Here is a 55,634-nt window from a genome sequence, read left to right on the forward strand (position 1 = left end):
GGAGAACTGCTCCTGCTCGCCGGTGTCCTCGTCCTCCTGCTTGTTCGCCTCGTCCATCTCCTTCTCGGACTCGGCGTAGGGGTCCTCCTCCCCCTCCTTCTTCGGCTTGTCGAGCACGTGGTCCCGCTCGACCTCCATCTCGTTGGCATGGCCGAGGAGGTCGGGGACGGTGGGCAGGAAGACCGACGCGGTCTCGCCGCGCCGCCGGGAACGCACGAAACGCCCCACCGCCTGGGCGAAGAAGAGCGGCGTCGAGATCGTGGTCGCGTACACACCCACCGCGAGCCGCGGCACGTCGACGCCCTCGGACACCATGCGGACGGCGACCATCCACCGGTCGTTGCTCGCGGTGAAGTCGTCGATCCGCTTCGAGGCGCCCGTGTCGTCGGAGAGGACGACGGTGGCCTTTTCCCCGGTGAGCTCACGGATCAGCTTGGCGTAGGAGCGGGCGGAGTCCTGGTCGGACGCGATGACGAGGCCACCGGCGTCCGGGATGGCCTTCCGCACCTCGGTGAGCCGCTGGTCGGCGGCCTTCAGCACATTCGGCATCCACTCGCCGCGCGCGTCGAGCGCGGTCCGCCACGCCTGCGAGATCGCGTCCTTCGTCATCGGCTCGCCGAGCCGCGCGGCGATCTCGTCACCGGCCTTGGTCCGCCACCGCATGTTGCCGGAGTAGGAAAGAAAAATGACGGGCCGCACGACGCCGTCGCCGAGCGCGCTCCCGTATCCGTACGTGTAATCGGCGGCGGACCGCCGGATGCCGTCGTTCCCCTCCTCGTACGAGACGAAGGGGATGGGGTTGGTGTCGGACCGGAAGGGCGTACCGGTGAGCGCGAGGCGCCGGGTGGCGGGCTCGAAGGCTTCGAGGCAGGCCTCGCCCCATGACTTCGAGTCTCCCGCGTGGTGGATCTCGTCCAGGATCACCAGGGTCTTGCGCTGTTCGACCCGATTCCGGTGGAGCATGGGCCGCACGCCGACACCCGCGTACGTGATGGCGACGCCTTGGTACTCCTTGCTGAGCGGGCCCGCGCTGTACTCCGGGTCCAGCTTGATCCCTATCTTGGCCGCGGCCTCCGCCCACTGCTTCTTCAGGTGCTCGGTCGGCGCGACCACCGTCACCTGCTGCACGACATGGTGGTGCAGCAGCCAGGACGCGAGCGTCAGCGCGAACGTCGTCTTGCCTGCGCCGGGTGTCGCGACGGCGAGGAAGTCACGCGGCTGCTCCTGGAGGTACCGCTCCATCGCGCCCTGCTGCCAGGCTCGCAGCTTGTTGGCGGTGCCCCAGGGGGCGCGGCCGGGGAAGGCGGGAGAGAGGTGGTGGGAGGAGGCGGAGTTGGCGGCGGTGGTAGTCACGGTCTCCGGGTTTTGACGTCTGGGGTAGGTACGACAACCGGGCCACCCTACCGGTGAAGGTTGACGCCCCGCGGAGGGCGGCACGGGCCCGGGGCGGATGCGACCCGTCTCACACGCACCCCGCAGGAGGCACTTCAGGAGGCGCGCTCTTTCAGCCGCGTCCCGACCCACGCCCCCACCAGGGCGACCGCCGCCATCGGCAGGAAGACGGCGACGAAGGCCCCCGGGTGCGACCCGCCCACCCCGGTGGAACCGTGCGCGTCCACCATCCCGCCGCCCAGCGCGGCGAAGGCGGCGCCTCCCGCGGCCAGGAGCAGGGCGTTGGAGAGGCCGTCGGAGATCTGGAGGGCGGCGGAGTTGGCTCCTGCGTCCGCGGGCGGCGAGAGCCGAAGCAGCAGGACGCTGGTGGACCCGATGACCGTGCCCATGCCGAGGCAGCCGAAGGCCCAGGCCACGGCCACGATCCACACCGGGACGGCGTCGATCAGGACGGTGGGCGCGGTGACTATGGCGGCGGCCACCAGGAGCATCCCGACGACCATGAGCCGCGTACGGTGCGGCTCCATGCCCGGCCGCGACTGCACGAACGACCCGAGCGCCCACGTCGCGCCGCCCACGGCGAGCGACAGTCCGGCCATGGTCGGCGAGAGCCCGCGCTGGGTCACGAGCATCAGCGGCACGAAGGACTCGGCGGCGATGAACGAGCCGGCGGCTATGCCGCGAAGGAGCACGACGGACGGCAGGCCACGGGCAGCCCGGTACGTGCCGCGCGGCAGCAGGCCGAGGACGGCGGGCACGAGCACGGCGGCGCCGACGACCGCCGGGAGCAGCGAAAGCCACCGCAGGTCCTGGCCCGCGTACTGGAGGAGTCCCGCACCCAGCGAGATCCCGAGCGCGAGCCGGACCCGGCGGCGGTCGAAGGGCTCGACGGGCGCGGTGGGGTCGACGGGCCCGGAGGCGGTGCGCCGGATGGCGGGCAGCGCGATGGCCAGCGGCGCCACGACGAGCACGGGGATGCCGACGAAGACCCAGCGCCACCCCAGGTGCTCGGTGACGGTCCCGGAGACCAGCGGCCCCACCACGGACGGCACGACCCAGCTGGCCGCGAACGCCGCGAGTATGGACGGCCGCAGATGCTCCGGGTAGGCCCGGCTGACGACCACGTACAGCGCGACGATGACGAGCCCGCCGCCGAGCCCCTGCACGGCTCGGCCGAGGATGAACATCCACATGGCCTGGGCGGTCCCGGAGAGCAGCAGCCCCGCGGCGAACGCGCCGATCCCGCCGGCCAGCGGCCCAAGGGGGCCGCGCCGGTCGGCCCACTGCCCGGAGAGCACCATGCCGAAGAGGCTGGTGGTGAAGTACGCGGAGAAGCCGAAGGCGTAGAGCGAGACGCCGTCGAGCTCACGGGCGGCCACCGGCATCGCCGTCCCGACGGCGGTCGCCTCGAAGGCGATGAGCAGCACCACCGAGACGATGCCGAGGCTGAGCGCGCGATAGGGCGCGCGGAGCACTCCGCCCTTGAGCTCGGACGGCGGGACTATCGGGGCGGCTGCGACTTCGGCGTCGCGTGGTTCCAGGGCGCTCATGACGGCCAGCGTAAGGGGCGTGACAGGTGATGACCCCTGTCCGGAGGCTGGGGGATCCTGGTCCCTTGGTCGTACGCCTCGGGGCTTGCGAGGTCGATCCGGCCGGTCCGTGGTTTTGCGCCGTTCATGAACGGCGCATGGCAGTCCCGTTGCGCGGACGCCGATTCCCTTGAGGCGCCGGTCGGGGGCGCCTAGGTTCGAGGAGTCGAGATCAACCTCGGCCGTGTGCCCGAGTGGCTCAGGGGCTGGACTGCAAATCCAGTAACGCGGGTTCGATTCCCGCCACGGCCTCCAGTCAGACCCGCGCCTCGTCGACCCGCGCCTCGTCGAGCCCCGCGAGGATCGCGTCGACCGTCTCCTCGACCGTCAGGTCCGAGCTGTCCAGCCAGAGCCCGATCCTCGGGGTCGTCGACCGGAACCCGGCGTCCAAATCCGCCACCGTCCACGCGCCGTACCCGGTCTTGCCGCGCCCGGCCTCCCGGGACGCGACCGCGTCCGGGCGCGGGGCGAGCACCACGACGTGCACGGGACGCGTACGCAGCAGATCCACGTACGTCTTCAACTCCTCGCCCAGGATGACGTCCTGGACCACCGCGACGAAGCCCGCCGACGCGTACGCGTCCGCCGTCGCCGCCGACAGGCCGTAACGCAGGCGCAGTTGGGCCGCCGCCTCATCTGACGCGCCGGGCTCGTACTCCTGGCGGCCCGACACGATCATCCGGCGGAAGACGTCGCCCCGCACGTGCGCCGCGCGCGGAAGGCGTTCGGCGAGCGCCTGCGCCACCGTGGACTTGCCCGAGGCCATGATCCCGGTGATGACGACGACCCCGGCCAGAGGCTCCGTCACGTCGCGACCGCCGCCTGCGGGCGGATCGGGAGGCGGTTGACCGGGCGTCCGGTGGCCGCCCGTACCGCTGAGGCCACCGCCGCCGGGGTCGTCACCACCGGCACCGCGCTCGCCGCCTTCGCGCCGAAGGGGGCGACCACGTCGCGCTCCTCGACCAGCTTGACGATGCGGATGTCTGGGGTGTCCAGGGCGGTCGGGAGGGCGTAGCCGGTGAGGTCCGGGTGGCGGACCAGGCCGCGCGGTGTACGGAGGTTCTCCGTGAGCGCCGCGCCGACTCCCTGCGTGACACCCGCCTCGATACGTACCTTCAGCTGGGTCGGGTTGAGGATGCGGCCCACGTCCTGGGCGACCGCGAGCTCCACGACCCGCACGGAACCGATCTCGATGTCCACGTCCACCACCGCGCGGATCGCGCAGAACGCCATGCCGACGAACGCGTCGCCCTGGCCCGCCTCGTCGAGGGGCTCGGTGGGGTGGGGGCGGCACTGGGCCGTCGCCCACAGTTCCTTGCCGTCCATCGCCTCCGTCACCGTCGTGCTCAGCACGCCGTCGTACGAGGTGATCTTGCCGTCGGTGATCTGGAGCAGCTCCGTGGACATCCCGAACTTGTGGGCCAGGGGCTGGAGGAGTTGCGTGCGGACCATCTTCGCCGCGCGTTCCACCGCGCCGCCCGACACCCATGTGTGGCGGCCGTGGCAGCTGGGGCCCGCGGGTGGCTGGTCGGTGTCGACGGGGGCCACGCGGACTTCGTCGATGCCGAGGGTCTCCTGGACGATCTGGCGGGCCAGCGTGGTGAAGCCCTGGCCCGTCTCGACCGCCGCGCAGATCACCGTCGCGATGCCGTCGTGGACCTTCACGGTGGCCGTGGAGACCTCGTCCGTGCCCTCGGCGCCCAGGAGTTGGACCGTGCCGAGGCCGTAGCCGACGCCCCGGCGCACCGCTGCGGGCTCACCCGCGCCCTCGGGGCCACCGGGCAGCAGCCACTCGTCCTCGGGGGTGTCCTTGGGCAGCTCGGGCAGCGGGAAGTCCCGTACGGCGGCGAGGAGTTCGGCGACCGGGGCGGGACAGGTGACCGTCTGGCCGGTGGGGAGGATGTCTCCCGTCGCCATCGCGTTGCGCAGCCGCACCTCGGCCGGGTCGATGCCCAGCTTCTTCGCGATCTTGTCCATCTGGGCCTCGTACGCCGCGCACACCTGCATGGCGCCCTCGCCCCGGACATGTCCGGACGGCGGGTTGTTCGTGCGGACCGCCCAGCCCTCGATGAAGGCGTTCGGGACCACGTACGGACCACAGGCGAAGGAGACGGCCGCGGCGAGCGCGTCCGACGACGTGTCCGCGTACGCGCCCGCGTCCAGCAGGACCTGCGCCTCCACCTTCACCAACTTGCCCTCGGCGTCCGCGTGATGGCGGTAACGAAGGAGCGTCGGGTGGCGGTGGGCGTGGCCGAGGAAGGACTCCTCGCGGGTCGCCGTCAGCTTCACCGGGCAGCCGGTGGTCAGCGCGAGCAGGCCGAGCGGGAGGTGGAAGCTGGCGTCCTCGCGGTCGGCGGTCGCGCCGGGCACGCCGGTCACGACGACCTTCACGATGTCCGGGTCGATGCCGTAGCAGGACGCGGCCATGTCGCGGTCGGTGTGCGGGTCGGTGGAGGCGATGTAGAGCTCCACGCCCCCGTCCGGACGCGGCACCGCGAGCCCCGCCTCCGCGCCGATCGGCGCCGGGTCCTGGCGGCCGATGCGGTAGAGGCCCTCGACGACGAGTTCGCCCGCCGCCTCCGGGTCGCCGTGCCGCAGCGGGATGTGCCGGATCAAGTTGCCGTCGGGGTGCAGGGGTTCGGCCGCGAAGGCCTTCTCCGGGTCGGTGACCGGTTCAAGGACCTCGTACTCGACGAAGATGGCGGCGGCGGCCATCCGTGCCGTGTCGGGGTGGTCGGCGGCCACGGCCGCGATGGGCTCGCCGTGGTGGCGTACGACGTCGGAGGCGAAGACCGGGCGGTCCGGGGTCTTGCGGCCGTGCAGTGCCTCGCCGGGCACGTCCTCGTGCGTGACGACGGACCGCACGCCCGGCATCTCGCGCGCCTGGGACGTGTCGATCGAGACGATCCGCGCGTGCGCGTGCGGGGAGCGCAGGACGGCCGCCCAGAGCAGTCCCTCCGCCCACAGGTCGGACGCGTAGGGGAACGTGCCCTCCGTCTTGGCGCGGGACTCCGCCGACGGCAGGGACGAGCCGATGCCGTGCGGCTGCGGCTCCGGGCCGGGCTGCGGCTCCACTGCGGTCGCGGTGTTCCCGTCCCCCGCGGCTTCGTTGCTCACGCCTGGCCTCCGCCCTGGCCGTATGGTCCTTCGTACGTTCCGTCCTGCGCCGCCGGGTTGACCCCTCCGGCGCCGGGTCCCGCCTGGTGCGGGATGCGTGCCTCACCCTCGCTCTGGGCGGACGGCTCGGCGGCCGCCGCTGACGCCTGGCGCTCGGCGACCACTTCCTGCACGGCGTCGAGCACGCCCCGATAACCGGAGCAGCGGCACAGGTTGCCGCACAGCGCGCGACGCGTCTCCAGGTCGGTCGGGGCGGGGTTGCCCTCCAGGAGGTCGTGCACGGTCATCGCCATGCCCGGTACGCAAAAGCCACATTGGACGGCACCGCAGGCCGCGAGCGCCCGCTGTACGTCGGAGGGCCTGCCGTCGGCGGCGAGGCCCTCGACGGTGCGTACCTCGCTGCCGGCGGCGGTGGCCGCGGGCACCAGGCAGGAGGCGACGAGACGGCCGTCCACCTGGACGTTGCAGGCACCGCACTCGCCCTGCGAGCAGCCGTCCTTGGCGCCCGCGAGGCCGAGGCGCTCGCGCAGCACGTAGAGGAGCGACTCGCCGATCCACGCGTCGGTGACGGGGCGGTCGGCGCCGTTGACGCGCAGGACGTACGAGCAGAGGGGGTGTTCGTCGGAGAGGGCGGTGGCGGTGAGGGCGGCTTCGGGGTCGGCTTCGGGGTCGGCGGTCTCGGGGTCGGCTTCAGCCTCGCCTTCGACCTCGATCTCGGCTTCGGCGTCCGCCTCGACTGCGGCTTCGGCTTCGGTGTCCGCCTCGGCCTCGGTCTCGGCTTCGGGCTCCGGCTCCGGCTCGGGTTCCGGCGTCGGTTCCGGCTCCGCGGGAGCCTCAGGCACCTCAGGCACCTCGGACGCCACGGGCATCTCCGGCACCACATGCATCTCGGGAGCCACCGGCGCCGCCGGGACGAACGGCTCCGGGGGCGGCACGGGCTCGTGGTGCTGCGGCTCGGCGTACTGCTGCGCGTGCGGATGCGGGTCGACGTGCGCCTGCGGCTCGGCATACGGCTGCTGCACGGGCTCCGACCACGGCACGCCCGCGCCCGCACCACCGGTCGCCCACGGTGCCGCAGCGCCTCCCGGCAGCGTCGCCGGCGGCGTACCACCCCACTGCGCGGCGAGCGAGGACGCGGTGAACTCACCCGATTCGTCCGGAAGATCGCCATTGGCGACGGGGATCGACCACTGCCCCGTGACATCGGCGGGGGCCGGCGCGGCGGGCGCATGCCCCTCCGCCTCGTGGAAGCTCCACTGCCCGGTGGCCCGGGGGTCGTACGCGTGCTCCTGATGGTGGACCGGCGGCTCGGGCTCGGGCACACCGCCCGCGTCCGGCCACCGCACGTTCTGGGCACCGGTACCCGCGGCACCAACCCCCGTCACCTCGGGCGGCATGGCCCAGACACCCGTGGCGGCCGGGTCCGTCGCGTCGGCCGTCGTGGGGGTGACCGTTATCTGCGGCGGCACGTAACCGTGGCCGGGCGCGGCGAGGGGCGAGTGGTCGAAGTCCAGGGCACCTTCCGGGAGCTGCACGAAGGCCGTGGCGTCCGAGTCGTACTCACCCTGTGGATGCGGCTGCCAGCCGCCGTTCGCGGTACTTCCGTCGTGCCGGTCGTCACTCACGACAGCGCCCTCCCCAGTGCTCGTCGGGCCAGCGCGGCGACGGTGCGCCGCAGGTGCAGTACGGCGGGCGGCAGCGGCTGCGGCGAGCCGTCCTCCGCCGGGGGCTGGTCGGGGATGCACGCGGCGGCGACGTACTCACCGAAGGCGGTGAGCGCCTCCGGCACGATCGTCCGCTCGCCGTCCCAGTCGATCAGCGAGGCGACCCACTGCTCGGCCTCCAGGGGCCGCAGCGGCATCGGCGCGACGGCGCCGACCGCGCAGCGCACACCGCGCCGCGCCGGGTCGAGGACGAGCGCGACGGAGGCGAGGGCACGGCCGGGCCCGGTGCGTCCGGTGGCCTTGAGGAAGACCTGCGGGGCGTGCAGGAGCGGCAGCCGTACGAAGCCGATGAGTTCGCCGGGGCGGAGCATGTCCATCCCCGCGAGGAGGTGCGAGACGGGGACCTCGCGGCGTGCGCCGCCGGGTCCCGCGATGACGAGGACGGCTTCCAGGGCGGCCAGGACGGGCAGGGTGTCGCCGGTCGGCCCCGCGGTGGCGATGTTGCCGCCCAGGGTGCCCGCGTTGCGGATCTGCGGGGGCCCCGCGGCACGTGCGGCCGCGGCGAGCGCGGGGATCAGGGCGGCGAAGTCGGGCCGCCCGACGCGTGCGTGGGTGAGGCCGGCGCCGAGCAGCGCGTGACCGTCCTGGTACTGCCAGCCGCGGATCTCGCTGATGCGGCCGAGGCCGACGAGCGCGGCGGGGCGCAGGAGGCCCGCGTTGACGGAGGCCATGAGGTCGGTGCCGCCGGCCACGGGCACGGCGGCGGGCATCGCGGCGAGCGCCTCCACGGCCTCGTCCAACGTCGCAGGCAGCGTCGCCGTCTGCGCTGTGTGCGCCGCCTGCGGTGCGTGCGTGCTCAAAACCGGCTGCCCCTTCCCGATGTCCGGCGGCTTTCTCGCCGTGTCCACCGTTACGCCTGTTCCGCCGTACGGTACGTGCTCACAGCCCGGACGTGGCAACTCTGGCACATCTTCCCCGGCCCCCGGCGCGGGGGTCCGCTAGGAGTCATTCGTCCGCGGACCTGGGGGATGTGCCGTTTTCACACGCCCTCACCGGTCAGCGGGAATTGCCACTCTTCGGTGTCTCTTGTACGGCTTTCGCCTGGCCGCCCACGCTCTCAGCGCGGGCGGCCCGACACGCGGAGCACGGGGTGCGCCTCACACGTTCGGGGGCGCCCCGTCGATCGGGCGTCCGAGCACTCCCGGGCGCTTCTGCCACGGCAACGGGCCGCCGGGCGGGCGGTAGTCGACGCCGAGCGCGTCAAGTCGCGCGTAGTGCGGGGTCATTCGCCGCTCGAAGTCCGCGAAGTCGCGCTCGGCGGATGCCGGGAGCGGGCTCCAGGCGACCTCGGCGAAGGCGGCGAGACGCGGGAACACCTGGTAGTCCACGCGTGCGTGGTACTCCATCACCTCGGTCCAGACGTTGGCCTGGGTGCCCAGGACGTGCCGCGCCTCGTCGGCGGTGAGCTGCGGCGGCACCGGCTCGAAGCGGTAGACGTCCTCCAGGGTGCGGACGAAGCCGATGGGTGCGGGCTCGTCGGGTCCGCCGTCCTGCCGGTGATCCAAGTAGACCTGCTGCTCGGGGCACATGACGACGTCGTGACCGGCCTTGGCCGCCGCGATCCCGCCCCCGTATCCACGCCAGGAGGACACGGTGGCGCCCTCGGCGAGGCCGCCCTCCAGGATCTCGTCCCAGCCGATGAGCCTGCGCCCGCGCGCGGTCAGCCAGGAGTCGAAGTGCCGGATGAACCAGCTCTGCAGCCCGTTCTCGTCACCGACGCCCAGCTCCTTGATGCGGGCCTGCGCGGTGGGCGACGCCTTCCACTGGTCCTTGGGACACTCGTCGCCCCCCACATGGATGAAGGTGGAGGGAAAGAGCTCAAGAACTTCCTCGAACACCCCCTCGTAAAAACGAAGGGTGTTCTCGGTCGGCGCGAGGACGTTGGGGTTGACGCCCCAGGTGTCCCAGACGCCGAGCGAGGAGGTATCCACGACATCGGTGTTGCCGAGTTCGGGGTAGGCGTGGATGGCGGCCTGCGAGTGCCCGGGGATGTCGATCTCGGGTACGACCGCGATGTGCCGCTCATGGGCGTACGCGACGATCTCGCGGATGTCGTCCTGCGTGTAGTAGCCGCCGTGCGGGGTGTCGTTCCACAGCTCGGACGCGCGGTGACCCCATTTCGAGCGCGGCCGCCACGAACCGGCCTCCGTCAGCCTGGGGTAGCGCTTGATCTCGATGCGCCAGCCCTGGTCGTCGGTGAGGTGGAAGTGGAAGACGTTCAGCTTGTGGGCGGCAAGAAGATCGAGATACCGCAGCACGCCGTCCTTGGGCATGAAGTGCCGGGCCACGTCGAGCATCATGCCGCGCCAGCCGAAGCGGGGGCTGTCCTCGATGAGACACCCGGGGACGGCGTACCGCCCGGCGGCCCTCAGTGGTGCGCGCCGGAACGCCTCGGGCCCGATGAGCTGCCGCAGGGTCTGGGCCCCCCAGAAGACACCGGGAGCGGCACCACCGAGGATCTCGACGCCACCCTCCCCCACGGTGAGCCGGTAGGCCTCGGGCGCGAGGGAGTCATCGATGCCGAGGGAGATGGCGCCCCCCTCACCGGGCGCGAGGGGCAGCCCCAACGCGCCGCCGAGCGTGGCACGCAGCCAGCGCTCGGTGGACTCGGTGCCGGGCCCGGCGCGCAGCGCGGTCGACGAATCGAGGATGAAGCCTTCGGAATACGGCCCCTCGGCGCGTGCGGGCGCCGGGATGAGTTGCTCAAAGGTCATGCGGCGAGGCTGCCACGCGATTGCACAACGCAAAAGGGGCGTTGCGGTACACGCAACGCCCTTTCGCGAGGAAGGTCCAGGAACAGCGCCCGGGGGCTACTTCTTGCCGCCGCCCTTGCCGTCCTTGCCGCCCTTGTCCTTGTCGCCACCGGCGCTCATGGACTCGTAGATCTCCTTGCACATGGGGCAGACGGGGTACTTCTTCGGGTCACGACCCGGCACCCACACCTTGCCGCAGAGCGCGACGACGGGCGTACCGTCGAGCGCGCTCGCCATGATCTTGTCCTTCTGGACATAGTGCGCGTAGCGCTCGTGGTCACCGTCACCGCTCGACACCTGCGGCGTCGGCTCTACGAGGGTCCCCGTACCTGCCCCGCGCTCGGGCTCGGGCTCAAGAGTGCTCATGGCATCCAAGGGTACCTACGCTCACCGGTTGCGGGCATCGCCCGGCCGCGGTCGGCCCGCGGGCGGGCGAGCCGAAACGCCCGTCCGGATCACGCCACCCACCGCAACGAGTGCGCAATTGCCTCGCTCAGGTCTCCCATGGGCCCTTCCGTACCGCTCAGTGGCACGGAGAACGCCAGGAGCAGATACCCCACTCCACCCGGCATCCGCACATGGAAGTCCAGCGTCACCTCTGTCGCCGCACGGACCGTCCGGCCCGCCGGAATGTCCACCACCTCGACCCGTGACGCGTCCCCCCTGCGTACCGCCAGTGTCTCCGCCAACTCCCACACCTCCGGAGCGGCCGCCGGCGGCGTGGGCAGCAGCGAAACCATCAGCGAGGCGGGGCAGGCCGTGCCGCCAGGCATCTCGGTCTTGAGGTAGAACTCCAGAGATCCGTCTGCCGCACCGCGTTCGGCGACGTTCCGCAGGGTCGCCCAGAGAGACCGCCGCACCTCGTCCGGCGCGCTCCCGCACGCGGCCTCGCGGTCCACGAACGTCTTGAGCTGCCCGCGCCACCGCTCCGTCGTCAGGTCGACGCGAAACCAGTCGCGGGGGACGAGTATCCGGTAGTCCGAAGGCGGCACCGCGGTGTCGCTCACATCACTCATGCGTCTCCGTCCCGGTCCGGGATGATCAACGGCTCACCGTCCGCCTCAAACAGACGGATGCTGCTCACGATGTTGCCGAACATCGTCGAGAACGAAACCCACCCCACTGAGGTGGGTGTACTCATCTCCATCACCAGCGTGGTGCCGTTCGGCAGCGGGACATAGACACGAATGAACGGCGTCGAGATGGTAAGACCCTGAGGATCCTCGGTCAGCTCGCCGGTCAGCTTGTCGTCGCGCGTGCCGATGCACGACACCGCTGGGCCGCACGGGAGCTGGATCTCAGTGATCTCACCCGCGTCCTCCCGGCGGAGACTGGACGCGATCGCCGCAATCGGGTCCCGGTCGTCGCCTTCGGGGCTGTCGGTCAGCGCCGCGTAGACGGTGGCGGTGCACGGGGTCTCATCAACCGCACCCACGCAGACAGCCGCGAACTCGGCACCCGACGCCAGCAGATCGTCCATGCCGAGAGCGCAGACCACCGCGAACTTCAGCCAATCCTCGACCTCGGTTCCGGGCAGAGCCTTCTGGGCGAGTTCCTCAATGAGCCGGACCGCCTCGTCCTCTTCCTCCACGTGAATGGGGATGTCGTGGAAGATCTCCGGCATCACCCAGCGGACGTGAATGCCATCGGCCTGCATGTCGTTGACGTCGGGTGCCGCCTGCGTGGGAATGAATTCCAGGCGGGACGGCACGGTGGCGGCGGTCACTTGGGGGCGTTACCTTCCGGAAGGTACGGAGCCGGTAGCTCCGGCGCGCCGGGGAAGAACTTCCGCGACGATGCGTACATGCCGTAGTGGGGATACAAGAGGGGTACGTCGGCACCGCCGTTACGGGCAATGACGACGATCTTGCGGTAGAGACGCACCCGGCACCTCATGTTGCGATTGGACACGTCAAGCAGACTGCGTCGCCTCAACAGATACATCGCAAGCAGCAACCCGAAGACGATCAAGGCATCCGCGACGATGAACCCGATCTGGAACGGCCGCGGCTTCGTCGAGGCGACCAAGTCCCAGAACGGCCATGCACCGGCCACGAAAACGAACACGGGCAGCGCGAAAAGGCAGCCGATAACTCCCGCTTTCGACGTGTCCTGGCTCCGATAGAACAGCAGTTGGAGCACGGCGTCGTCGTCGAGGAAATCGAAGTCCACCTCCCTGCCATATCTTTCCGCGGCCTCGCGGGCCGCCGGGACAGTGGCGATGACACTGGCAGGAATCAGGTCGTGGACCTCCCCCCCGTCGTCGACGAACTGGCGGTTCTCCATGGCGTGGAAATCGCTTGTCAGCACATGCTCTCCTTACCCTGCGGGCGCCAGCGCACCGTGGAACGGCGCCGAGGCCGGGCTCGGCCGTGGCGAGGGCGAGGGCGTACTCGGCGTCGACGGCGTACTTGGTGGTGTACTCGGGTGAGGGCGAGCACCCGGGCCCACCCCAGGGGTGATGTGGTTAGGTTTGTCATCCTCTGGTGGCAGGATGCGCTGCAATTTCAGGAAGGAGTCCACGCCCAGCTTGGTCAGGGCGGCCCCCTTGATGAAGCGGGTCACGTTCTCCGGCTGCCAGCCTCCTGCGGGGATCTTCGAACCCCATTTGCCCAGCAGCTTGGACGCGACGCCGGCACCCCGGTTGATGTTCTTCACTGCGATTCCGTTGGTGAACATTCCCCATACGGTGCGCTGCGCGGTGCTGAGGCGCGCGCCCTTGGCAGCCGCACCGAGCCCCCTCAGAGCGCCGAGGCCAGGGACGATACCCAGCACGTCGATGGTGATCGCCACCACATCGAACTTTCCGCCCCGCGCAAAGACGTCGTACAACCGACCAGACAAGGCAGTAGCGCTCATAGCGGCGGCAGCGACGATAAGGAAAGCGGCGGCCCCGCCCGTCAGGACGACCGCCGCGACCAGAGCCGCCACGGCAAGAACTGTCGCTGCAGCCGTGAACCAATCTGCGTGATCGGCGATCCAGTTCATAAATCCACCAGGATCCCGGACCCCGTCGTGATGGATCACGGTCTTGATCTTCTTTGCAGCCGCGCTCGCCGCATCGTCGCGGATCTCCACGGCGTTCATGATTTGCTGCCGGTGGTGGGCCATCACCGAGGTGGCATCGTCCTGCTTCTTCTGCTGCTTCGTGCGTTCAGTGCCGTCCTCCTCTGAGGACGGCACCGTCCCCCTGGTTTTCTCCAGTTCCTTCATGGCGGCCTTCTGCTCGACCTCCGCCTTTCGGAACTCCTCAAGCGCCTTGTCAGCCATGCGCTGCGCGCGGTGCAACTCGCTGGCGTACTCCTTCGACTCGCCCTCCCTGACCTTGGTGCCCAGGGCGGCGGAAGCCTCGTCATAGCGGTCGTACGCCTTCTTCAGGCGACCCGCGGTGTCGCCCGCAACCTCGTGGAAGGCACGCCCGGCATCGCTGTCCCAGTTCTCGACGGACGCCAGGGCCTTGATGTTCCGTGCCTGCTTGTCGATTTCCTCAGCCATGCCGCGCAGCTTCTTGCCCAAGCGCGCGACCTCGTACGGATCGCCCGGCACGGGGTCTGACTCGTAGAGGGGAGTCCAGTCACTCGGCCGCCTGCTCACTACTTGCCCTTCTTCTCACTCTTCTTGGCGTCCCGGAGGGCTTGCGCCAGCTCACGGTCGATTTCCTCGTACGCCTTGGCGGCATCAGCCGTGATCTTGGCGAGGTTCTCGATGTCCTTGTTGAGCTTCTTGCGCGTCTTCTTCCACGTAGTGGAGAAGTCGTCGAAAATCTCGCGCAGCTTGTCGCTGCCCAAGTCTTTCTCGTAGCCGTCGGAAGGGTTGCCGTTCTCCTTGAACTCACGGTGGATGCGGGAGAGCGACTCCGAGCAATCTTTGATGAGATCGAGGTCGTATCTGGTCCTGTCGGACACGGACTCAGACCCCCCGCGCGCAGGAAGCCACCCCGCGAGTGGGCGATTTGGGCGGATTACGGCGCTGCATAGTCAACTCCCTCATGCAAACAGCGAATACGAGTCAAGACGCTATCTTCGTGACTCGCAGTCACGCTACCGAGGACCACATCGAGGCACGGACCCGTCAGTTCAGCGAAGCGTCATCCGGATAAGTGGCCACCATCGCCAGTTCGCTGCGCTGGCGGCGCAGGACCGCTCGCCACAGCCGCTCCGGGTCCGGGGACGAGACGTCGCCCGGCTCGGACTCGACCACGTACCAGGCGCCCTCGACTAGCTCGTCCTCCAGTTGGCCCGGGCCCCAGCCCGCGTAGCCGGCGAAGATGCGCAGGGAGCCGAGTGCGGGGGCCAGGAGTTCGGGAGGGGTGTCCAGGTCGACCAGGCCGATCGCGCCGTGCACGCGGCGCCAGCCGATGGGCTCGCCTCTGCCCGGCCGCGGCCCGGAGCCGGGGGTCCGGCCCTCCTCCCCGGGGATCACTGCCACGCCGAGCGCCGAGTCGAGCGAGACGGGGCCGCCCTGGAAGACGACGCCCGGCGCGCCCGCCAGATCACCCCAGCCCTCCAGGATGTCCGCGACGTCCACCGGCGTCGGCCGGTTGAGGACCACGCCGAGCGAGCCCTCCTCGTCGTGGTCGAGGAGCAGCACCACCGCACGGTCGAAGTTCGGGTCCGCCAGGGCAGGCGTGGCCACGAGCAGCCGCCCTGTGAGCGAGGACACCTCGGTCATGAACGACATGATCCCGCATCTTTGCCCCGCGGGGGGAGGCAATGCCCGTACGGGAGTGAATGCAGCTCAGGGGCGCATGGGCGCGTCCGGAGCGCACTCTTTCGGCGGTGACCCGGAGTGTCCGGTTCCGAACGGTTCGTGTTGTCACGAAGTCCTGACGTGTTTCGCGCGCCCTTGGCCTTACGGAGAGGGGGTACACGCCCATTACGCTTGCCCTTTGGTCCACCCGTCCATCCAATCGGAACGCGAGATTCATGACCGTCACCGACGATGTACTGCTTGTCCACGGCGGAACCCCGCTGGAGGGCGAGATCCGTGTCCGCGGCGCGAAGAACCTCGTGCCCAAGGCCATGGTCGCCGCGCTGCTCGGCAGCGCTCCGAGCAGGCTGCGCAATGTCCCCGACATCCGCGACGTGCGCGTCGTACGCGGACTCCTGCAGCTGCATGGCGTCACGGTCCGCCCCGGTGAGGAGCCGGGCGAGCTGGTCATGGACCCCTCGCACGTGGAGAGTGCCAACGTCGCGGACATCGACGCCCACGCCGGGTCGTCGCGCATCCCGATTCTCTTCTGCGGGCCGCTCCTGCACCGCCTCGGGCACGCCTTCATCCCCGGCCTCGGCGGCTGCGACATCGGCGGCCGGCCGATCGACTTCCACTTCGAGGTGCTCCGCCAGTTCGGCGCGACCATCGAGAAGCGCGAGGGCGGCCAGTACCTGGAGGCCCCGCAGCGGCTCCGCGGCACGAAGATCCAGCTCCCGTACCCGTCCGTGGGCGCCACCGAGCAGGTCCTGCTGACCGCGGTGCTCGCGGAGGGCGTCACCGAGCTCTCGAATGCCGCCGTCGAGCCCGAGATCGAAGACCTCATCTGCGTCCTGCAGAAGATGGGCGCGATCATCGCGATGGACACCGACCGGACCATAAGGGTCACCGGTGTCGACAGCCTGGGCGGCTACAACCACCACGCCCTCTCGGACCGCCTGGAGGCCGCTTCCTGGGCTTCCGCGGCCCTGGCGACCGAAGGCAACATCTACGTCCGCGGCGCCCAGCAGCGGTCGATGATGACGTTCCTGAACACCTACCGGAAGGTGGGCGGTGCCTTCGAGATCGACGACGAGGGCATCCGCTTCTGGCACCCGGGCGGCTCGCTCAACGCGATCGCCCTGGAGACGGACGTGCACCCCGGCTTCCAGACGGACTGGCAGCAGCCCCTGGTCGTCGCCCTGACGCAGGCCGCGGGTCTGTCGATCGTCCACGAGACGGTCTACGAGTCGCGGCTCGGTTTCACCTCCGCGCTCAACCAGATGGGCGCACACATCCAGCTCTACCGCGAGTGCCTCGGCGGCTCCGACTGCCGCTTCGGGCAGCGCAACTTCCTCCACTCGGCGGTCGTGAGCGGCCCCACGAAGCTCCAGGGCGCCGATCTGGTCATTCCTGACCTGCGCGGCGGCTTCTCGTACCTGATCGCCGCTCTGGCGGCCCAGGGGACGTCCCGCGTCCACGGCATCGACCTGATCAACCGCGGCTACGAGAACTTCATGGACAAGCTCGTGGAGCTCGGCGCGAAGGTGGAGCTGCCCGGCAGGGCGACGCTGTAGGCAAATTCAGCCCGGCCGGCGTTTGAGGCCATCTTTTAGACGGCACGCGAAAGGGGCGGCCACCCGAACCGGGTGGCCGCCCCTTTCACTGCTTGAGGCTACTTGCCCTTGGCGGCTTCCTTGAGCTTGGAGCCCGCCGAAACCTTGACGCTGTAGCCGGCCGGGATGTTGATCGGCTCGCCGGTCTGCGGGTTCCGGGCGGTGCGAGCGGCACGGTGGGTGCGCTCGAAGGTCAGGAAGCCGGGGATGGTGACCTTCTCGTCGCCCTTGGCAACGATCTCGCCGACGGTCTCGGCGAACGCCGCCAGCACGGCGTCGGCGTCCTTGCGGGTCACCTCGGCACGGTCGGCCAGCGCGGCCACCAGCTCACTGCGGTTCATGTTTGTACTCCCGTGTTCTTCTTGCCGTTGAGGCGTGCCACGCGGCGGGGCCGCATGATGGGCACAGCGAAGCCGATGCTGCCAGGGTCCTCGGTCAGGCCCCGGACCCGGGTCCGTCATCCAGACCCTCGCGCCCAGAAAGGCATCCTGCCCCCACCTGCGGCGGGAAAGCCAATCCGGGCCCCTTGGGGTCACACGAAAAGCTTCACCGCCCCTGGGAAGGTGGCAGTCGGGGGCGCGCTTCCACGCCACCCTAGAGGGCCTTTGAGGGCCCTGCGTTCCGCGACGCGCCGTACTACTGGGCCGTGGCGCCTGTCACAGCCACCCCGGCCGTCACCCCGGCGGCCTTCGCCGCGCTGCGCACCGCATCGGCGACCGCGCCCGCGACCTTGTCGTTGAAGACGCTGGGGATGATGTAGTTCGCGTTGAGCTCGTCCTCGGCGACGACGTCCGCGAGGGCGCCTGCCGCCGCCAGCATCATCTCCGTGTTGACGGTGCGCGACTGGGCGTCGAGCAGACCGCGGAAGACACCGGGGAAGACCAGGACGTTGTTGATCTGGTTCGGGAAGTCCGAGCGGCCCGTGGCCACGACTGCCGCCGTCTGGCGGGCGATCGTGGGCTCGACCTCGGGGTCGGGGTTCGCGAGCGCGAACACGATGGCGCCGTCGGCCATGGCCGCGACGTCGTCGCCGTTCAGGACGTTCGGGGCCGACACGCCGATGAAGACATCGGCGCCGACGACCGCTTCCTTGAGGGTGCCGCGGGCGCCCTCGGGGTTGGTGTTGTCGGCGATCCAGCGCAGCGGCGAGTCCGGCGCGGCGTCCACGAGGTCCTCGCGGTCCGCGTGCACGACACCGTGGATGTCGGCCACGACGGCGTGCTTGACGCCCGCGGCGATGAGCAGCTTGAGGATGGCCGTACCGGCCGCGCCCGCGCCGGACATGACCACGCGTACGTCGCCGACTCCCTTGCCCACCACGCGAAGTGCGTTGGTCAGCGCGGCGAGCACGACGATCGCGGTGCCGTGCTGGTCGTCGTGGAAGACGGGGATGTCCAGGGCCTCGCGGAGGCGTGCCTCGATCTCGAAGCAGCGCGGCGCCGAGATGTCCTCCAGGTTGATGCCCGCGAAGCCGGGGGCGATCGCCTTGACGATCTCGACGATCGCGTTGGTGTCCTGGGTGTCCAGGCACAGCGGCCAGGCGTCGATGCCGGCGAAGCGCTTGAAGAGGGCCGCCTTGCCCTCCATGACCGGGAGCGCGGCCTTCGGGCCGATGTTGCCGAGCCCGAGGACGGCCGAACCGTCCGTCACGACCGCAACGGAGTTGCGCTTGATGGTGAGGCGGCGCGCGTCCTCGGGGTTCTCGGCGATCGCCATGCACACGCGGGCCACGCCCGGGGTGTAGATCATGGAGAGGTCGTCGCGGTTCCGGATGGGGTGCTTGGACGCCATCTCGATCTTGCCGCCGAGGTGCATCAGGAACGTACGGTCGGAGACCTTGCCGACGGTGACGCCCTCGATGGTGCGCAGCTGCGCGACGATCTCGTCGCCGTGCGTCGTGGAGGTCGCCGCGATCGTGACGTCGATCCGGAGTGCCTCATGGCCGGAAGCCGTGACGTCGAGGCCGGTCACCGAGCCTCCGTGGGACTCGACGGCCGTGGTGATCTGGGAGACCGCGGTGCCGCTCGCGGGCACCTCCAACCGGACCGTGTTCGAGTAGGAGACGCTGGGCGCCGTTGCCATGGCCGACTTCCTCTGCTTTCACCGTGTTGCTCTTGCCGTCCGATCGTCGCACCTACCACTGAGTACGTGGTAGCCGCCTCGGATTGCGAACTTTTCGTTCACCAGCTTTTCGGAAACTGGATTCCACCATACGAGAAGTTGCGGGCCGTCGGTAGGGGGGAACCGAAAGAGGCCCCCGTCACCAGGTGACGAAGGCCTCTTCGAACGCTTATGACACCGACCCGCCATGCTCGCCTCGCGGCAAGTGGTCGCTCGTAGCGACGATGGTTGGGCCCGGGGGCTTGGATCGGGCCGGTGCCACATCAACGGTAACAAACGATCCCCGCAAGGCAATTCCCGTCCCGAGAAGTCTCCGAAGTCATTCGCGGAGCAGGTCCGGCACGCCCTCGGCGTCGGGGTCGTCGCGCTCACCGGACAGCACCGTGAGCTGCTGGGTCGCCCTGGTCAGCGCCACGTACAGGACACGCAGGCCCGCCGGGGACTCGTCCGCGATCTCCGCGGGCGAGACGACGACCGTCGCGTCGTACTCCAGGCCCTTGGCCTCCAGGCTGCCCAGAGCGACCACGCGGTCGCCGAGCCCGTCGAGCCAGCGCGCCGCCTGCTCGCGGCGGTTCATCGCCACGACGACGCCGATGGTGCCGTCCACCTGGTCGAGCAGCCGCGCCGCCTCCTCGCGCACCGACGCGCCCAGGTCCTTGTCGCGTACGACGGCACTGTGTCCATTGTTCGCTGTCGCAAAACGGGGCTTCACCCCTGTGGACCGGACGGCCGAAGGCGACGCGGAGCCCGGCATCGCGAGCGCGAGCACCTTGGCCGCGAGATCGGCGATCTCGGCGGGGTTGCGGTAGTTGGCCGTGAGGGTGAAGCGGCGGCGCGGGCGGCTGCCCAGGGCCTCGTCACGGGCGGCGGCGGCCTCGTCCGGGTCGGACCAGGAGGACTGGGCCGGGTCACCGACGATCGTCCACGTGGCGTGCCGGCCCCTGCGGCCGACCATGCGCCACTGCATGGGGGTCAGGTCCTGGGCCTCGTCGACGATGACGTGCGCGTACTCGGTGCGCTCCGCGGCGAGCCGCTCGGCGCGCTCGCGCTGGGACTCCTCGCGCTGCGGCATCAGTTCGTCGAGCCCGGTGAGCAGGTCGAGGGGGTCGAGATCCTTCTTCTTGCGGGGCCGGTGCGGCGTGCCGAGGATCGAGTGGAGCTCGTCGAGGAGCGCCACGTCGTGCACGGACAGGGCGTCGCGCTTGAGGGAACGGGCGACCTTGCGGACCTCGCCCGGGTTCAGGACGCGGCGCGCCCAGCGGCCCAGGCGCCGCTCGTCGCCCATCGCGGAGAGCACGGCGCGCGGGGTGAGTTCGGGCCACCAGGCGTCGAGGAAGCGGATGAAGTCGTCCTCAGAGGTGATGTCCTCGTCGAAGGACGAGCGCAGCTCGGCGGCCAGCTCCGGGTCGCTGTGCCGGCCCGCGGAGCCCGACTGGGACCACAGGGCGTCCAGGAGGAGCTTGCGGGCGCGCGGACGCAGCAGGTTGACGGGAGCCGTGCCGCTGAGCGCGTTGCGCCGGATACGGCCGAGGGCGTCGGCCTCCAGCTCCAGGCGGCGGCCGAAGGCGACCACGCGCAGGCGCGTGGGGGTCTCGGCGGGGGCCTGGGGCGCGTCGTCCTCGTCGTCGTCGCCGAAGGCGAGCTGGCCGTCCTGCGCGGCGGGCTTCGCGGCCGTGCCCGTACCGCCCTCCAGAGCGCCCCTGGCGGCCTTCCGCAGGACGTGCAGCATCCGGGACGATCCCTTGACCCTGGCCACCGCGGGAGAGTCGTAGACGGTGGCCTCGGCCGGGCCCGCCGCGTCGTCCGCCAGCGCACCCACCGCGCGGATCGCGACCTGTCCCTCCTCGCCGAGCGAGGGCAGGACGCCCTCCGTGTAGGCCACCAGGAGCGGGGTCGGGGAGACGATGAGGATGCCGCCCGCGTAGCGCCTGCGGTCCTGGTAGAGGAGGTACGCCGCGCGGTGCAGGGCCACGGCGGTCTTGCCGGTGCCGGGGCCGCCCTCGACGTACGTCACCGAGGCGGCGGGCGCCCGGATGACCATGTCCTGCTCGGCCTGGATCGACGCCACGATGTCCCGCATCGTGTGGCTGCGGGCCTGGCCGAGCGCCGCCATCAGGGCGCCGTCACCGATGACCGGCAGCGACTCCCCGTCCAGCGTGGCCTTGAGCTCCGGACGCATCAGGTCGTCCTCGACGCCCAGGACCCTGCGGCCCTTGGAGCGGATGACACGGCGGCGTACGACACGACCGGGATCGACGGGCGTCGAGCGGTAGAACGGCGCGGCGGCCGGGGCGCGCCAGTCGATCACCAGCGGGGAGTAGTCCGCGTCCAGGACGCCGATGCGGCCGATGTGCAGGGTCTCGGCGATCTCGGCCGTGTTGTTCACGCTGACGGCGTCCTCGGCGGGCTCGACCGACGTGTACGCGCCGTCCGGGCCCTTCTTGCCGTCCTTGCCGAGCAGCAGGTCGATCCGCCCGAAGAGGAAGTCCTCGAACTCGTTGTTGAGGCGGTTGAGATGTACTCCCGCGCGGAACACCTGGGCGTCCCGCTCGGCGAGCGCGCCGGGCGTGCCGACCTGGGAGCGCTTGGCCGCGTCGGTCATGAGGAACTCGGCCTCGTGGATCTTCTCCTCGAGACGCCGGTAGACCTGGTCGAGATGTTCCTGTTCGACGCTGATCTCACGGTCGCGTACGTCGGCCACCGAGGCCCCTTTCCGGACGTGCAGCTGCCCAATCGAGCAGCCGTCTACCGTACGCGAAATGGGGACCCTGTGTGACCTCCGTGTGCACTTCTCCTACGCGTCGACCTCCACCAGGCGGTCGCCGTCGAAGGTGGTCACCTCGAAGTGGTCGATGTCGTTCCGGTCCATCGCGGCGCCCCCGTGGACGTACAGGGGGCTGCGCGCCCATTTGTTGGGGCTGTCCTCGATGCCGTAACCCCACTTCGGGACGGACCAGGTGGTCACCGTCTCCTTCTCGCCGTCCTTGCCGACCGCGACCAGGGAGCACTTGAGCGGGCCCTTGACGTTCTTCAGCTCCAGGACCGCGTGCGTGCCCCAGGCCTTCTTCTCCGTGCCTACCGTGGCGCTGACCTTGGTCGTCGGGTCCGTGGCCTTGATCTTGTCGTCCATGTGGTTGAAGAAGGCGTCCTCGGCGGGGCTCGTGGGGTGCGGTTCGCCCGCCACCTCGCTCGTCCCGCCGTCATCGCTCACCGCGAGGATCGTGAGCGGCCCCCCGACGATCAGCGCGGCCGCGGCGGCCACCAGATACATGCCGCGCCTGCGCTTCTGCTGACGCTTCACGGAGACCTCGTCCACGAGGCGGTCCGCGAGGCGCGGGCTCGGCCTGGCGGCCAGCTGCTCGCCGATCGCCGGTACGCCGCGTCCGCCGGGGAGGTCCGCGAGCGCGGCCAGCATCGGCTCCATGCCGGAGAACTCCTCCAGCTGGTGCGCGCAGAACTCGCAGACCGCCAGATGTGCCTCGAAGGCCGTCGCCTCCGCGTCGTCCAGGATGCCGAGTGCGTAGGCGCCGACGGTCTCGTGCACGTCGCCCGCTTCAGCCTGCCCCCACGCGTCATGTCCGTAGGACTCGTTCATGCCGTCACCCCCCGCTCCTCAAGCGCAAGCTTCATCGAACGCAGCGCGTAGAAGACCCGCGAGCGCACCGTCCCACTCGGTATACCCAGAGTCTCGGCCGCCTCATTGACCGTACGCCCCTTGAAATAAGTTTCGACAAGTACTTCCCGGTGCGCGGGAGTCAGGTCGTCGAGCGCGTCCGAGAGAGTCATCAGCCACAGCGCCTTATCGATCTCGTCCTCCGCGGGGATGACCTCCAGCGGCGACGGATCGACCTCCTGCGGCCGGGCCTGCCGGCTGCGGTGACCGTCGATGACGATGCGCCGGGCGACCGTCACCAGCCAGGGGCGTACCGAACCGGTCGCACGATTGAGCTGACCGGCGTTCTTCCAGGCACGGATGAGCGTTTCCTGTACGACATCTTCGGCGCGCTGCCGGTCGCCCGCCACCAGGCGGAGCACATAGGCCAGAAGGGGGCCCGCGTGCTCGCGGTAGAGGGCGCGCATCAACTCCTCGTCGGGTCCGTTGCGTTGCGGGACCAGGCGATGTCGGTGCGGGCGTGCCTGCGGGCGCTCATCGGCCACGGCGGAATCCTTGCGCACGTCTGCCTCCGGTGTCCGCTCTTCGTCTTGGCTGGCTCACCGGAGATGTACGTACGCGGCAACGGCTGTGTTCAGCCGCCCCGGAAGAAATTCGATCAGGCCCGCGCGAGCGCCGCCCGCCGCCGGTGTCTTGCCACCCGTTCACGGTTGCCGCACACCTCACTCGAGCACCAGCGGCGGCGCCTCCCGCGTGAGGTGTCCAGGTACACGATGGGGCAGTTGTCGCCCTCGCACTGGCGCAGCAGGGCGCGCGCGACGGGGTCGGTGAGCAGGTCGACGGCATCCCGGGCGACGGCGGCGAGCAGGGCCGCGCAGCCGGGGTCACCGTCCAGGGTGCGGGCGAGGCTGCCGTCGGGGCGCCGCACCGCGCGCGGGGCCGGGGGTGCTGCCGCGGCGAGGCCGTTGACCCTGCCCAACGCGGCTTCGGCGGGGCTCCCTTCGAGTTCCGCGAGCACCAACTGGCCGACGCTCTGCCGCAGTTCACGGAAGCCCACGAGCCAGGCCGGGCCCGCCCCCGGCAGGGCGGTGCGATCCGGGATGAGCCTGGCGCCCGCGAGCCAGGCACGCAGCCGGTCCACGGAGTCGAGCCGTTCCACGGGGTGGTTCGTCGCCACGAGGTCCAGACAGCTCCGCCCGGAGTCGAATCGCAGCTCGTAGGTGGCCGGGTCCATGCCCAGTGCCATGCGCCTGTCACCGCCTTGTGGGGTTACCGGTGAGTGCTTCCCCTACAGTGCCTCGCCGCGGGCGGGTGCGGAACCCCTGCCACCGGGCGCGGATGAGACGCGCGCTTATGGGGGCGCGCTTCGAGACCATGGTCCGGCGTCCGTCCGGCCGGTTGACTTGGTCCCATGGAAGCCAAACGTGAGACGAAAAGCCGGGGACAGGAGCAGGGCCAGGGTCGGAGGGGCGGCTCCGCCGGGGCCGTCCTCGGGGCGGCCGTCGTGACCATGGGCCTGATCGCCGGAACCTTCTATATCTTCTCCTGCGGTGTCATGCCCGGCCTCGCCCGCAGCGAGGACCGTGTCTTCATCGAGGTCATGCAGAACACGAACGACGCGTTCAACAACCCGGTCTTCTTCGCGAGCTTCGTCGGCGCGCTGATCTTCACGGCGGTCTCCGCGTGGCAGCTGCGCGGCACGGGCTCGTACCGGTGGGTCCTGGGGGCGCTCGTGCTCTACCTGGTGGCCTTCGCGATCACGTCGGTCGTGAACGTGCCGCTGAACGAACAGCTCGCGGACGCGGGCGACCCGGCGAAGATCGCCGATCCGGCCGCCGTACGCGAGGAGTTCGAGGACCCGTGGCTGGCCTGGAACGCCGTGCGGGCCGTGTTCTCCACGGTCGCGATCGGCCTGCTCGCACGGGCGTTGGTGCTGTGGGGGCGGGACAACAGGGCCCGTCAGTCGGCGTACTTGGCCCCGGCGGCCGGATCGAGCGCGAGCCGGTAACCACGCTTGACCACCGTCTGGACGAGCTTCGGCGCCCCAAGTGCCGTACGCAGCCTGGCCATCGCGGTCTCCACGGCGTGCTCGTCGCGCCCCGTGCCGGGCAGCGCGCGCAGGAGTTCGGCGCGGGAGACGACCCACCCCGGTCGCCGCGCGAGCGTCCGAAGCAGCGACATGCCGGCGGGCGGCACGGGCCGCAGCTCGTCGTCGACCAGGACGGCGTGACCGCGGATCTCGACGCGGTGGCCCGCGACGGGCAACGTACGGGCTCGGGACGGCAGTTCCTGGCAGAGGACCTGCACGAGGGGTCCGAGCCGGAAGCGTTCGGGCTGCACCGTCTCGACGCCGAGGGCCTGCAGCGGCAGTGCCGTGACCGGGCCCACGCAGGCGGACAGGACATCGTGCTGGAGGGCCTCGAAGAGCTCGGCGGACATGCCCCGGTCCTCGGCGCGGGCCAGGAAGGACGCGGCGGCGGGCGCGCTGGTGAAGGTCAGCGCGTCGACGGAGCGCGCGACCGTGGCGTCGAGGAGCCGGTCGACGGGCGCGAGGTCCTCCGGCGGCAGCCACCGGTAGACGGGCACGCCGACGACCTCCGCTCCCCCGGCGCGCAGCGACTCGACGAAGCCGGGCAGCGGTTCGCCGTGCAGCTGAAGCGCGATGCGCTTGCCTTCGACGCCTTCGTCGAGCAGCCGGTCGAGCACCTCCGCCATGGACTCGGACGAGGGCGACCAGTGCTCGGTGAGCCCGGCGGCACGGATGGCGCCTTTGACCTTGGGCCCGCGGGCCAGCAGCTCGACGCCCCGCAGGCATCGCAGCAGCGCCTCGCCGAAGCCCCAGCCGTCGGCGGCCTCGACCCACCCACGGAACCCGATCGCGGTGGTGGCGATCACGATGTCGGGCGCGTGGTCGATCAGCTGCTTGGTGGCGGAGAGCAGCTCGCTGTCGTCGGCGAGCGGGACGATGCGCAGGGCGGGCGCGTGCAGGACGGTGGCGCCGCGCCGCTGGAGCAGCGCGCCGAGCTCGTCGGCGCGCCTCGCGGCGGTGACGCCGACGGTGAATCCGGCGAGTGGGGCGTTCTGACGACCGGCCTGTTGACCGGTCGGAGGGGTCCCGTGCATGGCAGCTGCTTTCGTCCCGCTAGTACCGCGTGATGGATGATCCGGGGTTGAACGAGCCTGTCAACGGCCCGTGACAACCCCGGATCATCACGATGTCGTACGTGTTACACCAGGCTACGACCACCCCTGAGTCAGACCTGCGCGTACGTGAGCTGGGGCTTCTCCTCGGCGTCCTGGTTCTGCCCGGCATCCGGGGCGGCCGCCGGGCGGCGAAGGTATACGGCCCACGTGACGCAGAAGCACGCCGCGTAGAAGACGAGGAAGGCGACGAAGGCACCGGTCCCCGACCCCACGGTCTGGAAGGACTGCCGGAAGGCGAGATTGATGCCGAGCCCGCCGAGCGCCCCGACAGCGCCGATGAGCCCCATGGAAGCCCCGGAGAGCCGCCGCCCGTAAGCCGCGGCCGCCTCCCCCTGAAGCCCCTTCTGCAGGGCCTTGGCCTGGAAGATCCCCGGGATCATCTTGTAGGTCGACCCGTTCCCGAGCCCCGTCAGCACGAAGAGAACGACAAAGGCGGCGACGAAGAGGGCGAGCGACTCCCGCATGGAGGCGATGACCACGACACCGGTGGCCGCGCCCATCCCGACGAAGTTCCACAGCGTGATGCGGGCCCCGCCGAACCGGTCGGCGAGCCGCCCGCCGACGGGCCGGATCAGCGAGCCGAGCAGCGGCCCGATGAAGGTGACCGCGGCGGCCTGCAGCGGCGTACGGCCGAACTGGGTCTGCAGGACGAGCCCGAAGGCGAAGCTGTACCCGATGAAGGACCCGAAGGTCCCCACGTACAAGAAAGCCATGATCCACGTATGGGCGTCCCGTACGGCTTCCTTCGCGGCCCCGGTGTCGTTCTTCACGGTGGCGAGGTTGTCCATGAAGAGGGCGGCGCAGACGGCGGAGACGAAGATGAGCGGGATATAGATCCCGAGAAGCACACGCGGCCCACCCCCGGCCCCGATGACCGCGAGCCCGGCGAGCTGCACGACGGGCACGCCGATGTTGCCGCCCCCTGCGTTCAGCCCGAGCGCCCACCCCTTCTTCCTCAAGGGAAAGAAGGAATTGATATTGGTCATGGAGGAGGCGAAGTTGCCGCCGCCGACGCCGGTGAGCAGGGCGCAGAGCATGAAGGTGGTGTAGGAGGTGCCGGGCTCCATCACGGAGAAGGCCGCGACGGTCGGCACGAGCAGCATGCTCGCGGAGATGATCGTCCAGTTACGTCCGCCGAAGCGGGCGACGGCGAAGGTGTACGGGACGCGGGCGACGGCCCCGACGAGGGTGGCCATCGACACCAGGAAGAACTTCCCGGCGGGATCGATCCCGTACTCGGGCCCCATGAAGAGCACCATCACGGACCACAGGGTCCAGATGGAGAACCCGATGTGCTCCGAGAGGATCGAGAACACCAGGTTCCGCCGGGCGACCCGCTCCCCTTCCTCCTCCCAGAATTTCTCGTCTTCCGGGTCCCACCGTTGGATCCACATGCCAGACCTCCGCATCTCCACAGCCGGCGGCTGATGATCCGAAGGTAGGGAGGCCGGGTTTCAGCCCTGTGGCACGCGGTGACCGGCGGGGAACTTCGCTCTCACGTGGGGGTGGGGCGGGCGGTGAGGGGGTTTGGCGGAGGGGGGCTTGACGGAGGGGGGTTTGACGGAGGGGCGTCTGAGCGGCTCGGGGGTGGCTCCGGTCAGGCCGAGCCCGGCCGCAGGTCAGGTCTTGTTCACCCACGGGAGTACGTCCGTGCCGCCGCCCTTGTCCCACTTGACGGTCACTTCGTCGTTGGCCTGGGTGAGGCTGGCCGAGATGTACTTCTCGTCGTCGCCGGTGCCGCACTTGAGGGCGATACGGAAGCCGCTGTCGCCCTGCTCCTGCCCGAGCCCCATGCAGAGCCCGTCGCCCCCTGCGTCGATGTACGAGACCGAGTGCTTGCCCTTGCCCTCCCCCGAGGCCAACTTGGCGCCGACGGTGAGGGTCTTGGCGTCCTCGTCCTGCCACTGCCCCTGGTAGCCGGTGTCACCGGCGGGCCGGGTCGCGTCGGTCGGCTCATCGAGGGGGTCCTCGGTGGTGGGCTCGTCCGAGGGCTCTTCGGAAGGCTCTTCAGACGCCTCCGAGGAGCCCTCTTCGGAGGCTGAGGGGCCGGACGCCACGCTCTTGTCGGCCTTCGGCTTCTGGTCGTCGTCGCCGTCACCGCTGGTGGCGAGGAAGATGCCGCCGCCTATGAGGGCGGCGATGACGACGACGGAACCGACGATGAGGGCGATCTTGCTCTTGCCCGCGCTGCCGCCGGGCGGAGGGGGCGGCGGATAACCGGCGTACTGGGGGTCGGGCTGACCGAAGGACTGGTGCCCGTAGGGACTTTGGGGCGGTTGGCCGTAGGGACCTGGCTGGGGCTGGCCGTAGGGACCGCCGCCTGCCTGGGGGTAGCCGTACGGAGACTGCGGGGGCTGGGGCGGCGGGGCGTCATAGGGACCGGCGGGCGCACCCGGCACCGGCGGCTGGGGCTGCTGCGGGGGCCCGAATCCACCCTGCGGCCCGTACTGCGATCCGTTCTGCAACCCGTGCTGCGGCTCGCCCTGCGGCCCGTACTGCGATCCGTCCTGCGATCCGTCCTGCGGTCCGTTCTGCGGTGGCTGGCCGGGAGGCTGGGTCATATGGGTTCGGATCCCCTCGCTGTCCAGCTCTTCACAGAGCCCAGCGGAGACCCCCTGCCCCCGCCCACCCCCAACATCCACCACGCGGCATCCGAGACACAAGCCCCGCCTGCGAGGCTCGCAACGGCTGGGACGGCCGAGACGCCTGGAACGAGGCAGTCCACGCGCGTATCGTCGGATATAGGCGAACGGTCGAGTCCTGAAGTAGGGCGGTGAGCCCAGTGCCCCAGCACCATCACCACCCCCATCGAATATTGGGGCCACAGGACGGCCAACTGTACGAGCCGCAGCAGGCGTGCGGAGACCGCTTCCTGATCGACAGCCATGATCAGGGTGGCCGCTTCGCGCTCGTCGAGCACCGTCTGCCGCCGAAGGTTCTCGCCGCCCCGGTGCACAAGCACACCCGCGAGGACGAGTTCAGCTTCATCCTCGAAGGATCGGTCGGCGCGAGGTTCGGTGACGAGGAGGCCGTGGCCGGGCCCGGTGATCTCGTCTTCAAGCCGCGCGACGAGTGGCACACGTTCTGGAACGCGGGTGAAACGCCGGCTCGCTTGCTCGAGATCATCTCGCCGGGAGGCCTGGAGGAACTGTTCCGGTGGCTGGACCGCCTGACCGAGGAGCTGAGCCCGGAGGCCATGCACCAGAAGGCGGAGCTCTACGGCTGTTCGACGGACATGGAAGCGACGATGGCGCTGATCGCAAAACACAGCCTCACCTTCTAAGAGTTACTCCCTCCCCCCACCTCGAACCACAACAACTTCCCCCCACTGCCGAAGAGCTGATCCCCGAGCGGCCACCCACCCCACGCGTCCGCGCACTGCCGTACGAGGAAGAGCCCACGCCCACTGTCGGAGTCGGCCGGCGCGGGCGGCGCGGGCGGGGCTCCGAACGCCCCGGGTGGCTTGTCGAAGGGAGCGGGGATGTGGGAGTTGCTGTCCCACACCTCGACCCGAAGCCGCCCCGCCCGCACGGACCGCAGCCGCAGCGAGGAGGGCCCTTCGGTATGCCGGTAGGAATTGGTAACCATCTCGGACGTCAACAGCTCAGCAACATCGAGAAGTTCACCCACTCCGTGCCCGGTCAACGCGGCCCGCAAGGTCATACGGGCAACGCGGGACGCTCTTGGATCCCGCGGCAGATGAAGGGCGTAGGACCAGCCTTGGGGTGGGGCTACGGTGACCATGAGGCCTCCCAGAGAGGGGGTTCGACTCGCTCGCAGATCCGTCGTGCGGTGGCAGTGCCACGGGTCGTGGTGCTCTTTCGCCTTAGCGGCGCCGCGAGTTGAGCGGTTCATGAACTACCGTAGAGCAGAGAGTTAGATACTTCTCACCTATCGCTTGAGATACATCGACCCTTCACTCGTGTGAGGGACGCGGCAGCCCAACGCGTCCCGAAAGGAGGCGCTTTGCCGCCCACCAACACGCCAACTCTGCGCCAGCGGAGACTGGGCGCCGAACTGCGCAAGCTCCGTGAACGAGCAGGTCTCACCGCGACCCAGGCCGCCGCACACCTCGGCGTCAACCAAGCTCGCGTCAGCATGATCGAGACGGGCCGCAGCCCGATCAGCGCCGACCGCGTCCGCGCAACGGCGCGCGCCTATACGTGCACCGACGACTCGCTGGTGGACGCGCTCGCCGCCATGACAGGAAGGCGGACTCGCGGCTGGTGGGAGGAGTACCGCGAGTACCTACGCCCCGACCTCATCGACCTGGCGGAACTCGAGCACCACGCCACCCAGCTCCAAGTGGCGCTGACCCTGCACATTCCGGCGCTCCTGCAGACGACAGACCACGCTCGCGCCATGCTCGGCGAGGCCGTCCCGGCCTTGAGGCCGTACGAGCTCGAACACTGGTTGTCCTTCAGGATCAAGCGGCAGGCGTTGCTTCACCGCTCCGACCCTCTCCCCTATTCGGCACTCGTACACGAAGCGGCCCTGCGCATGCAGTACGGCGGTTCGGCCACGGCGCGCAGCCAGCTCGCCCACATCCTCGAACTGAGCGAGCGGGACAATGTCACCGTCCGCGTGATCCCCTTCACCACGCCCAGCTTCCCTGGTAACGGTCAGTCCTTCGACTACGTTCGCGGCCCCGTCCCGCAGCTCGACACCGTTCAGCTGGACACCCACCACGGTTGCGAATTCCTGGATGCCGAGGCCCAGTTGGAAAAGTACCGCACCGTGCTGGACCGCATGGAGGCCTGCGCGCTCAAGCCGCAGAAGTCGCGCGACTTCATCCAACGCATCATGCGAAGCATCTGAGAAGGGACCGCAGTGCACACCTCCGACTGGCAGAAGTCGACCTACAGCCCCGACGGATCCAACTGCGTCTACATAGCCGCTGCCCCGGACAACACAATCCACCTCCGTGAAAGCGACGACCCAGACATCACCCTCACGACGACCCCGGACCGCCTCCACGCCCTAATACGCACCCTCAAAGCCACCCCGCGCTAGCCGGTTGCAGAAAAATCCCGGCAACACGCCACCAAATCGGCGCGCCACCGGGATTTTCTTGCAACCGGAACCGCCTGCCACCTCCCCGCGAGGAGCGAACTCACCGGTTGATGGACTGGATCTCCTCCACCACGACTTGCTGATCCCCGCCGAACTCACCAGCGGACACCGCCCTGTCGACCAGCTCCAGGCCCGTATCCGTTGACAACGACCTCTCAACCTGGCCCCGGGGCGGAATCCAGCCGGACTGGCAGGACGCGCACAGTGGGCTTCGCGTGATGGATCCGGGATGAACACGGCCTTCCTCTAGCCTGCCCACCCTCACTTGGCGCGCTTTCCTATCATTACGCCCATATTTGCCCAAAAATGCGCAATTTGACAGTACTTGCGCAGCCTGCAGACCTGCGCTGCATGCGATGTCAACCAACTAAATGCCCCGCAAGGCAGGGCGGACCGTTCGCATGAAAGCATTTGCATCTTGGGTATCGTCAGTTGCCGTGAGACCCCATCACCCCAACTGGAGTCAGAAGTGAACCGCCGTTTCCTGCCCGTTGCGGTCGCGATCACCGCAAGCGCCGCGCTCTTGTTGACCGGATGCGGGTCCGGCACCAACGACGATGGCTCGTCCGACAAGATCAAGGGGGCCGGAGGCGGAGGCAAGGACACTTCGGCCCCCGCCAGCGCGTCGGCGAAGCCGGACGGGGCCAAGCGGCCGGAGATCAAGCTGCCCAAGTCCTTCCAAGTCGACTTCGTCGGCTGGACGAACAGCGATCCCAAGCTGCAGACCATTCTGGACGATGGGAAAGACCGGCTGCGCGCCGGATACGCCGCCATCATCGCGGGCGATCCGCAGGACAGCGCGCTGAGGTTCTACAGCTCGGGCGCAACCCTCAAGTCCGCCCCCGCCTGGGTCAAGACGTACAAGGATCTCACCCTCAAGGGAAGCATCCGCGTCTCTGACCCCCAGGTGCATGTGAGCAACGAGGGCTTCGGCGTCCTCTTCTACTGTGTTGACGAGGCCAAGGGCTACACAAAGAACCTTAAGACGGACAAGGTCGCAGGCACACCGGATGGCGACGACCCGAAGGTCCAGTATCGCACGCGGCTGGACAAGAACACCAAGGGTGTATGGCAGACCTCAACCGTGGAGACGGACAAGGGAGGGTGCGGCCAGTGACACGCGCCCGCTGCGCCACCGGCGGGACCTTGGCTCTGCTCACAGCCGCAGCCGCAGCCGCAGCCGTCATGTTCCCCGGTCCAGCGCTCACCGTCGGTGAGGGCGGGGAGTAGTCACCTGCCGGTTGCAGGAAAGTCCCGCTGACATGCCACCAATCACCCCACCCCACCGGGATTTTCCTGCAACCAACGCAGAGGAACGAACCGCGGACTCAGCCTGCGCTAGCTCACGGCATGCACCGTTTCGCCGCCACTGCGCTCAACAAGCTCGTGGTCTGCCAGATGCCGCCCTCGTTCTTCTCCAGACGGGTGTTGTAGAAGGTTTAGTCCTGGTCGGACTCCGGGAACGACCTGTCAACCGCGCCGGTCTTGCGATTCTTGGGGTACGTCTTACTGGTGTCCTCGCAGCACGTCACCGCGGCGGCGCCACCCTTGAGGAACGTGACCTCACGGTCGTAATGCCGGGTCGTCACGGCGTCGTGTCCGCTGAACTTTCGTCGTGCGGTTCAAGGTCCCACACTCCCACGCTCACCTTGTGCGCCAACTCCTCAATGTCCTCCGCGGCTTGGATGACCTGCGCTGTGTCTTCCGTGGCGGTCCACAACACCACGTCGGCACCGACGTCGTCGACGCGCCAGGCGTAGCGCAGCCCCGCGAGTAGCTCGGGAGCATTGTCCTGCCGTACATAGCGGAACGCCCTTAGGCCATCGCCTAGTTGTTCCGTATGGAAGGGCTCGATGACGGGCGGCTCGACGGCGTCCGGGTCCTCGGCCCCCACGAGGGCTCGCAGTGTCTCCTCGCGGCCTCCTTCAGCCGGCTTGACCATGGCGAAGAGCGGGAGAGGCATGATCGTCGGCTCCCAGATACGCAACACCACCCGTGTATCGAACGGCTCGGGCGAGAAGGCTTCCGCGAGACGCTGCAGCTGGTCCGCGAAGAACGAGACACCGGACTCCCCCGGGTCCTGCCCGTAGAACCGCCAGAACAACTGGGAGTGATCGCGCGCCCAGAAGCCGATGTCCTGCCAGTCCTCGGTGTCCCAGCGCGGCGGGAGTTCCAGCCACCGGTTCGTGTCGAAGTCGATGTCGAGACTGAATTCGTGCTCCAGCTCGATCTGGGGCTCGGTCATGTGGTCCAGCTCCATCGGAAGGTAGTCATCAAGGCGTCGAACCACTCCACCATGGCCTCGGCGAGGTCATCGCGAGGGTCCCCAGCTCCGATCGTGGAAAAGGCGGCCACCAGCCACTTCCTCGGGTCACCTGGCACGGATACGAGGTACTCCACCCTGCGTGTAGCTAGCTCCGCACCATGCTCCGGGTCAGCGGGCGCGACGCGCTCCCGGCGAATCGCGAGAGCTCCGTCGATCTCGCCGCTGCTCAGATCCGTATCCGCAGTGCTCGGTCCCGCTCCTGCAGAGAGCAGTTGAACGGCGATCTCCGCAGGAGCGGGCTCCCCGCCGGAGCCACCGTCCGGCCCTGAGGGCACGGGCAGACGTGCATCAGAGACAGTTATCGACGCGCCGAGATTCACCTCGCGCGTCAGCCTCATCGGCAGATACATCTCCAGCGCCTTCGCCTTGCGGGCCGCCGCGACGGCTGCTCGCAGCCTGCGCTCCATCTCCAGCCGGAGCGGCGTCAGCTTGTCGCGCGGCACGTCAGTAGGCACGCGCGCGAAGGCCGCGGCGACGATGGAACGTACGACGTCCTCTTCCTCTCCCCGCCGGAGCGGGATCTGTACCCAGTCCTCGGGCAGGAGGAGCCGGTAGCCAGTGGGTGGAGAGGCCGGAGCAGCCACTTGATCACCCATGGTTGCGTACCCGCCTGTTCGTGTACCAGATGCCCACGTGTACGCCGACGCTGATCGCGATCGCCGGATACAGTTGCCAGTACCCTCCGAGGACGGCCCCGAGGACGGACATGAAGAAGTAGAGACCGCTGAAGACCTTCAGGTCGAACTCCAACGTGTCGCTTCTCTCCCGGGCCTCCGGTCTCCAGAACCGGATCAGCACCACCAAAGGGCTCAGTGCGGCGACATCCAACGCCCATGTGGGCACGGGAAGTTCCGGGCCCCATGTCTTAGAGCCCTTCAACGCGACGATGTACCACAGAAGCATGACGAGGGCGACAGCAAGGAGCGCCAAGCGCGCTCGGGCTGCTCCCCTGAGGAGCTTCTCGTCGCTCGGGCCCGATGCGTCATGTGCCCCGGAGCCGAAGGCATCGGTTGCCTGGTGAGCTTCCGCTCCAGGAGACGGATTAGTGGCCTGCCCAGGTGGTTGACTCACCACGGCACGGGCGCGTTCCTGGGCCTGGCGCACCTGTCGGGTACGGGCGCTCTCGGTCAGACCGACCTTCCGCTTCACCGGTTTGAACCTCACCATTGCGACCCGATCCCCGCGCCCGGCGCGGTCATGTCTCCCTTTGCGTTCACATAGGTACTGGACCACGCATCCCCGGCTCGGCCGCCGAGGTCGAGAGCGGTGCTCGCCCCCCAGTTGGACTGGGCGATGCCCTTCTGACGTCCGGCCTCTGCGGCGGCGCCGCTCAGCCCCTGGCTGTCCGGGTACCTGTCGCTCATACGCTTGATGTCCTTCACCTGCTCCGCCATGCGCTTGTCACCCAGGGCTTTGTACGTCTCCTTCTGCGTCACCTCGGGCATGGGCTCGTCGCGTGTCCTCGCACCCGCCGCCCGTCCCTGCTGGTTGTCCGCAACTCTGCGCAGCCGACCCAGTTGGCCACCACCCCGCGGGCCGACGGCTGCACGGTTCCTTCTCGCCTCCCGCTTCACCTGCCGCTCCGCGAGGTCCTTCGCGAGACCGCGGCCTTCCTTCTGCAACCCCTTGACGGCCTTGGCCGCCTTGATGCCGTTCCTCGCCATCTTGAACGCCGCGATATCGGTGACCACGTCGAACCAGCTGCCATTGCCTGTCAGGGCCTGAACGAGGTGAATGGCCATGACGATTCCGGTGAGAAATCCCGCGATGACACCGAGGCCCGGGAAGAAGATCGCGGCAAATGTGAGAAGGGTGGTGGCGTGGCTCAGCCACTCCGCGAGCGTCCCCAGCCAGTCCGCGTCACTTATCGACGCCTTGAAATCGTTCCACCAGCTGTCCTCCATGTCGTCGTCGATCGACGACCGGATCTTCCCGGCGTAGTGGCCCGCCTGCTCATCGTAGAAAGTGACGGCCGAGTTCAGCTTCGTCCGGGCTTCCTCAAGGTCTGCCTTGGCACGCTTGACGGCCGGGTCGTCGTCCGGCTCGTCCTTGCCGGCATCCTTGTCCGAGCCCTTGCCGGTGCCGTCCGGCTTGTGGTTGTCGATGATCCGCTGCGCGTCCTTCGCCTGGTCCAGAGCCCGGTCCGCTCTCTTCTGGGCGCTCTCCATGTCGTCCGCCCAGCCGCCGAGGTGGCCCTTCACCTCTCTGTAGCGGTCCTCGGCGAGGTCCAGCTTCCGGCCCAGGCCGCGTGCCTTCTCACCCAACTCGTCCGCGTACTTGCCCTTGAGTCCGTCGGAGTTCGCTATCGCTTCCATGTCCGCGGCCTGCGTGCGCAACTTCTTGGCGACTGCCTTCATGTGCTCGACCTCGCCGCGGAGCCCCTCGGGATCGCCGGGCACAGGATCGGCTTCGGTGAGCGGCGCCCAGTCAGCGGGCCTTGCCATGCGGATTCCCCCAGCGCGGAGTCAACGTCGATGTCCCGCCCGCGGGTGGGACGTTCACTTCTTACCTTTGCCCTTGCCGCCCTCGGACAGCTTGTCGTCAAGGTCCTTGAAGGCATTGCTGGTCTCCTTGACCATCTTCCCGACCTCCTCAACCTCGTCAACCAGCCGCTTGCGGTTTTTATCCCAGTTGTCTACAAAATCGCTCATGGCGCTTTGGACGCGGCTGTCTCCTACGAGCGCCCTGATGTCCTTCTTCCATCCTTCGAGTCCGTTGAACTCGTTTCGAATCTGCCCGAGTTGTTTGGCACTCCTAAACAGGAGGTCATAGTCGACCTGCAGATTCGAGTCTCTCGACATCGTCACTCCTGGGCGTTCAACGGTTGACGGCTTGAATCTCCTGCACGACGACGCCCTGCTCAGCCCCGAACGTGCCGGCGGGCAGGTCTCCACCCTCGCCGGTGGTGCTGGTCCAGCTGATCTTCCAGGTGAGGGTTGCCTGGAGGTTGTAGGAGTCGTCGCCGGAGGATCGCAGGTAATTCACACCGCATGGCGGCAAGGTGTCCGCGGGCGTGCCCTTGGCGCGGGGCTTGCCGATCTTGCCGTCCTCAATGGGGCAATCCCCAGAGGCGGGGTAGGTCTCGGCATCCTCTGTCCCTGGGTCGATCGAGAGGGACACGGGTTCAGCGGTCGTCGTCGCGGAAAGCCCCGAGCCCGGGATGCTCGCGGTGACGGAGACCTTCTTGAACTTCGCCTTGTCCAGCCAGACCCAGGTCGGAAGATTGACCTTCGTCGTTCCCTCGGGCGCCATCGTGATCTCGGTACTGGGCACGGGCAGTTCGTCGTAGGCGTACTCGGCGAGGATCTTGGGCGAGACTGCGAGCGGTTCCTTGGGGGTGTCGCCCGTGCGTACCCAGAAAGGCATCCTCTTGCAGGAGTTGGCCTCCGGGTCGTCCTTGCGCTTTTCGTTGATGGCCGCCGCCCAGAACTGCCCGTCGCCCTGCTTGTCGAGGTTGTAGTTCTTGTAGGGGCGGCCCTCCTTGAAGTACGAGTCGAACGCACCGCCCACGAAATCGCCGATCCCAAATGCCTTCATCTGCCGCATCGCCTTGACCGCGGCCTGGATCTGCTTCGGAGAATAAGCGGGCTCGTACCAGCAGGCCGGTGGATCCCAGTTGCTGTTGGCGGGCGTGAGGGAGCCCGTCTTCGCGGTTTCCTGAGCGCCGTTGACAGTCGTCTGAATCTTCGTCTCAACCTGGAGGTTCTGCTTCTGCACATCCCCCTTTACGCTGTTGCGGGCTGCACCCGGGTCCTTTCCGGTCGCGTACGCGACGGTTGTGGTTGCCACAGCGGTCAGAGCCAAGCCCGAAACCATCCAGGTGCGCAGCGGGGTTCGCCTCACGGCTGGCACCTCTTCGCACCTTCCTCGGAGACGCCGCCGGTCGACTGCCACACTCCCTGGGGGCTCTTCTCCATACGGTCGTTGTAGAAGACGTAATCACCAGCATCGGCTGGCGGCCGCTTGACCTCCCCGGTCTTGCGATTCTTGCTGTACGCCTTCGTCGCGTCGCCGCAGTACGTCACCGCCGCCGTGCCGCCCTTGAGGAAGGTGACCTCACGGTCGTAGTACCGGGTCACGCCGGTCCAGGTGGTACCGGCTTTGTAGAACGACTCGATGTACGAAGCTGAGTTAACGAGCCCTTCACCCTTCGAGTAGAACTTCAACGCAGGGTGATCCTTGGCGTCGACAGTGATGGCCTCGTCTACGGAGTTGAGCATCCGTTCGTGATCCGCCAGCACCGCATCCTTCTTCGCGTCACCCGTCTCGCCACCCTCGAAGACGTTCTTCACGCCCTTCGGCAGCTTGATCTCCGGCCGGTCGATCCCGTCGTCGGATGCCGTCGGAGACGGCGTCTCCTTCTTCTTGTCACCGGACTCGGCGCCCGCGATCTTGTCGTTCTCCTTGGAGTCGCCGTCTCCTCCTCCGCAAGCAGTCAGCGAAAGGACCGCCGCAGCAGTGAGGGTGGCCGCTGCGAGCAGGGTGGGTCGGCGATTCACGGTCAGCTCCTGGTGAGACGAGGGTTCTCTGGAGTGAACCAAGCTATCCATGAGGGAAGGGCGACGTCACGTCGAGTCTCGCGCCCGGCAGGACATAGGCGGGCATAGCGTCCGTACGACACTGCCGTTGGCGCATATTGATCGCTCAGCGCAGCTCGACACTCACCAACAGGCATGGGGCATGGCGCCCCTTCGACCTCTTCACCCTTTGAATCCGCGAAGTTGCCGAGCCCGTGACAGGGCAGGCGTGCCGCCAACCCAGCGGGCCGACCCATCAGACTCGACCACGCCCCCCGCGCTCACCCCAAATGCGTATCCCCCAACGAAACCAACAACCTCCGCAGCGCCCCGTCCAGCGCCCGGCGGTCACCCTCCGGCAAAGACCCCAGCATCCGCTCCTCGTTCGCCACGTGGTCCACCACCGCGCGGTCGACCAGCTCGCGGCCCGCCTCCGTCAGGCGGACGCGGATCGCGCGGCGGTCGGACGGGTCGGGGTGGCGTTCGATGAAGCCCTTGCGTTCCAGCTTGTCGAGGCGGTTGGTGATCGCGCCGGACGTCACCATGGCCGTCTTGATGAGGCCGCCCGCCGTCAGTTCGTGCGGGGCGCCGACCCTCCGCAGCGTGGCGAGGACGTCGAACTCCGCGAATTCCAGGCCGTGTTCGGCGAAGATCGGCTTCATTCCCTTGTTCAGCAGGTGGTGCGCACGCGTGATGCGGCCCACCAGGGCCATCGCGTCCAGGCCCGCCGCATCCATGTCCGGGCGCTCGCGGTGCCACTGGGCGCGCAGCTCGTCGATGGCGTCGGCGTCCCCCTCCGCAACAGCCGCCGCCGTCGGCGCCACCTCAGGGTCAGTCATGCCCGCGCTCCTCTCTCGGCAGGCCCACCCCCGTCAGATATCTCAATGTTCAGATACTTGACGTTCACGGACCCAGGGTTCATATTTATCTCAACGTTGAGAATAACAGCGTTCAGGGGATCCGAGGGGGAGCACACCATGTCCATCAGCAGCCCGCAGGCAGGCACGGCACGCATGGCAGACACGGCCGACACCGCAGGCTCGGCAGGCACGGCAGGCGCAGGCGGTGGCGCTCGCCGCGTGCACCGTCCTACCGGCCAGGACCGCCAGGACCGCCCCCGTTCAGCACCGCGAAACCGCGCATTCGCCGCCGCGGCCCTCGCCGCCATCGGCCCCGCCACCTGGGGCACCACCTACGTCACGACCACCGAACTCCTGCCCCCGGACCGCCCCTTGCTCGCCGCGGCCCTGCGCGCGCTGCCCGCCGGGCTCATCCTGCTCGCCCTCACCCGGCGGCTGCCCAGCGGTGACTGGTGGTGGAAGGCGGGCGTACTTGGGCTGCTCAACTTCGGGGCCTTCTTCCCTCTGCTGTTCTTCGGTGCCTACCACCTTCCCGGTGGCGTCGCCTCGACCGTCAGCGCCGTCATGCCGCTGCTCGTCGCCGGCTTCGGGGTCGGCGTTCTGAAGGTGCGGCCCACGCGTCGTACGTTGATCGCCGGGCTCGTGGGGGTCGTCGGCGTCGCGCTTCTCGTCCTGCGCGGCAGCGCCTCCGTAGACCTCGCGGGGATCGTGGCCATGCTGGCCGCCACCACGCTGATGGCCCTCGCCGTCGTACTCAGCAAGCGCTGGGGACGGCCCGAAGGTGTCTCCCTGCTCGCCCTCACCGGATGGCAACTCACCGCCGGTGGGCTCGTGCTGGCGCCCATCGCCCTCACCTTCGAAGGCCTCCCGGACCACTTCACCGGCGCCAACCTCGCCGGATACGCCTACCTCGGCATCATCGGCACCGCCATCGCCTATGCCCTGTGGTTCCGCGGCATCGAGCGGCTGCCCGCCTCGTCCGTGTCGTTCCTCGGACTCACCAACCCTGTCGTCGCCACCCTCGCCGGGCTGCTCCTCCTGGGTCAGACCCTCACCCTCTGGCAGGTCGGCGGGCTCGTACTCGTCGTGGCCAGCGTCCTGGTCGGGCAGGGCATCCGCCGCGGCCCGGCCAAGTAGCACCACACCCGTAATCCGCATCACGCCCCGCAAGCGCCCACCACCACCCGCCAGCACCCGCCAGCACCCGCAACCCAAGGAGCAGACCCCATGCGCATCACCGTCTTCGGAGCAGCCGGAAACGTCGGCAGCCGCGTCGTCACCGAAGCCCTCTCCCGCGGCCACGAAGTCACCGCCGTCGTCCGTGACCCCGCCCGCTTCGGCGAACTGCACCCCGCCGCCACCCACCGCGCCGGTGACGCCGGAGTCCCCGAGCACGTGACCGAGTTGAGCGCCGGGCAGGACCTCGTGGTGAACGCCACCAGACCCGCCCCCGGGCGGGAGAGCGAACACGCCGCCATCAGCAGGGCGTTGCTGGACGGCCTCGCCCGCGCCGGAGGCGGTGTACGGCTGTTGATCGTCGGTGGGGCGGGGAGTCTCACCGTGCCCGGCAGCGACGGCGTCCTCGCCATCGACGACCCCGTCTTCGTCCCCACCGCCTGGCGGCACATCGCCGAGGCCTCGAACGGGCAGTTCGACGCCGTCCGCACCGCCGACACCGAGGTCGACTGGACGTACGTGAGCCCCTCGGCCCTGCTGGAGCCGGGCGTCCGCACCGGCGCCTACCGGCTCGGCGCCGACGAACTGATCGTCGACGCCGAGGGCAACTCGTCCATCTCCATGGAGGACCTGGCGGTGGCGCTCCTGGACGAGGCCGAACGCCCCAAGCACCACCGCACCCGCTTCACCGTCGGCTACTGACCGCCGGCCATAACGCAGAGGGCCGACCACCAGACGTCCTGGTGGTCGGCCCTCTGCACACAGCGCGCAGCCGAGGAGCTTGAGCCTCAGCCCCGGTGCGAACCCGAACCGCCCCGCGAAGGCGCGGCCGAGCGGCGCGCCTTCGCCCCGTTGGGCCAAAGCCTGGGGCTCCGTTTTGCCGCGATGTCCTCGAGCCAGCCCACCGCCATCACCATCAGGCCGATCAGTGGCCAGACCAGGACCGTCATCCACAGCATGTACGTCGAGTCCAGCGCCGAGCTCCAGCGCTCGTCCTGCATGAACGGCAGGTCGTACGCCATGTCGATGAGCGGGACCGTGGCCATGATCAGGAGGTTGTGCCAGAGGTAGATCGTCACCGCTCGGTTGTTGGAGAGGGTGATGAGTTTGTCCCAGCTCTTCAGGCGGCCCGGCAGCTCCTGCCACGACGGCGAGTACTGGAACAGGATGACGACGAAGCCGAAGGACCACGCCGCCTGGGCCAGCGGGATGTCGTTCAGGTCCCAGCCGTCCGGGCCCAGATGGCCCGACGCCCACCACAGGCCGAACGCCATGATCAGCGTCGAGACGGACACCGCCACGTAGCGCGGGACCCGGGCGAGTACGCCCTCCTGGTGGGCCATGCCGAGGACCCAGCAGCTGCCGTACACCGTGAAGTCCGACACCGCGTTGCCCGTCTCGCCCGGGATCTTGACGATCTCCGTGGCCAGCACCGCCGTCAGGGCGAGGGGCGCGAACAGCGTGGCCCACGGAACCCTGCGGAACGCCCAGAGCAGGAGCGGCGACGCGATCACGAACCACAAGTACGCCCGGATGTACCAGAGCGGGCCCGCGGCCTGCGCCGGCCAGGTGTCCTCCAGGAGGCCCGCCTTGTCCCCGATGTGCCAGGGGAAGGGCGGGGCGCCGATCGGGAACACGTAGTTGAGCATGCTGACCAGGCCCCACGTGTCCCCGTGGTCCGGGTCCTTGGTGACGTTCCAGCCTCCGTAGAAGAGGAGGAACAGTGCCACCGCGCTGAATGCCCACATGGGTGGGAGGAGTCGGCGTATTCGGCCTCTGATCACGCCCCATGCCGGACGCTTCAGTGAGCGTGCCATCAGCGCGCCCGCCAGCGCGAACATCACGCCCATGGACGGGAAGAGGATCGTCAGCCAGGCCCAGCCGAACAGGTGGTAGATGACGACACGGACCAGGGCGAGCGAGCGCAGTACGTCGAAGTAGCGGTCCCTGCCCGGCTTCTTGGAGGCGGTGGGAATCGCCCCTGAAGCGGCAGGACCCACCGGCGTCACCCCCACCCCCGGAGCCCCCATACCCGGAGCCATCGGCGCATGATTCCTCAGCCCCGGCGGCGGCGGCGCCTGCGGCAGCGGTTGCGTGGGCTGCTGGGGATACGTCATGCGACGGGCCTCCGATCAGGGCTGCCCGTCCGCTGCTGCGGAATCGAGGGCGGAGTTCCAAGGACTCCCGTGCGCCGGAGCTTCTGCCAGCGCAGACGGCCTCCGGTCAGGGCGGTGATCCAGGACTGCAGCAGCACGACGTACATCAGCTGCCGGTAGAGGATCTGCTGCAGGGGCAGCGAGATCAGATGGGTCATGCGCTCGCGGTCGAGCCGGAAGGCGTAGGCGGCGCACACCGCCTGGACGGCGAGCACGCCGAGCCACGCGATGATCGTCTTCTGGGTGGGGCCGAAGACCAGGCCGTAGAGCAGGAACACGTCGATCAGGGGCGCCAGGAGGGGGGCCAGGACCATGAACAACGACACCAGTGGCATGCCCACGCGGCCGAAGCGACCCGACGGGCCGGACTCGATCACCGAGCGGCGGTGCTTCCAGATCGCCTGCATCGTGCCGTATGACCAGCGGTAGCGCTGCGACCACAGCTGCTGCACCGTCTCCGGCGCCTCGGTCCACGCGCGCGCCTTCTCGGCGTACACGACCCGCCAGCCGTCGCGGTGCATCGCCATCGTGATGTCGGTGTCCTCGGCGAGCGTGTCGTCGCTCATGCCGCCGACCCGCTCAAGTGCCGAGCGCCGGAAGGCTCCGACGGCGCCGGGGATGGTCGGCATGCAGCCGAGCATGTCGTACATCCGGCGGTCGAGGTTGAAGCCCATCACGTACTCGATGTGCTGCCAGGCGCCGATCAGCGAGTCCCTGTTGCCGACCTTCGCGTTGCCCGCGACGGCGCCCACGCGCGGGTCGCCGAACGGCTGCACCAGCTCGCGCACGGTCGACTGCTCGAAGACCGTGTCGCCGTCCATCATCACGATGAGGTCGTAACGGGCGTTGGCTATGCCGCGGTTGAGGGCGGCAGGTTTGCCCGCGTTCTGCTGGCGTACGACGCGTACGTTCGGCAGGCGCAGGCCCTCGACGATCAGCGCGGTGCCGTCCGACGAGCCGTCGTCGATGACGATGATCTCGATGGGATGGTCGCTCGTCATGAGGGAACGGACCGTCGCCTCGATGCACTTGGCCTCGTTGTAGGCGGGGACGAGGACGGATACCGGTTCGGTGATGTCCGGGCCCCAGCGGAAGCCCTTCTTGCGCACCTTGCGCGCGTGCACCGCGGAGAGCAGCAGCATCATGCCGAAGCGGAGCATGACCAGGGACCCGATGATGGCCAGGGCCACGACGAGTACGCCGGTGATCTTCTCCGAGGCTCCGACCAGGAAGACCCAGGCCTTGCCCTTCCACAGGTCGAGGCCGCTGACCGGCGCGTGCGCGCTGGGGGCGTCCAGGGCCTCGGTGAGGTTGGTGAACCGGTAGCCCTTGTCCTGCAGATCGGGCAGGAAGGTGTCGAGCGCGGCCACCGTCTGCGAGCGGTCGCCTCCGGAGTCGTGCATCAGGACGATGGCGCCGTCTCCGTTCTTGGGCGTGGCACGGCGGATGATCTCGGCGACGCCGGGGCGCTTCCAGTCCTCGCTGTCGGTGTTGTTGACGACGGTGAGGTAGCCGCGGCTGCCTATGTACTTCGTCACCGGCCAGGACTCGTTGTCCATGGCGTCGGAGAAGGAGGAGTACGGGGGGCGGAAGAGGGACGTACGGACGCCGGCCGCGCCCGCGAGGGCGAGCTGGTTCTGCGAGAGCTCCCAGTCGATGCGGCTCGTGGACTGGTACGACAGGTCGGGGTGGTTGAACGTGTGCAGGCCGACCTCGTGGCCCTCGTCCACCATGCGCTCGACGAGGTCGGGGTAGCGCGAGGCCATCGTGCCGGTGACGAAGAAGACGCCGTGCGCGTCGTGCTTCTTCAGTACGTCGAGGACCTTGGGGGTCCACTCCGGGTCCGGGCCGTCGTCGAAGGTCAGCACGAGCCGGTGGCGGGGGACGCTCAGCGTCTCCTCGTGGCCGCCACGGGTGTCGATGACCGGGCCGCCGTCCTCGAGGACCTTCTTCGGGACCTGGTCGGTGGCCGCGGGCGGGCGCACGCGGTGGTCGGCGAGGATCTCGCTGTGGGTGTAGCCGCGCAGCATGAGCATCGCCATCAGGGCGACCAGGAGGAGCAGCGGCAGGAGGTAGCGGAGCGGGATCCTGCGCCGCTTGGCGGTGCGGGTGGGCTGTGCGCGGCGTCGGCCGCCGCCACCGCCGCCGCGGGGCTGGGCGGCGCGAGCGTTCCGGGGTTGGGCGTGACTGTGCCGGGAGCCGGCTGACCGGCCCCTCTTGGTGCGGGTGTTCATAGCTGTGCGCCCTCCGAGGGCTGCTGGCCGGCGCCTCGCGGGGACAGGTGACCGATCGCCTGGGCGCTCTGCGGGGACTGCTGATCGGCGGCTTGCTGCACCGCGGGGACTTCGCCGCCGCCTCCGGACGCGCCGGGCGGGGTCTCGGTCGACGGGTCCGGGTCCGGCGTGGTGGGGTCGTCGGTCGGATCCGGGTCCGGGTCCGGCTTCGTGGGGTCGTCGGTCGGGTCGGGGTCCCCGCCGTCGCCCGTGGGGTCGGGGTCGGGCTTGCCGTCACCCGTGGGGTCGGGGTCGGGTGTGTCGCCCGGCTTGGTCTTGCCGTCGTCCGGCGCGGACGGGTCGTCCGCATCCTCGTCGCCGGTCGCGGGAGCGGTGCTGCCGCTCTCCGACGCGCCGGGCGACGGGGTGTCGCCGGGTGAGGCCGAGGGGTCGAGGGAGTCGGCCGGGCGGTCGGGTGTGTCCACCTTGCTCGCCGGCTTCTCGTCCTTGGGGTCGATCGGGAGCCAGGGCGCGCTGGAGTTGCCCGAGAACAGGGTGGCCACGATGATCACCGCGTAGACGGCGCAGGCCATGCCGATGAACACGCCTATCCGGCGGTACCTCCGGCTGCGGCGGCCCGTCTCGTCGACGAAAACCGGCCCGTCTGGCCCGTCCTGATCGCTCTCGGCCGCAAGCTCCGACAGCTGCCGGCCCACCCCGTCGATCTGAACGGTGACCTCGTTCGGATCATGGGTGTGTTCCGGTAGGGCATCTTCTCGCCAATTCTCCATGCGTACGCACAACCCCCCACATAACCTGACTCGGGCGCGCACGACTCCGGACACTTGCCGTCGGACCGGGCCCCCACCCGATCCGAGCGCCCCCCTATCACACCGCGCCCGGACCATGAATGTAGCGCACGGCGGTGTCAGTCGTACTAATCCGCCGGTCCGGGCTCATCATGATGAGTGCATCTGTGGCCGGAACCCACCCGCCTTCGGGCCTTCGCAGCCACCCCTCGGCGGCGGCGAGCTCGGCCGCCGCCGCGCGCAGCGCGTCGACACCCGGGTGCGCGAGCCCCTTCCGCCACACCAGGGACACGGGCGACAGCGGTACGGGGTCGGTCAAGGGCCGCAGGACGGACTCGGGCATGGCCGGAAAGTCCACCACGGTGAGGACGGGGGTGCGGTTCTTGGCCATGATCCGTCCGAACTCCTCGGGGCCCACGGCCAGGGGCGCGGGCGCCGCCACCTCGATCCCGCGTCCCTCGAAAAGGCGATGCGCCAGGTCGGTCCACTCCAGCGTCCGGGGGTTTCCGGCCCCCGCGTACACGCTCTCCCCCGCGAGCGCGCCGAGCGGCACCGCGTCGAAATCAGCCAAGGGGTGGCCGAGCGGCAGCAGCACAGCCATCGGATCGTACCGCACGGGCTGCTGCGAGAGCCGCGCCCGCAGCGCGGGTTCGAGCCCGGCGTAACGCCCGAAGGAGACGTCGAGCCGCCCCGCGATGATCTCGGCCGCTGCCCCGGTGAGCCCGCTCTCGAAGCGGGCCATCAGCTCGCAGTCCGGGGCGATCTCGCGGGCCCGCTCCAGGACGCGCCCGGAGATGAGACCCGGGCTGTTCAGGTCCACGAGCAGCGGGCGGGCCGCGCCGCCGGCCCCCGTGCCGCGCGCGAAGGCCGCCGTCAGGTCCTCCTGCGCCTCGATGACGCGCCGCGCGTACGGCAGCAGCCGCTCCCCCTCGGCGGTCAGCGTGACCTGCCGTGTCGTCCGCACGAACAGCTCGGCCCCCAACTCCCGCTCCAGACGCCGCACATCACGGCTCAGCGCCTGCTGGGCGACGTACAGCCGGGCGGCGGCCCGCGTGAAGTGCAGCTCTTCGGAGACGGTCAGGAAGGCGCGCAGGAGGCGGGGTTCCACGTCGCGGGGCAGACCGCGCCCGGGGCCACGGGGTATGCGGGGTTCTGCTGTCACCCGCGGGAACTTACAACAGGAGTGCGTGAGTAGGGCCCCAGAAGGTGTTGGACCTCACAACGGCGCCCCGGCGAGGGTGATCCCCATGCCGCCCGCCGAACCCCACGCACCCCGCCGGCCGCGTGCACTCCGTGCACCCCGCCGCAATCCCTACGCCCGTCTCTTCCGGATACCCGGAGCCACCGCCTTCACCATCGGCAACCTCATCGCCCGCCTGCCCATGGGCATGTTCAGCGTGAGCGCCGTCATCATGATCGCCGGGACCCGCGGCTCGTACGCCCTCGCCGGCGCCGTCACCGCGACGGGACTCGCCGCGACCGCCGTCGTGGCCCCCTGGACGGCGCGCCTCATCGACCGGTACGGCCAGGCGCGGATCGCCGTCCCGGCCACCGCGGTCGCCGCGCTCGGCTCGCTCGCGCTGCTGCTGTGCGTGCGTTACGGAGCGCCCGACTGGACCCTGTTCGCGGCATACGCCGCGACGGCCACCACGCCCAACACGGGCGGCATGTCCCGGGCCCGCTGGGCCCACCTCCTCAAGGACGACGAGCGGGCCGTGCACACCGCCAACTCCTTCGAGCAGGCCGCGGACGAGCTGTGCTTCATGCTCGGCCCCGTCCTCGCCGCCTTCCTGTGCGGTGTGCTCTTCCCGGAGGCGGGCACCCTCATCGGGGTCGTGCTGCTCCTGACCGGCGTTCTGCTCTTCGCCGCCCAGCGTTCGACGGAACCGCCGCCCCGGGGACGTACGACCGCCAAGGAGAAATCGCCCCTCCACGCGCGCGGGATGCCCGCCCTGCTCGCCGCCTTCCTCGCCACGGGCGCCGTCTTCGGCTCGATGGAGGTCGTGACGATCGCGTACGCCGACGCGGAGGGCCACAAGGCCGCCGCGGGCGCGGTCCTCGCTCTCCAGGCCGCGGGCTCCTGCGCGGCGGGCCTCCTCTACGGGACGGTCAAGCCGAGCGGGCCCGCCAACCGCCGGCACATCCTGTGCGCCGTGGCGATGGCGGCCCTGATGACGCTGCCGCTGCTCGCCGCCACGCTCACCGGCTCCCTCCTTGTGCTCGCCGGGGCTCTCCTTGTCGCCGGTATGGCGACGGCCCCGACGATGGTCACCGGCATGTACCTGATCCAACAGCGCACCCCCGAGGGCCGGTTGAACGAGGGCATGACCCTCGCCGTCACCGGACTCCTCGGGGGCATCGCCTGCGGTTCGGCCTCCGGCGGCTGGGTGGTGGAGCACCTCGGCGCCGCCCAGGGCTACGCGGTCCCGGTCGCCGCCGCGTGCTGCGCGCTGCTGCTCAGCATCGCGCAGGCTTGCGCCACGAGCACTCCAGGTCCCCGCCCGGCTCGGCCCCACGCTCCGAGCGCGGCCTGACGAGTACGGCCTTGTCCTCGGTCGACTTGGCGAGCGTCACGACGATCGCGTCCTCCAGGGCCTTCACTGAAGAGGGCAGGTAGTTGTTGAGGATGATGCTGAACACCAGCTCACGCCCGCCCGCGTCCTTCACGTACCCCGAAAGAGCGGACGCCCCGGTCAACGACCCTGTCTTCGCCCGTACGTTGAGGGCCGCCGGAGTCCCGCACATCCGTGTGCGCAGAGTGCCGCCGACGAACTTGTCCGGGTCGCAGGCCACCGGGAGCGACTTGTACCAGTCGGCGTACCAGGGCTCGCCCTTCGCCGAGAGCAGCAGCTTGATCAGCTGGTCGGCGGGGACGTTGGTCTTGCGCGAGAGCCCGGAGCCGTCGGCCTGGCGGAGCTTGCCGGGGTCGACGTCGGCCGTCTTCAAGTAGGCGCCGATCGCCGCGAGTCCGTCCGGCCAGCTGCCGGGCCGCCCGGTCGCCTCGTACCCCATCGTCTTCGTGAGGTTCTCCGCGTGCATGTTGTTGGAGAGCTTCATGAAGGGGATCATCAGCTCGCTGAGCGGCATGGAGTCGTGCGACGCGAGCTGCCGTGCGCCCTTGGCGGTGGCGATCCCGGCCTTCGTCGGGCCGCTCACCCGCACCCCGTGCGCCTTCAGCGCGTCCCGGAAGATCGCGGCCGCGTAGCCGGTCGGTTCCCAGACAGCGATCCACTCCTTGGTGGCGGAGCCGCCCACGGGGACGGTGCCGGTGACCGTGATGGTGTTGGTGCCGTGCTCACGCTCGATGGTGAGCGTGTCCTCGCCGCCCGCCGCGACGGTCTTCGCGCTGATGTCGACGTCCACGTAGTCCGTCTTCGGGGTCAACGTCACCTTCGGCCTGTCCCCGGCCTTCGCTCCGGGTGTGGCCTCGACGACGACCGTCCCGGTGTCGTAGTCGGTGTCCGGGGCGACGCTCAGCGCGGAGATCTGGGCGGCGTAGTACGCGAATTCGTCGTCGGCGGCCCAGGTGTCGCCGACACGCTTGTCGTCGAACCGGGTGTCGTCCGCGACCAGGCGCCCCGAGACCCGCCGGACGCCCGAATCGGCGATCTTCGCGGCGAGTTGCTCGTAGTCCTTGGCGAGCGTCGTCGGGTCGCCGGTGCCGCGCAGATACAGGTCACCGTCGAGCACGCGGCCGTTCCGCTTGCCGTCGGTGAGCACGTCGGTGGTGAAGCGGTGGTCGGGGCCGAGCCGCTCCATGGCCGCGGCGGACGTCAGGAGCTTGGTGTTGGAGGCAGGCATCAGGCGCCCGCTGGGCAGGTGTTGGTAGAGCACGTCACCGGAGGCGGCATCGGCGACGACGACGCTCGCCGCGCCGCCCTCCATCCGGGGATCGCCGAGGATGGTGTCGATGGCTTCGGGCAGGCCGCTGCGGTCGGAGTCCGCCCCGGCGGGCGAGCTGACGGAGAGGGTGGCCGCCGCGACGCCGAGCACGGCGGGCCAGATCCAGTGGCGCATACGGGCGTTGACGCGTCTCACGGGTCTACTCATGACCCAGGAGCATCCCCGACTCGGGCCCCCCGCGACAGCCCCCACTCCGGCCACGTACGCCACGGGGGTGGCCACCGGAGCCGACCACCGCATGAGCGCCCCCGCCCTCAGTCCGGTGCGTACGGCGTGCGGCGGCAGCGGGGCAGCAGGGAGGCCAGGAGCAGCACGGCGGGGGCGGGGTCGGCGGGGGTCACGCCCGCGCGTCGGCAGACCAGGGCGTCGGGGTCACCCGGTGACTGCTGGAGGCTGTAGCCGTCGGGGCAGGCGTCGCCCGTCTCGCCCTTGGGCCCACGCTCACCGCGCGGCCCTGCGGGTCCCGCGGGGCCTTCGGGACCCGAGGCACCGCCCGCGCCGTCGGAACCGTTGGCTCCGTCGGCACCGTCAGCGCCGTTGGAGCCCGGGGGCCCCACCGCCCCCGCCGGTCCTTCCGGGCCTCGTTCGCCGTCCGCGCCGTCCGCGCCGTCGGCCCCTGCCGGGCCGGGCTCGCCGGGCTCTCCCGCCTCGCCGGGTTCTCCCGCCTCGCCCTGGCCGCCCTGCCGGCCGCCCTCTCCCGGCGTCCCCTTCTCGCCCTGTTTGCCGTCCTCGCCCTGTGAGCCGGTGGCGCCGGGCGACCCCGGCACCCGCGCCCGGGACAGCAGGTCGTCGACGGCGTCGGCGGGGTCGGGCGCGGCAGGGGTGTCACCGTGCGAGCGGACCTGCGCGCGCAGGGTCCGTACGTCGCGGGCCAGGGTGGACACGGCCTCACCGCGCCGGTCGGCCTCGGCGGCGAGCCCGTCGGCACGCCGGTCACCGGCGTCGATGCGGGCCCAGAGCAGCGCCGCGACGCCGCAGAGCGCGACGAGCACACAGACGAGGAACACGGTGCGCCAACGACGGGCCAGCAGTCGCTCGAGCTGGATCACGGAGTGCCTCCGAGCCGTTGGTTGTCGATGAGCAGCCGGGCGATCTCGCTCTGGTCATGGACGTGCAGAGCGTTCAACTCGGCGAGTTTCGTGTCGCGTTCGGCGACCTGCCGCTCCAGCCGGTCACGCTCGGTCTGGAGTCTCTCCGTGAGGCTGGAGTAGCCGAGGAGCGCGTTCTCACCGCGCTTGCCGAGATAGGCCACCACTGCCGCACCGAGAACCCCCAGGCTGGCGAAAATGGAGCCTAAAAGAGTGACGGTGGCATCCAAGCGACTGCCTCCTGCACTTGCGTACTCGGCCGGGATTCTGTGCCGCCCGGCCGTTGTGGGAACCTGCACTCGGCTGCAGTAACGAGTCACATGCCCAGAGGATGTGCCCGGACGGTGCATGCCCCGCACACGGAAAAAGCCCCCCGGCCACTGGCCGGAGGGCTTCAACCTCACATGGGAATTGTGGAGATGGCGGGAATCGAACCCGCGTCCAACGGTGCAAAAGGAGGGCTTCTCCGAGCGCAGTTCGCTACGATTTTCTCGGCCCCGGAGATCTCGCGAACAAGTCTCCGACGGGCCCAGTCACTGTTTGATTTCCCATCGAATCCCGTGACCGGACTCGATGGTTTAGTTCCCTAGATTATGCCAGGATCCGGGTCGGGAACACTCCCGGGCTGACACCCATTAAGGGTCCTTCACTCACTGCTTATTAGGCAGCGAGGGCGAAGGACTGGGAATCGCTCTTGTTATTGGCGATTATTGGTTGCGACATATGGTTTACGAGATCATTGTCGCTTCCTCGGCTCGCTTCCCCTGCTTCGACATCCGCTGTCGAAACCGATCATCCCCATGTTTTTTTATCAATCCACGCCCCGGCTGTGCGGGGCAGTGCCCATCGTACGTGACCAACACCCGACGGGGCCAGCCAATTCCCGCGTGGCCCCTCAGGACCCACGGGACCCGGCGGTCAGGCGCTGCGCTGACGCCGCTTGACGTCCGCGACGGCGCGGTTCGTCTCACGCAGGTCCTGCTTCTCCTTGAGCGTCTGACGCTTGTCGTACTCCTTCTTGCCCTTGGCAAGGGCGATCTCGACCTTGACCCGGCTGTCCTTGAAGTACAGGGCCAGGGGCACGATCGTGTGACCCGTCTCCTGCGACTTCGACTCCAGCTTGTCGATCTCCGCACGGTGCAGCAGGAGCTTGCGCTTCCGCGTGGCCGAGTGGTTGGTCCAGGTGCCCTGCACGTACTCCGGGACGTGGATGTTGTGCAGCCACGCCTCGCCGTTGTCGATGTGCACGAAGCCGTCCACCAGGGAGGCCCTGCCCATCCGCAGCGACTTGACCTCGGTGCCCATCAGCACCAGGCCGCACTCGTACGTGTCCAGGATGTGGTAGTCGTGCCGCGCCTTCTTGTTCTGCGCCACGATCTTCTTGCTGGGGGCCTTCTCGGCGGCCTTCGCGGCCTTGCGCTTTACCTTTTCCTTCGCCATAGTGCGGCCATTTTCGCACTACGAGGGGGGTCCGAGGCCAGTCAATACTGTCTCGGCCCGCGTCTCGGCGCCGTCCTCGACCTCCAGATCCGGTGTGATGCCCCGGCCGTCGACCGCCTGCCCCGAAGGAGTGCGGTAGTGCCCGACCGTCAGCTCGGCGACCGAACCGTCGGGCAGCCGGCTCGGCATCTGGACCGACCCCTTGCCGAAGGTCTTCGAGCCCACCACGACCGCACGGCCACGGTCCTGCAGGGCGCCCGTGAGCAGCTCGGCCGCGCTCATCGTGCCGCCGTCGACCAGCGCGACCACCGGTCTGGTGGTGTCGCCGCCGCGCTCGGCGTGCAGGGCCTTCTGCCGGCCGCGTACGTCGTACGTCGCCACCAGGCCGCCGTCCACGAGACCTGAGGCCGCGGTGACCGCCTCCGAGACCAGGCCCCCGGAGTTGCCCCGCAGGTCCAGCAGGATGCCGGCGCCCTTGGGGGCGTCACGCACCGCCGACCGCACGCGTTCGCCCGCGCCCTTGGTGAAGGCCTCGACCTTGATCATGACCGCGCCGCCCGCGAGCTGCGTGACCGTGACGGAGTCCGTGGAGAGGCGGGCCCGGTGCAGGGTCTCGCTCCACGCGCGCGTGCCCCGTTTCAGGCCGAGCTCGACGGGGGTCCCGGCGCGGGCACCGCGCAGCAGGGAGACGACCTCGGTGACGGGGCGCCCCGCCACGCGCTTGCCGTCGATGCTGCGGAGCTGGTCGCCCTCGCGGATGCCGGCCTGCTGGGCGGGGCCGCCGCGCTGGACCCGGGAAACCTCGATGCGGCCGTCCTGAGCGCGCCTGGCCCAGAGCCCGACGCCGGTGTACGCGCCGTCGAGGGCCTGCTCGAACTCCTGGTACTCCCCGGGGGAGTAGACCGATCCCCAGCGGTCACCGCTGCGGCTGACGGCTTCCTCCGCGGCCTTCTTGCCGGACTTGCCGTCGGCCATCGCCTCGGCCGCGGCGTCGGCCGCCTCGTCGGCGGTGCCCCCGGACGAGACGACGGAACGGGAGGACGGGGCAGGCGACTTCTGGCCTTCACCGGACGCCTCGCTCCAGGATCCGGTGGCCGCACCGGTGGCGAGCACGCTCGCGAACACCAATGTCAGGGTCGCCCCGCGGCGTATACGGCGGGGCCGGGAGAGCAGTTCACAGAACCGGTCGGGGCCTGACATGCCGGTGAGTCTAGGACAACGAAGGGCGCTGTACGGCCGGTTGAACCGTACGGCGCCCTTCGGAACAGGCGGGTTTTGTCACACCTTCAGATACTTGCGCAACGCGAAGAACGCGGCGAGCGCGGGCATCAGGAGGCCGATGGCGAGCACCAGGGGCAGCTTGGCGAGGACCGCGTCCCACCCGATGAAGTCGATCAGATTCAGCTTCTCGGAGAGCGCGAGGCCGTGGTCGATGAGGAAGTACCGGCCCACAAGGAGCATGCCGCAGGCGACACCGCCACCGATGAGACCGGCGACGGCCGCCTCCATGATGAACGGCATCTGGATGTAGAAGCTGGACGCGCCGACGAGCCGCATGATGCCGGTTTCACGTCTCCGGCTGAACGCCGATACACGCACGGTGTTGACGATCAGCATCAGCGCGACGACGAGCATCAGCGCCATCACCGCGAGGGCCGCCCAGTTCATGCCGTTCAGGAGCTCGAAGAGGTTGTCCAGATAGCCCTTCTGGTCCTGCACGGACTGCACGCCGTCACGTCCGGAGAAGGCGGTCGCCACGACCTGGTACTTCTCCGGGTCCTTCAGCTTGACGCGGTACGACTCCTGCATCTGGTCCGGCGTGAGGGAGCTGGACAGCGGGGAGTCGCCGAACTGCTCCTTGTAGTGCTTGTACGCCTCGTCGGACGACTCGTAGGTGACCGTGTCCACGACGGGCATCTTCTTCAGGTCGAGCTTGACCTGTTCCTTCTGCTCGTTCGTGACCGCGCCCTTGGCGCACTTCGGGTCCTGTTCGGCGTCGGCCTTGTTGCACAGGAAGATCGAGACGTTGACCTTGTCGTACCAGTAGCCCTTCATCGTGCTCACCTGGTCACGCATGAGCAGCGAGCCGCCGAACAGGGCGAGCGAGAGGGCCACGGAGACGATGACCGCGAAGGTCATCGTGAGATTCCGGCGGAGACCGACGCCGATCTCCGACAGGACGAACTGGGCGCGCATGGCTCCCTTTCAGTGGATCAGTGCGGTGGAACAGTACGGATCGTCAGTGCTGGTAGCCGTAGACGCCGCGCGACTGGTCGCGGACGAGACGGCCCTTCTCCAGCTCGATGACCCGCTTGCGCATCTGGTCCACGATCTGCTGGTCGTGGGTCGCCATGACGACGGTCGTGCCGGTCCGGTTGATCCGGTCGAGCAACTTCATGATGCCGACCGAGGTCTGCGGGTCGAGGTTGCCGGTCGGCTCGTCCGCGATGAGGAGCTTCGGCCGGTTGACGAAGGCGCGCGCGATCGCCACCCGCTGCTGCTCACCACCGGAGAGCTCGCCGGGCATCCGGTCCTCCTTGCCGCCGAGACCGACGAGGTCTAGGACCTGGGGCACGGACTTGCGGATCTCGCCACGGGACTTGCCGATGACTTCCTGCGCGAAGGCGACGTTCTCACCGACGGTCTTGTTCGGAAGGAGCCGGAAGTCCTGGAAGACGGTGCCCAACTGGCGCCGCATGTGCGGCACCTTGAAGTTGGAGAGGCGCGCGAGGTCCTTGCCCAGGACGTGCACCTGGCCGTGACTGGTGCGCTCCTCGCGCAGGACAAGACGCAGGAAGGTGGACTTTCCGGAGCCGGAGGAGCCCACCAGGAAGACGAACTCGCCCTTCTCGATCTCCAGAGAGACATCCCGGAGGGCGGGCCGGGTCTGCTTGGGGTAGGCCTTGGAGACGTTGTCGAATCGGATCACGGATGCACCACGGGTCGCCGGGGGTAGGTGAGCGTGACCATACGCGAAGGCGGTACGCGAGCGCAGTCAGCGTCCTGAGTTGCGCGAATTGTCGCGGATATACCACGGAACGTAACAGTCTGAAACCGACGAGGACGGGCGGGCCGCGCCGAAATTCGTGGAAGCTGGCACAGTGGTAGGGGGAACGGTTGGGTTCCCTCTAGCGTTGGGCAGGCTGTAACTGTGCGGGAGGAGAAGCGCATGACCCATGACAGGTTGGTGTGCGCGAACTGCGCGGGGCCCGTGAGTGAAGGCCGCTGCCCCGTCTGCCGGGCAAGCCGCGAGCGCCTGCAGCAGGAGGGACCGTTCGGCGGTCTCAGTCCTGCGGCCCTGATAGGGGTGCTCGTCGTGCTGATCGCGGCGGTGGCCCTGCTGGCGCACCAGACCGCTTAGCGCGCCCCGAGGCGCGCGCCAGGACACACCAGAAGGGCCCGGAGCTGGCTGCTCCGGGCCCTTCTGTCATGTCATGCGCCGCGCACGTTCCCGTACGCGGATGCCGTCGCCCTGGATCAGGCGGCCGCGCCGCGGTTGCCGACGAAGCGCGGCAGGATGCGGAAGCCGATGCCGCCGGCGATCATCGTCGCGGCGCCGATCAGCAGGAACGTGGTCTCGGCGGCACCCGTCTCGGCGAGCTCGCCCTTGTCGGCCTTGTCACCCTGCTCGACCGGGGTGGAACCCGTGTCGGTCAGGCTGTCCTTGCCCTTGCCCTGCTCGACGGGGTTGGAGCCGCCGTCGGGGTCGTTGTCGTTGCCACCGGTGCCGTTGCCGCCGCCGGTGCCGTTGCCGTTACCGGGGTCGCTGGGGTCCTCGGTGGGCGTACCCGGGTCCGTCGGGTCCTCGGTGGGCTCCGTGGGCTCCTCGGTGGGCTCCGTGGGCTCCTCGGTGGGCTCGGTCGGCTCCTCCGTGGGCTCGGTCGGGTCCGGGTCCTCGGTGGGCTCGGTCGGGTCCGGGTCCTCGGGGATGCCCGTCGGCTCGGTGGGCCCAGCGGTCGGCTCGTCGTCGTCCTCGCCGATGCCGACGTCGACGCCGATGCCGTTCTCGTCGGCGCTGGCGCTGGCGCTCGCGCCGCCGAGGTCGACACCTACGTCGAGGGCCGAGGCGGCGCCGGCGGCGGTCAGCGAAGCACCTGCGGCGATCACCGCGCCGGCCGCTATGCGTGCTACGCGGATCCGCGTCTTCTTGGTCATCTGGCTGCTACCCCCAGTAGCTGAATCGTCAGTGAGGCAGCGTCCGGGACTGCGTTCGTCGGGAGCGCTGCTATCCGCCCCCACAGATCACACGCGCCCC

The 55,634-nt window shown here is 69.3% G+C and carries 55 protein-coding genes, 1 tRNA gene and 1 other RNA gene (1 of these 57 running past the window's edge); 11 read left to right on the forward strand and 46 right to left on the reverse strand.

What is annotated here, in order from left to right:
- Together ACZ5U5_RS10610 and ACZ5U5_RS10615 are read right to left on the reverse strand one after the other, a co-directional pair.
- A protein-coding gene (locus ACZ5U5_RS10610; protein WP_469019033.1) for a DEAD/DEAH box helicase crosses the window boundary here: on the reverse strand, positions 1–1,353 show its 5' portion. 447 nt of this gene lie to the left of the window's left edge; 1,353 of the gene's 1,800 nt are visible here — the first part of the coding sequence; it begins with the start codon at positions 1,351–1,353; its stop codon lies off the left edge, out of view.
- Between the two features lie 134 nt (positions 1,354–1,487).
- The gene (locus ACZ5U5_RS10615) at positions 1,488–2,942 is read right to left on the reverse strand and encodes an MFS transporter (RefSeq protein ID WP_469019036.1); all 1,455 of its coding nucleotides are present in this window, start codon (positions 2,940–2,942) and stop codon (positions 1,488–1,490) included.
- 219 nt (positions 2,943–3,161) lie between these two features.
- Here ACZ5U5_RS10615 and ACZ5U5_RS10620 point away from each other — a divergent pair.
- Positions 3,162–3,236: transfer RNA gene (locus ACZ5U5_RS10620), tRNA-Cys, on the forward strand.
- 1 nt (position 3,237) lies between these two features.
- On the opposite strand, the gene ACZ5U5_RS10625 is transcribed toward ACZ5U5_RS10620, so the two are convergent.
- From ACZ5U5_RS10625 to ACZ5U5_RS10680, 12 genes are all read right to left on the reverse strand, one after another.
- Positions 3,238–3,747 (reverse strand): AAA family ATPase, encoded by a 510-nt coding sequence (locus ACZ5U5_RS10625; protein WP_469019421.1) that lies wholly within the window; start codon positions 3,745–3,747, stop codon positions 3,238–3,240.
- Between the two features lie 38 nt (positions 3,748–3,785).
- A complete protein-coding gene (locus ACZ5U5_RS10630) occupies positions 3,786–6,098 on the reverse strand; it encodes a xanthine dehydrogenase family protein molybdopterin-binding subunit (RefSeq protein ID WP_469019038.1) in 2,313 nt (770 codons plus the stop codon).
- Positions 6,095–7,723 carry a (2Fe-2S)-binding protein gene (locus ACZ5U5_RS10635; protein ID WP_469019041.1) on the reverse strand — a complete coding sequence of 543 codons (1,629 nt, stop codon included), beginning with the start codon at positions 7,721–7,723 and terminating at the stop codon, positions 6,095–6,097. Before ACZ5U5_RS10635 ends, ACZ5U5_RS10630 begins: the two co-directional genes overlap by 4 nt.
- Positions 7,720–8,622: an FAD binding domain-containing protein gene (locus ACZ5U5_RS10640; protein WP_365816486.1), complete on the reverse strand. Its 903-nt coding sequence runs from the start codon at positions 8,620–8,622 to the stop codon at positions 7,720–7,722. The genes ACZ5U5_RS10635 and ACZ5U5_RS10640 overlap by 4 nt, the downstream gene beginning before the upstream one ends.
- A 297-nt stretch (positions 8,623–8,919) precedes the next feature.
- Positions 8,920–10,536: a beta-N-acetylhexosaminidase gene (locus tag ACZ5U5_RS10645; protein ID WP_469019044.1), complete on the reverse strand. Its 1,617-nt coding sequence runs from the start codon at positions 10,534–10,536 to the stop codon at positions 8,920–8,922.
- A gap of 96 nt (positions 10,537–10,632) precedes the next feature.
- A complete protein-coding gene (locus ACZ5U5_RS10650; RefSeq protein WP_363211472.1) occupies positions 10,633–10,941 on the reverse strand; it encodes a DUF3039 domain-containing protein in 309 nt (102 codons plus the stop codon).
- Positions 10,942–11,030: 89 nt separating this feature from the next.
- The gene (locus ACZ5U5_RS10655) at positions 11,031–11,591 is read right to left on the reverse strand and encodes a hypothetical protein (RefSeq protein WP_469019048.1); all 561 of its coding nucleotides are present in this window, start codon (positions 11,589–11,591) and stop codon (positions 11,031–11,033) included.
- Complete coding sequence (locus tag ACZ5U5_RS10660; protein ID WP_469019051.1) at positions 11,588–12,301, reverse strand: hypothetical protein; 714 nt, start codon at positions 12,299–12,301, stop codon at positions 11,588–11,590. Before ACZ5U5_RS10660 ends, ACZ5U5_RS10655 begins: the two co-directional genes overlap by 4 nt.
- Entirely contained in the window at positions 12,298–12,885 is a 588-nt protein-coding gene (locus ACZ5U5_RS10665; RefSeq protein ID WP_469019054.1) for a hypothetical protein, read from the reverse strand. The genes ACZ5U5_RS10660 and ACZ5U5_RS10665 overlap by 4 nt, the downstream gene beginning before the upstream one ends.
- A 9-nt stretch (positions 12,886–12,894) precedes the next feature.
- On the reverse strand, positions 12,895–14,169 hold the full coding sequence (locus ACZ5U5_RS10670; RefSeq protein WP_469019056.1) for a putative T7SS-secreted protein: 1,275 nt from the start codon (positions 14,167–14,169) through the stop codon (positions 12,895–12,897).
- On the reverse strand, positions 14,169–14,480 hold the full coding sequence (locus ACZ5U5_RS10675) for a hypothetical protein (RefSeq protein WP_469019059.1): 312 nt from the start codon (positions 14,478–14,480) through the stop codon (positions 14,169–14,171). Before ACZ5U5_RS10675 ends, ACZ5U5_RS10670 begins: the two co-directional genes overlap by 1 nt.
- A gap of 166 nt (positions 14,481–14,646) precedes the next feature.
- Positions 14,647–15,255 carry a YqgE/AlgH family protein gene (locus ACZ5U5_RS10680; RefSeq protein WP_469019062.1) on the reverse strand — a complete coding sequence of 203 codons (609 nt, stop codon included), beginning with the start codon at positions 15,253–15,255 and terminating at the stop codon, positions 14,647–14,649.
- Between the two features lie 245 nt (positions 15,256–15,500).
- Between ACZ5U5_RS10680 and murA the strand changes: the two genes are divergently transcribed.
- Positions 15,501–16,841, forward strand: coding sequence for a UDP-N-acetylglucosamine 1-carboxyvinyltransferase (murA, locus tag ACZ5U5_RS10685; protein ID WP_344521857.1), 1,341 nt, complete (start codon positions 15,501–15,503; stop codon positions 16,839–16,841).
- A gap of 98 nt (positions 16,842–16,939) precedes the next feature.
- Here murA and ACZ5U5_RS10690 read toward each other — a convergent pair whose 3' ends face one another.
- The 6 genes from ACZ5U5_RS10690 to ACZ5U5_RS10715 form a co-directional block, all read right to left on the reverse strand.
- On the reverse strand, positions 16,940–17,221 hold the full coding sequence (locus tag ACZ5U5_RS10690) for an HU family DNA-binding protein (RefSeq protein ID WP_016645140.1): 282 nt from the start codon (positions 17,219–17,221) through the stop codon (positions 16,940–16,942).
- 295 nt (positions 17,222–17,516) lie between these two features.
- The gene (locus ACZ5U5_RS10695; protein ID WP_469019066.1) at positions 17,517–18,962 is read right to left on the reverse strand and encodes an NAD-dependent malic enzyme; all 1,446 of its coding nucleotides are present in this window, start codon (positions 18,960–18,962) and stop codon (positions 17,517–17,519) included.
- Positions 18,963–19,320: 358 nt separating this feature from the next.
- Positions 19,321–21,702 (reverse strand): HelD family protein, encoded by a 2,382-nt coding sequence (locus ACZ5U5_RS10700; protein ID WP_469019069.1) that lies wholly within the window; start codon positions 21,700–21,702, stop codon positions 19,321–19,323.
- A 93-nt stretch (positions 21,703–21,795) separates the two neighbouring features.
- Positions 21,796–22,596: a zf-HC2 domain-containing protein gene (locus ACZ5U5_RS10705; RefSeq protein ID WP_469019072.1), complete on the reverse strand. Its 801-nt coding sequence runs from the start codon at positions 22,594–22,596 to the stop codon at positions 21,796–21,798.
- Positions 22,593–23,177, reverse strand: coding sequence for a sigma-70 family RNA polymerase sigma factor (locus tag ACZ5U5_RS10710; protein WP_363313407.1), 585 nt, complete (start codon positions 23,175–23,177; stop codon positions 22,593–22,595). The genes ACZ5U5_RS10705 and ACZ5U5_RS10710 overlap by 4 nt, the downstream gene beginning before the upstream one ends.
- A gap of 95 nt (positions 23,178–23,272) precedes the next feature.
- Complete coding sequence (locus ACZ5U5_RS10715; protein WP_469019076.1) at positions 23,273–23,860, reverse strand: CGNR zinc finger domain-containing protein; 588 nt, start codon at positions 23,858–23,860, stop codon at positions 23,273–23,275.
- Between the two features lie 264 nt (positions 23,861–24,124).
- On the opposite strand from ACZ5U5_RS10715, the gene ACZ5U5_RS10720 reads away from it, so the two are divergent.
- Positions 24,125–24,622, forward strand: a complete 498-nt coding sequence (locus ACZ5U5_RS10720) for an anthrone oxygenase family protein (protein ID WP_469019423.1) — start codon at positions 24,125–24,127, stop codon at positions 24,620–24,622.
- On the opposite strand, the gene ACZ5U5_RS10725 is transcribed toward ACZ5U5_RS10720, so the two are convergent.
- From ACZ5U5_RS10725 to ACZ5U5_RS10735, 3 genes are all read right to left on the reverse strand, one after another.
- Positions 24,574–25,737, reverse strand: coding sequence for a uroporphyrinogen-III synthase (locus ACZ5U5_RS10725; RefSeq protein WP_469019079.1), 1,164 nt, complete (start codon positions 25,735–25,737; stop codon positions 24,574–24,576). The two genes, ACZ5U5_RS10720 and ACZ5U5_RS10725, sit on opposite strands and share 49 nt — an antisense overlap.
- A gap of 131 nt (positions 25,738–25,868) precedes the next feature.
- On the reverse strand, positions 25,869–27,227 hold the full coding sequence (locus ACZ5U5_RS10730) for a nitrate/nitrite transporter (RefSeq protein ID WP_469019082.1): 1,359 nt from the start codon (positions 27,225–27,227) through the stop codon (positions 25,869–25,871).
- 210 nt (positions 27,228–27,437) lie between these two features.
- On the reverse strand, positions 27,438–28,379 hold the full coding sequence (locus ACZ5U5_RS10735; RefSeq protein ID WP_469019085.1) for a hypothetical protein: 942 nt from the start codon (positions 28,377–28,379) through the stop codon (positions 27,438–27,440).
- Between the two features lie 212 nt (positions 28,380–28,591).
- Here ACZ5U5_RS10735 and ACZ5U5_RS10740 point away from each other — a divergent pair, with 212 nt between their 5' ends.
- Positions 28,592–29,101, forward strand: coding sequence for a cupin domain-containing protein (locus ACZ5U5_RS10740; RefSeq protein WP_469019088.1), 510 nt, complete (start codon positions 28,592–28,594; stop codon positions 29,099–29,101).
- Here the strand turns inward: ACZ5U5_RS10740 and ACZ5U5_RS10745 are convergent.
- Positions 29,098–29,673 carry an ATP-binding protein gene (locus ACZ5U5_RS10745; RefSeq protein WP_469019091.1) on the reverse strand — a complete coding sequence of 192 codons (576 nt, stop codon included), beginning with the start codon at positions 29,671–29,673 and terminating at the stop codon, positions 29,098–29,100. The two genes, ACZ5U5_RS10740 and ACZ5U5_RS10745, sit on opposite strands and share 4 nt — an antisense overlap.
- A gap of 111 nt (positions 29,674–29,784) precedes the next feature.
- On the opposite strand from ACZ5U5_RS10745, the gene ACZ5U5_RS10750 reads away from it, so the two are divergent.
- The 3 genes from ACZ5U5_RS10750 (at position 29,785) to ACZ5U5_RS10760 (ending at position 32,008) form a co-directional block, all read left to right on the forward strand.
- Complete coding sequence (locus ACZ5U5_RS10750) at positions 29,785–30,636, forward strand: helix-turn-helix domain-containing protein (RefSeq protein WP_469019094.1); 852 nt, start codon at positions 29,785–29,787, stop codon at positions 30,634–30,636.
- Positions 30,637–30,648: 12 nt separating this feature from the next.
- Positions 30,649–30,831, forward strand: a complete 183-nt coding sequence (locus tag ACZ5U5_RS10755; protein ID WP_469019097.1) for a DUF397 domain-containing protein — start codon at positions 30,649–30,651, stop codon at positions 30,829–30,831.
- 529 nt (positions 30,832–31,360) lie between these two features.
- Positions 31,361–32,008 carry a hypothetical protein gene (locus ACZ5U5_RS10760; RefSeq protein WP_469019099.1) on the forward strand — a complete coding sequence of 216 codons (648 nt, stop codon included), beginning with the start codon at positions 31,361–31,363 and terminating at the stop codon, positions 32,006–32,008.
- 322 nt (positions 32,009–32,330) lie between these two features.
- On the opposite strand, the gene ACZ5U5_RS10765 is transcribed toward ACZ5U5_RS10760, so the two are convergent.
- The 9 genes from ACZ5U5_RS10765 to ACZ5U5_RS10805 form a co-directional block, all read right to left on the reverse strand.
- Positions 32,331–32,480, reverse strand: coding sequence for a hypothetical protein (locus ACZ5U5_RS10765; RefSeq protein WP_469019102.1), 150 nt, complete (start codon positions 32,478–32,480; stop codon positions 32,331–32,333).
- Positions 32,477–33,136 carry a hypothetical protein gene (locus ACZ5U5_RS10770; protein WP_469019104.1) on the reverse strand — a complete coding sequence of 220 codons (660 nt, stop codon included), beginning with the start codon at positions 33,134–33,136 and terminating at the stop codon, positions 32,477–32,479. The genes ACZ5U5_RS10765 and ACZ5U5_RS10770 overlap by 4 nt, the downstream gene beginning before the upstream one ends.
- Complete coding sequence (locus ACZ5U5_RS10775; RefSeq protein ID WP_469019107.1) at positions 33,133–33,813, reverse strand: hypothetical protein; 681 nt, start codon at positions 33,811–33,813, stop codon at positions 33,133–33,135. The genes ACZ5U5_RS10770 and ACZ5U5_RS10775 overlap by 4 nt, the downstream gene beginning before the upstream one ends.
- Complete coding sequence (locus ACZ5U5_RS10780) at positions 33,806–34,147, reverse strand: hypothetical protein (RefSeq protein WP_469019109.1); 342 nt, start codon at positions 34,145–34,147, stop codon at positions 33,806–33,808. Before ACZ5U5_RS10780 ends, ACZ5U5_RS10775 begins: the two co-directional genes overlap by 8 nt.
- A 230-nt stretch (positions 34,148–34,377) precedes the next feature.
- Positions 34,378–35,661 carry a putative T7SS-secreted protein gene (locus ACZ5U5_RS10785; RefSeq protein WP_469019112.1) on the reverse strand — a complete coding sequence of 428 codons (1,284 nt, stop codon included), beginning with the start codon at positions 35,659–35,661 and terminating at the stop codon, positions 34,378–34,380.
- 54 nt (positions 35,662–35,715) lie between these two features.
- Positions 35,716–36,018: a hypothetical protein gene (locus ACZ5U5_RS10790; RefSeq protein ID WP_469019114.1), complete on the reverse strand. Its 303-nt coding sequence runs from the start codon at positions 36,016–36,018 to the stop codon at positions 35,716–35,718.
- A 16-nt stretch (positions 36,019–36,034) separates the two neighbouring features.
- The gene (locus tag ACZ5U5_RS10795) at positions 36,035–36,934 is read right to left on the reverse strand and encodes a hypothetical protein (RefSeq protein WP_469019117.1); all 900 of its coding nucleotides are present in this window, start codon (positions 36,932–36,934) and stop codon (positions 36,035–36,037) included.
- 122 nt (positions 36,935–37,056) lie between these two features.
- A complete protein-coding gene (locus ACZ5U5_RS10800) occupies positions 37,057–37,716 on the reverse strand; it encodes a hypothetical protein (RefSeq protein ID WP_469019119.1) in 660 nt (219 codons plus the stop codon).
- Between the two features lie 299 nt (positions 37,717–38,015).
- Entirely contained in the window at positions 38,016–38,573 is a 558-nt protein-coding gene (locus ACZ5U5_RS10805) for a MarR family winged helix-turn-helix transcriptional regulator (protein WP_469019122.1), read from the reverse strand.
- Between the two features lie 138 nt (positions 38,574–38,711).
- Between ACZ5U5_RS10805 and ACZ5U5_RS10810 the strand changes: the two genes are divergently transcribed.
- The gene (locus ACZ5U5_RS10810) at positions 38,712–39,731 is read left to right on the forward strand and encodes an EamA family transporter (protein ID WP_469019125.1); all 1,020 of its coding nucleotides are present in this window, start codon (positions 38,712–38,714) and stop codon (positions 39,729–39,731) included.
- Positions 39,732–39,821: 90 nt separating this feature from the next.
- On the forward strand, positions 39,822–40,472 hold the full coding sequence (locus ACZ5U5_RS10815) for an NAD(P)-dependent oxidoreductase (RefSeq protein WP_469019126.1): 651 nt from the start codon (positions 39,822–39,824) through the stop codon (positions 40,470–40,472).
- A gap of 86 nt (positions 40,473–40,558) precedes the next feature.
- Here ACZ5U5_RS10815 and ACZ5U5_RS10820 read toward each other — a convergent pair whose 3' ends face one another.
- From ACZ5U5_RS10820 to ACZ5U5_RS10835, 4 genes are all read right to left on the reverse strand, one after another.
- The gene (locus tag ACZ5U5_RS10820; protein WP_469019128.1) at positions 40,559–41,812 is read right to left on the reverse strand and encodes an acyltransferase family protein; all 1,254 of its coding nucleotides are present in this window, start codon (positions 41,810–41,812) and stop codon (positions 40,559–40,561) included.
- Between the two features lie 71 nt (positions 41,813–41,883).
- On the reverse strand, positions 41,884–43,968 hold the full coding sequence (locus ACZ5U5_RS10825) for a polysaccharide deacetylase family protein (RefSeq protein ID WP_469019426.1): 2,085 nt from the start codon (positions 43,966–43,968) through the stop codon (positions 41,884–41,886).
- Positions 43,969–44,156: 188 nt separating this feature from the next.
- Complete coding sequence (locus ACZ5U5_RS10830; RefSeq protein ID WP_469019130.1) at positions 44,157–44,930, reverse strand: hypothetical protein; 774 nt, start codon at positions 44,928–44,930, stop codon at positions 44,157–44,159.
- 97 nt (positions 44,931–45,027) lie between these two features.
- On the reverse strand, positions 45,028–46,068 hold the full coding sequence (locus ACZ5U5_RS10835) for a LysR family transcriptional regulator (RefSeq protein ID WP_469019428.1): 1,041 nt from the start codon (positions 46,066–46,068) through the stop codon (positions 45,028–45,030).
- A gap of 127 nt (positions 46,069–46,195) precedes the next feature.
- Between ACZ5U5_RS10835 and ACZ5U5_RS10840 the strand changes: the two genes are divergently transcribed.
- Complete coding sequence (locus ACZ5U5_RS10840; RefSeq protein ID WP_469019132.1) at positions 46,196–47,482, forward strand: MFS transporter; 1,287 nt, start codon at positions 46,196–46,198, stop codon at positions 47,480–47,482.
- On the opposite strand, the gene dacB is transcribed toward ACZ5U5_RS10840, so the two are convergent.
- The 8 genes from dacB to ftsE form a co-directional block, all read right to left on the reverse strand.
- A complete protein-coding gene (gene dacB, locus ACZ5U5_RS10845) occupies positions 47,406–48,998 on the reverse strand; it encodes a D-alanyl-D-alanine carboxypeptidase/D-alanyl-D-alanine endopeptidase (protein WP_469019133.1) in 1,593 nt (530 codons plus the stop codon). The genes ACZ5U5_RS10840 and dacB overlap by 77 nt on opposite strands.
- Before the next feature lie 107 nt (positions 48,999–49,105).
- Complete coding sequence (locus tag ACZ5U5_RS10850) at positions 49,106–49,900, reverse strand: collagen-like domain-containing protein (RefSeq protein WP_469019136.1); 795 nt, start codon at positions 49,898–49,900, stop codon at positions 49,106–49,108.
- A complete protein-coding gene (locus tag ACZ5U5_RS10855; RefSeq protein ID WP_469019139.1) occupies positions 49,897–50,169 on the reverse strand; it encodes a hypothetical protein in 273 nt (90 codons plus the stop codon). The genes ACZ5U5_RS10850 and ACZ5U5_RS10855 overlap by 4 nt, the downstream gene beginning before the upstream one ends.
- A 181-nt stretch (positions 50,170–50,350) precedes the next feature.
- Positions 50,351–50,739: a transfer-messenger RNA gene (gene ssrA / locus ACZ5U5_RS10860) on the reverse strand.
- Positions 50,740–50,857: 118 nt separating this feature from the next.
- Positions 50,858–51,379: an SsrA-binding protein SmpB gene (gene smpB / locus ACZ5U5_RS10865; RefSeq protein WP_363211502.1), complete on the reverse strand. Its 522-nt coding sequence runs from the start codon at positions 51,377–51,379 to the stop codon at positions 50,858–50,860.
- Between the two features lie 18 nt (positions 51,380–51,397).
- Entirely contained in the window at positions 51,398–52,579 is a 1,182-nt protein-coding gene (locus ACZ5U5_RS10870; protein ID WP_469019142.1) for a S41 family peptidase, read from the reverse strand.
- 78 nt (positions 52,580–52,657) lie between these two features.
- Positions 52,658–53,575 carry a permease-like cell division protein FtsX gene (ftsX, locus tag ACZ5U5_RS10875; protein ID WP_469019145.1) on the reverse strand — a complete coding sequence of 306 codons (918 nt, stop codon included), beginning with the start codon at positions 53,573–53,575 and terminating at the stop codon, positions 52,658–52,660.
- Between the two features lie 43 nt (positions 53,576–53,618).
- Positions 53,619–54,308 (reverse strand): cell division ATP-binding protein FtsE, encoded by a 690-nt coding sequence (ftsE, locus tag ACZ5U5_RS10880; RefSeq protein ID WP_030788113.1) that lies wholly within the window; start codon positions 54,306–54,308, stop codon positions 53,619–53,621.
- Positions 54,309–54,548: 240 nt separating this feature from the next.
- Between ftsE and ACZ5U5_RS10885 the strand changes: the two genes are divergently transcribed.
- Positions 54,549–54,740, forward strand: coding sequence for a hypothetical protein (locus ACZ5U5_RS10885; RefSeq protein WP_160505338.1), 192 nt, complete (start codon positions 54,549–54,551; stop codon positions 54,738–54,740).
- A 116-nt stretch (positions 54,741–54,856) separates the two neighbouring features.
- Here ACZ5U5_RS10885 and ACZ5U5_RS10890 read toward each other — a convergent pair whose 3' ends face one another.
- The gene (locus ACZ5U5_RS10890) at positions 54,857–55,534 is read right to left on the reverse strand and encodes a hypothetical protein (protein WP_469019150.1); all 678 of its coding nucleotides are present in this window, start codon (positions 55,532–55,534) and stop codon (positions 54,857–54,859) included.
- Positions 55,535–55,634: the final 100 nt, after the last annotated feature.

The organism is Streptomyces sp. NPDC033177, from assembly GCF_055577715.1.

Excerpts from the sequence above, each read along its gene's own strand:
- ACZ5U5_RS10785 (WP_469019112.1), bottom strand. The coding sequence starts at position 35,661 with ATGGCAAGGCCCGCTGACTGGGCGCCGCTCACCGAAGCCGATCCTGTG.
- ACZ5U5_RS10745 (WP_469019091.1), bottom strand. The coding sequence starts at position 29,673 with ATGAACCGCTCAACTCGCGGCGCCGCTAAGGCGAAAGAGCACCACGAC.
- ACZ5U5_RS10720 (WP_469019423.1), top strand. The coding sequence starts at position 24,125 with ATGGGCCTGATCGCCGGAACCTTCTATATCTTCTCCTGCGGTGTCATG.
- ACZ5U5_RS10820 (WP_469019128.1), bottom strand. The coding sequence starts at position 41,812 with ATGGCTCCGGGTATGGGGGCTCCGGGGGTGGGGGTGACGCCGGTGGGT.
- ACZ5U5_RS10725 (WP_469019079.1), bottom strand. The coding sequence starts at position 25,737 with ATGCACGGGACCCCTCCGACCGGTCAACAGGCCGGTCGTCAGAACGCC.
- ACZ5U5_RS10870 (WP_469019142.1), bottom strand. The coding sequence starts at position 52,579 with ATGTCAGGCCCCGACCGGTTCTGTGAACTGCTCTCCCGGCCCCGCCGT.
- ACZ5U5_RS10730 (WP_469019082.1), bottom strand. The coding sequence starts at position 27,227 with ATGCGGAGGTCTGGCATGTGGATCCAACGGTGGGACCCGGAAGACGAG.
- ACZ5U5_RS10650 (WP_363211472.1), bottom strand. The coding sequence starts at position 10,941 with ATGAGCACTCTTGAGCCCGAGCCCGAGCGCGGGGCAGGTACGGGGACC.
- ACZ5U5_RS10680 (WP_469019062.1), bottom strand. The coding sequence starts at position 15,255 with ATGTCGTTCATGACCGAGGTGTCCTCGCTCACAGGGCGGCTGCTCGTG.
- ACZ5U5_RS10815 (WP_469019126.1), top strand. The coding sequence starts at position 39,822 with ATGCGCATCACCGTCTTCGGAGCAGCCGGAAACGTCGGCAGCCGCGTC.
- murA (WP_344521857.1), top strand. The coding sequence starts at position 15,501 with ATGACCGTCACCGACGATGTACTGCTTGTCCACGGCGGAACCCCGCTG.
- ACZ5U5_RS10890 (WP_469019150.1), bottom strand. The coding sequence starts at position 55,534 with ATGACCAAGAAGACGCGGATCCGCGTAGCACGCATAGCGGCCGGCGCG.
- ACZ5U5_RS10645 (WP_469019044.1), bottom strand. The coding sequence starts at position 10,536 with ATGACCTTTGAGCAACTCATCCCGGCGCCCGCACGCGCCGAGGGGCCG.
- ACZ5U5_RS10830 (WP_469019130.1), bottom strand. The coding sequence starts at position 44,930 with ATGGAGAATTGGCGAGAAGATGCCCTACCGGAACACACCCATGATCCG.
- ACZ5U5_RS10810 (WP_469019125.1), top strand. The coding sequence starts at position 38,712 with ATGTCCATCAGCAGCCCGCAGGCAGGCACGGCACGCATGGCAGACACG.
- ACZ5U5_RS10885 (WP_160505338.1), top strand. The coding sequence starts at position 54,549 with ATGACCCATGACAGGTTGGTGTGCGCGAACTGCGCGGGGCCCGTGAGT.
- ACZ5U5_RS10615 (WP_469019036.1), bottom strand. The coding sequence starts at position 2,942 with ATGAGCGCCCTGGAACCACGCGACGCCGAAGTCGCAGCCGCCCCGATA.
- ACZ5U5_RS10655 (WP_469019048.1), bottom strand. The coding sequence starts at position 11,591 with ATGAGTGATGTGAGCGACACCGCGGTGCCGCCTTCGGACTACCGGATA.
- ACZ5U5_RS10805 (WP_469019122.1), bottom strand. The coding sequence starts at position 38,573 with ATGACTGACCCTGAGGTGGCGCCGACGGCGGCGGCTGTTGCGGAGGGG.
- ACZ5U5_RS10775 (WP_469019107.1), bottom strand. The coding sequence starts at position 33,813 with ATGGGTGATCAAGTGGCTGCTCCGGCCTCTCCACCCACTGGCTACCGG.
- ACZ5U5_RS10715 (WP_469019076.1), bottom strand. The coding sequence starts at position 23,860 with ATGGCACTGGGCATGGACCCGGCCACCTACGAGCTGCGATTCGACTCC.
- ACZ5U5_RS10840 (WP_469019132.1), top strand. The coding sequence starts at position 46,196 with ATGCCGCCCGCCGAACCCCACGCACCCCGCCGGCCGCGTGCACTCCGT.
- ACZ5U5_RS10825 (WP_469019426.1), bottom strand. The coding sequence starts at position 43,968 with ATGGCGATGCTCATGCTGCGCGGCTACACCCACAGCGAGATCCTCGCC.
- ACZ5U5_RS10690 (WP_016645140.1), bottom strand. The coding sequence starts at position 17,221 with ATGAACCGCAGTGAGCTGGTGGCCGCGCTGGCCGACCGTGCCGAGGTG.
- ACZ5U5_RS10695 (WP_469019066.1), bottom strand. The coding sequence starts at position 18,962 with ATGGCAACGGCGCCCAGCGTCTCCTACTCGAACACGGTCCGGTTGGAG.
- ACZ5U5_RS10625 (WP_469019421.1), bottom strand. The coding sequence starts at position 3,747 with ATGGCCTCGGGCAAGTCCACGGTGGCGCAGGCGCTCGCCGAACGCCTT.
- ftsX (WP_469019145.1), bottom strand. The coding sequence starts at position 53,575 with ATGCGCGCCCAGTTCGTCCTGTCGGAGATCGGCGTCGGTCTCCGCCGG.
- ACZ5U5_RS10705 (WP_469019072.1), bottom strand. The coding sequence starts at position 22,596 with ATGAACGAGTCCTACGGACATGACGCGTGGGGGCAGGCTGAAGCGGGC.
- smpB (WP_363211502.1), bottom strand. The coding sequence starts at position 51,379 with ATGGCGAAGGAAAAGGTAAAGCGCAAGGCCGCGAAGGCCGCCGAGAAG.
- dacB (WP_469019133.1), bottom strand. The coding sequence starts at position 48,998 with ATGAGTAGACCCGTGAGACGCGTCAACGCCCGTATGCGCCACTGGATC.
- ACZ5U5_RS10790 (WP_469019114.1), bottom strand. The coding sequence starts at position 36,018 with ATGTCGAGAGACTCGAATCTGCAGGTCGACTATGACCTCCTGTTTAGG.
- ACZ5U5_RS10770 (WP_469019104.1), bottom strand. The coding sequence starts at position 33,136 with ATGACCGAGCCCCAGATCGAGCTGGAGCACGAATTCAGTCTCGACATC.
- ACZ5U5_RS10735 (WP_469019085.1), bottom strand. The coding sequence starts at position 28,379 with ATGACCCAGCCTCCCGGCCAGCCACCGCAGAACGGACCGCAGGACGGA.